Raw genomic sequence first — 48631 nt, forward strand, 5'->3', positions numbered from 1 at the left:
ACCTGCGAGAGTGCTGGCGGCGCGGTCGATCAGGGTGGGAAGATCCTGGGCCTCGGAGGAAATCGGGGCGATCGCGGTCATTGCGCACCCTCCCGCGGCAGGATCGCGACCTTCAGCGTGCCCGGCCGCACCGTGCGGGCGGGTTCGAAGCCCTTGCGGATCGCCTCGGGCCATGCGGCGTATTTGCGCTCGGGGACGCGGTACGTGACGTCGACGTATTGCTCGGGATCGTCGCCCGCGGCGCGGATGCGCTCGACCATGGCGGCGAGCTGCTCCTGGTCCCAATCGACGCGCTTGGGCAGGTCGGCGACCACGGTGAAGTCGCCGTCGTCCAGCCTGACGGCGCCGGTGTCCTTGCCAGCCGCGCGGCGGGCTTCCTCGGCGCGGGCGGCGTAGCGGACGCTCAGCGCCCCATCGAGACGGGTCTTGGCGGCCTTTGCCCGTTTCAGGCGCTCGTCCACCTCGTGCTGCAGGACGGCGAGCAGATCGACGGGCATCTGGGCGATCTCGGCCGTATCGAGCCCGGGCAGATCGTCGGGCGTGGGCGCGTTGTCAGGGAAAGGCATGAACGGGTCTCCATGATTGGCGAACTGGTCGAGAAAGCGGGACATCACGCGGCCTCCGGCTGGGCGAGCAGGCGCTCGAGCGGCACGGACGTTGCACGCGGCTTCGGCCGGGCGATGGCGAGATAGGCGAAGCGGTCGGGGCCGAGGCGCTCCTGCACGAGATGCACGAGCCCCGCCTCGCAGGCGCGGAAGGCGGCCGAGGCGAGCGCCGCCAGCCGCTGGCGGTCCCTGTCCGGCAGGGTCGACATGCCCGGCATCGCGTCGATCCCGAGAAAACCCCGGTGGTATTCCAGCCGGTCGCCGGGTGTTGCCTGACCCACCCAGGCGCAAAACTCGATATCCGTGAGCGGGCGCGCGGCGCGGACTGTGATGAAGGGGGTGTTGCCCATGAACATGATCTCCTCCTTTCGCCTCTACTCACGCCGCGACGAGATCGTCCCACGAGGGACCGAGCCCATGGGCGGTGAGAACGAGCCGGAGATCGGCGAGGCGTCGGTAGAGCGCGGAGCGGCTGCCGAAGCCGTCGGCGGCCAGCGAGGTCACGGAACGATGGGCCAGCGCGCGACAGAACCGGCGGTCGTCCTCCGGCAACCGCGCCAGCGCGGTCCGCAGGGATTCCCGGGTCAGACTGTCCGCCTGCGCGTCGCGGTCCTGTCCGTGCCAGGCGGCAAGGCCATCGTCCTCGCTCAGCGTCTCGCCAATGGGTTCACGGGAGCCGGTCAGCCGCACGTCGAGCGAGAGCGGCGATCCACCCTGCGCCCGACGCTGGCGGTGGTGCCGGATGGCGATCCGCGAACACTGGTTGCGCAGCACGATGTTGGCGAAGGCGCCGATGCTGCCGCGGCGCGCATCGAAGGAGGGCAATCGGCAGATCAGATCGACGAGCAGATCCTGGCGGAGGTCGTCGAGATCGGGGGCGGAGAGCGCCAGCTTGCGGTGCAGACGGCGCGCGGCGCGGTCGGCCTCAAGGGTCAGCGCGGCAAGGTCGGAGGGGGAAATCGGAGGGTGCATGTCGTGGTGCCTCGGAACATCGTTTCTGTTGTTCCAAGACTGCCCGACAGGCCGACGCTTTCGGTGTGTTTGGCGTGTGCTTGTTGTGTGTGAATTGTGTGCGGAGTGCTCAGTCCTCGATGGCCACCTCTTCGGGTGCCATGCCGAGGCGATAGCCGTAGCCACGCACGGTGACGATCAGGTCGTCCACGGCCGAGCGCGACAGGCCGCATCCGACCAGAGCCTTGCGCAGATCCCGAACGATCTCGTTCGCCGGACGCCCGGTCCGCGCGTCGATCATCTCCTTGCGTAGCACCGGATCGCGCTGCCCGGCCTGTTCCGCGAAAAGCCGGATCAGTGCAAACATCTGCGGCGTGAGATCGAGGCGGCGTCCGTCGAACACCACCGACTGGCGGCTCCGGCTCAGGACGAGGCGAGGCGCGGTGACGGCGATCGGCGAAAGTCGGTCAAACGCGATATTCTCCATACCGTGATCGTCCAACAGCACGCATTCGGCCAGCGAGCGCGCTTCGATGCCGGCCGCCCGCAAATGCAGTTCGGTTGCCGGGTCGACCTCGGTGGCGATGACGGTGATGGGCGCCGATCCGGCGGCCATTCTGGTCGCGAGCATGGTGGCAGGCGCCATCAGCAGATCCGCGTCGTGGCAGAGAAACACGCAGATTCCCGTGGGCAATCGCCCCAGGAGCCAAAGCCCGTCCGCGACAACGGTGGCCGCTGCCGGAAATCCCGCGGATGCCGCCATAGCCGAGGCGAGGTTGTCGGCGTCAATACCGAAACGGCGGAGGTCATCTGGCTCAAGCACCACATCCTCCACCGCATCGTGCGGGCAGCACGCGCGCAGTTCGTCGCCCATCTGCCGGATCGGGCGCACATCCAGACCGCACTCGCAGTGCGCGCAGACCGACCAGCTGTCCGCCTTCGGATGCTCGATCAGCACGCGCTTCCTCAGCAGGCGCTCGACCTCGCGCTCGGGAAATCGGCGCAGCGCCCGGCCCGAGATCGCGACCTGCGGGCCGCCGTCACTCAGCCGCGTCCACAACCATGCCAGCATCGCGGTCCTTCTCCAGCCCGTGGCGCGCGATCAGCGTGTGGATCGCCTTCTCGAACCGCGTGCGGCGAAACGCGAGCGTTCCCGGTGGCTTCAGCCTCACGGTCACCTGCGCCGGGCGCTTCCCCTCCGACTTCATAAAGACCCGGAAAGAGATCTCGCCGAGCCGCCAGCCCTTGCCGAACCGCACCTCGCTGCCCTCGAAGTGCCGCAGCGCCCCGGCTGGGTCCTTGGACACCCAGCTCCGGACGTAGCGCCAATGCCCCTCGTCCTCGTCCCATTCGAACTGGTCCGCGGCAGCGGCCACGATCCGCACGTCGAGGATGCGGTCGTCGTAGCGATGATCGAAGGCAAAGCCGGGGCCGGCCTTGCTGATCGGATCGAGGGTGTAGAGATCGCGAGCATCCTTGCCCGAGAAGAAGCCGGGACGGCCAAGGACGTGCCTTGCGAAGATCTCGGCGAGATCCGCCTGCTGGGCCTTCACGACGCCGCCGATGAACAGCCGCGCCTCTGCCGGCGAGTAGCGCAGCGTGGCGTATTTCACGGCGCGCAGGGGAATGATCTTCTCCCGGTTCCCGTCCACCACGGGCGTCGTCGCGACCGGGGCGCCGTGACTGATGACGAGGTTGATCTCGCCGTCTTCCTCATACGCCCCGAGGCGGCAGTATTCCCCCTGCAGATCGCGCGAGAACAGCTTGATCGCCGCTTTCTTGAAGACCTCGGAGATCTCCGCGGTCAGGTCCGCGCTGACGTCGCGCTCCGGCCCACGAAACTCGGCCAGCGCTGTCGGGGCGCGCAGCGCATGGAAGTCGGCCGCCGCCTCGAAGACGCCCTTGTGATGCAGGTAGGTATGCAACGCGACATGCTTGGGGTCGTGTTTTGCGGGCGCGGTTTCCTTCTCGTCAACCTCGGAATGGGGATAGAGCACAACGCCTTGCCGCCGCGCCTCGTTCAGGATGATCTGCATCCCCTCATTGGTGCCGAGGTCCGCCACCCGGTGAAGATCGGCGACGATCCCCTCGTTCCACGCCGTGATGTCCCCTTCGAAATGCCGAGCGAGCGCGGCTCTGACCGCGGGCTCTTCGCCGTCGAAATCGATGGGCACTTCCTCCGGCTCGAAATGGCGCGCGAAGAGCTCCTCGATGAGTCCCAGATCGATCGTCTTCAGGAACTTAGGATTGACGAATTTCTTGAGATCGGACCCCATTCTTGCACCTCGCTGCCGGCAGTCATGTTCTCTTAATGTTCTATATCGCCGAACAACCGGGAGTCGAGTCTCCAAATGCCGATCCAGGCGCGCTGCGCCCCCGTGGGACGTCTCGCGGAGGCCATGAGTAGAAGAAGGGTGAGACCTCGCGGATTTGCCCTTCATGAAACGCCCCAACCCCCTGCCGCCCGAACTGATGACCCCGGCCGAGCGACGCGCGGAACTCTGCCGTCTGCTGGCGGCCGGGCTGGTCAGGCTGCGGATGCGGGAACAAGGGCAACATATAGAGAGAGAGGGAGAATTTCCGCTACACAACTCACTCGACCAGAGCGGTAGTGCAGGTCCAACCGACCGGAGGACCGCATGAATTTGCCTGATCCCATTCCCGCGCGCCTGGCCGCGCTCAAGACCATGAAGACGCCCGAGTTGAAGGCCCAGTGGCGCGAGCTCTTCGACAGCGAGCCGCCGCCGTTCAACCGCCGCTACCTGGAAAGCCGTTTGGCCTATCGCATCCAGGAACTCGCCTATGGCGGGTTGAAGCCCGAGACGATCCGGCGTCTGGAACGGCTCGGCGAGGAACTCGACGGCGGTGATCGCAAAAAGAGCCGCGTTCGGGCAGACGCCATGCCCATCGCCGGCACGCGGCTGATCCGTGAATGGCAAGGTGTGGAGCATGTCGTCACCGTCACCGCCGACGGGTTTGAGTGGCAGGGGCGGCCGTACAAATCGCTGTCCGCCATCGCCCGGGCCATTACCGGCACCCGCTGGAATGGCTGGGTGTTTTTCGGATTGAAGAGCCGGAGGCGCGCATGACGGACATGAAGATCAAGCGCCGCTGCGCCATCTACACCCGGAAATCCTCGGAGGAAGGGCTCGAACAGGAGTTCAACAGCCTCGATGCCCAGCGGGAGGCCTGCGAGGCCTATATCGCCAGCCAACGGTCCGAGGGCTGGGTGCTGGTCCGCGACCGCTATGACGATGGCGGCATCTCAGGCGGCACGCTGGACCGCCCCGGCCTGAAGCGGCTGATTGCCGACATCGAGGACGGGCTGGTCGATGTGGTCGTGGTCTACAAGATCGACCGTCTCAGCCGGTCGCTCGCCGACTTCGCCAAGCTGGTGGAAGTGTTCGACCGAAATAACGTGACCTTCGTCTCGGTCACCCAGTCCTTCAACACCACCACCTCGATGGGCCGGCTGACGCTGAACATCCTGCTCAGCTTCGCCCAGTTCGAGCGCGAGGTCACGGCCGAACGCATCCGCGACAAGGTGGCGGCCTCGCGCAAGAAGGGCATGTGGATGGGCGGCGTCCCGCCCTACGGCTATCACGTCGAGAACCGGAAGCTGGTGATCGACGACGAGCGCGCGGAACATGTCCGGTGGATCTTCGCGCGGTTCTTGGAAATCGGCTCGGGCACGGAGCTTGCGCGGGAGGTCGAAAGGCGCGGCATCCGCACGCCGCGCGGCAACCGGATCGACAAGAAATACCTGTACCGGATGCTGAACAACCGCGCCTACATAGGCGAGGCGGTGCACAAGGGGCAGAGCTATCCCGGCGAGCACGACGCCATCATCGACCGCGAAACGTGGGATCGCGTCCACGCCATCCTGCAGGAGAGCCCCCGCAAGCGCGCCGCGCGCACCCGCGCCGAGACGCCCGCGCTGCTGAAGGGGCTGCTCTATGGCCCGGACGGGGCGGCGTTCTCGCCCAGCCACACGCGCAAGGGCGGCAAGCTCTACCGCTATTACGTCAGCCAGACGGTGCTGAAGCACGGGGCGGGAACCTGTCCCATCGGCCGCGTGCCCGCGGGCGAGATCGAGGCCACCGTCATCGACCAGTTGCGCGCCGTGTTCCGCCAGCCCGAGATTGTGGCGGGGACGTGGAAGGCCGCGAAGGCGCAGGACAGCGGCATCACCGAGACCGACGCCCGCGCGGCTCTGCAGCAACTCGACCCGCTTTGGGACGAACTCTTCCCCGCCGAACAGGCGCGCATCGTGACGCTAATGGTCGAACGGATCGACATTGGCGCCGAGGGGCTCGACATCCGGCTGCGGGTGGACGGTTTGCGCGGCCTCGCGCGCGAGATGCTGGCCGGCGGCAAGGAGAAAGCCGCATGAAACCCGCCGCCGTACCCGACACCATCACCCTGCACGTCCCGTTCCGCGTGGTCAAACGCGGCGGGCGCAAGGAGGTGCAGCTTCCCGACGGCGCACCGGTGCAGCGCCGTATCGACAACACCCTGATCAAGGCGCTCGCCCGCGCCTTCCGCTGGAAGCGCATGCTGGAATCAGGCGAATTCAATACCATCAACGAACTGGCCGAGCGCGAGGGCATCGCCCCCTCATACATGACCCGCGTCCTGCGCCTGACGCTGCTCGCGCCCGATATCGTCGAGGCGATCCTGGACGGGCGGCAGGGGCCGGAGGTGACGCTGGGGAGGTTGCTGGACGGGTTTGCGGTCGAGTGGGAGGGGCAGAGAATTGACAGCTGCGAGACAGCCGGAAGCTGAATTTTGTATGGTGACAACACGTTGGTGCGCCGAGTATCAGTCTTGGAGAGAACTCTTGGCCCTCGAGCAGGACGAACCCAAGCCGGTATGACACACCCAGAAATTCAAAGTCTCCTCAATCAATTTCGTGAGCTGTCCAGCGACGAACGCGGCAAAGGCCGCATGTTCGAACGTCTGATCGCAAACTACCTTGTTAAGGATCCTCAATACGGCGACCTGCTCCAGGATGTCTGGCTTTGGGAAGAATGGCCGGATCGTTGGGGCGCGGACGTGGGGATCGACCTCGTCGCAAGGGAACGCGCGACTGGAGATTACTGGGCGATCCAGTGCAAGTTTTACGATCCCGCCTACACAATTCAAAAAGCAGACATCGACTCATTTTTGTCCGCGTCAGGAAAGCAGTTCGCGACAGGCGATGGCAGCCGCTACTTTGCTCGCCGCATCGTCGTCTCGACGACCGATAGATGGAATCGGAATGCCGAGAGCGCGATTGAGGGGCAGAGCATTCCGGTTTCAAGGATAGGACTTTCGGACCTTGCGGAAAGTCCGATTGACTGGACGGAGTTCAGCCTTTCTCGCCCTGATTTGATCAGGCTTCGTCCAAAGAAAACACCCTTGCCGCATCAGGAAGAGGCTATTGAGGCCGTTATTGACGGATTCAAGGAGGCTGACCGCGGCAAACTCATAATGGCTTGCGGCACGGGAAAAACGTTCACCTCGCTTCGGCTTGCGGAAAAGATTGTGCCGACAGGCGGCCGTATACTGTTTCTTGCTCCTTCCATTTCCCTGGTCGCGCAGACGTTGCGGGAATGGACGGCCCAGGCTGAAGACCCGATACATGCATTCGTGGTCTGCTCTGACTCGAAGGTCGGCCGGGACGAGGAAGATCTAAGAACCCACGACCTCGCATATCCGGCCACAACAGATTCGGGGAAGCTTGCCCGCGCCGCCAATCGGCTCGGCGGCGAGCGTCGCGTCGTCGTGTTCTCCACCTATCAGTCAGTCCAAGTGGTCGCCGACGCGCAGCGCGCAGGTCTGGGTGATTTCGACTTGATCATCTGTGACGAGGCTCACCGAACCACCGGCCTGACCCTACCTGGAGAAGATCCATCCGACTTCGTGAAGGTTCACAGCAACGCCAATGTGTGCGGGAAGCGGCGCCTCTACATGACAGCGACGCCGCGCATTTACGCTGAAGCGTCGAAGACCAAAGCCGGCGAAAACGATGCCGTCCTGTATTCGATGGACGACGAGGAAACCTTCGGGAAGGAATTCTATCGTCTGGGCTTCGGCAAGGCGGTCGAACGCGATCTCTTGGCGGACTACAAGGTCCTGATTGTCGCTGTCGAGCAGGACAAGATGGGCGATGTCGCCAACCGCTATAACCGCGCCTACAAGCTGGACGAACGCAAGGCGATCGACATTTCCTTTGCAACCAAGATCATCGGCAGCTGGAAGGGGCTCTCGAAACAGGGCCTGGTGCTGATCGGCGAAGACGGCGAGCAGGAAGCGCTGAGCGAAGACACCGATCCGATGCGCCGCGCGGTGGCATTCTCGCGATCCATCGCGGCATCGAAGCAAATGACCGAGGTCTTCAGCCGTCTCGCCGAGCTCTATTCGGAATCCTATCTCGAAAGCAAGACGGCCCCCTTGATGGTGGACTGCGAGCTGCAACATGTCGATGGCACGATGAATGCCCTGCAGCGCGCTGCCGCGTTGGATTGGCTGAAAGACAATCCCGGACCCGGTCGCTGCCGTATCCTGTCAAATGCGCGGTGCCTCTCGGAGGGCATCGACGTGCCCGCGCTCGATGCGGTCGTGTTTTTTGACACGCGCGAATCCATTGTCGATATCGTCCAGTCTGTCGGCCGCGTCATGCGTAAGGCCGAGGGAAAGCGCTACGGTTACATCATCCTGCCGGTCTGCATGCCGGCCAAGAATATCCCGGACTACAACAGCTACATCGAGGGCGACCCGCAGTTTCGCGGTATCTGGAAGGTGATCAAGGCCCTTCGCGCCCATGATGAGTCGCTCGTCGACGAGGCCGAGTTCCGGCGCAAGATCAAAGTGATCTCGGGGGGCGAGAAATCTGGCGATGGTGACGACCGGGGCGACGGCGACACGCTGCCACTGGATTTCCCGCCGCTGCCCATCGACGCAATCTCCGAAGCCGTCTACGCCGCCATCCCCAAGAAGCTTGGCGATCGCGAATACTGGAGCGAGTGGGCGAAATCCATCGGCCAGGTTGCCGAGCGCCTGATCGTCCGCATCAAGGCGATGATCGAGGACAACCCGGATACCGCCGAGGAGTTCGCTCGCTTCCTCAAGGGACTTCAGGACACGCTCAACCCCGCTGTTAGCGAGGACGAGGCCGTGGAAATGCTGGCTCAGCACATCCTCACCATGCCCGTTTTCCAGGCGCTCTTCGCGGGGACCGATTTCCCCGAGCATAACGCCGTGGGCAAGGCGCTCGAGGCAATCGTGCGCAAGCTCGACGCCGCCTCCGTGGACAGCGAAACCGAGGGGCTGGAACGCTTCTACGACAATGTGCGCGAGCGCATCAGCCTGGCCAAGAGCGACAAGTCCAAACAGGACATCATCCGCAACCTCTACGACACGTTCTTCAACAATGCCTTCCCGCGCATGGCCGAGCGGCTGGGCATCGTCTACACGCCGGTCCCGGTGGTGGACTTCATCCTGCGCAGCGCCAATTCGGCCCTCCAGCGCCACTTCGGCCAGTCGCTTGCCGACGAGGGCGTGCAGATTCTGGACCCCTTCGCCGGCACCGGCACCTTCCTTGTGCGGCTTATTCAGTCCGGGCTGCTCGGCCCGGACGCGCTGGAGCGCAAATATGCCGCCGAGTTGCACGCCAACGAAATCGTGCTGCTGGCCTATTACATCGCCACGGTGAACATCGAGACGGCCTATCACGGCGCAACCGGCGCCTATCGTCCGTTCGAAGGCATGATCCTGATCGACACCTTCCAGATGACCGAAAAGGGCGATCTGGTGGATCGTGTCGTGCTGCCCGAGAACAACGAACGCGCCCAGCGGCAGCTGGCCCAGCCCATTCGCGTCATCATCGGCAACCCGCCCTATTCGGCGCAGCAGGACAGCGAGAACGACAACAATCGCAACCTGTCCTATCCCACGCTCGATGGCCGCATCCGCGAAACCTATGCTGAACGGTCGTCCGCGCGGCTGAAAAAGAACCTCTATGACAGCTATATCCGCGCCATCCGCTGGGCCTCGGACCGGATCGGCGAGCGCGGCATCGTCGCCTATGTCACCAACGGTTCCTTCCTCGAGGCGAACAACATGGACGGGCTGCGCAAGAGCCTGACCGAGGAATTCAGCCACCTCTACGTGTTCAATCTGCGGGGCAATCAACGCACGTCTGGAGAAGAGTCGCGGCGCGAAGGCGGCAAGATTTTCGGCATGGGATCGCGCACGCCGGTGGCGATCACCGTCATGGTCAAGGATCCGGACCACGAGGGCCCCTGCAAGCTGCATTATCACGACATCGGCGACTACCTCTCGCGCGAGGAGAAGCTGGCCATCATCGAGGACTTCGCCAGCATCGACCGCGTGCCCTGGCGGCGGATCACTCCCAATGCCGAGGGCGACTGGATCAATCAGCGCGACCCGGCCTTCGACGCCTTCGTGCCGCTGGGCGACAAGGATGACGCCACGGCCAACACGATCTTCGAGATGTATTCCCAGGGCGTGCTGACCTCGCGCGACGCCTGGGCCTACAATTTCAGCCGCGAGGCGCTGGCCGACAACATGCGCCGCATGATCGAGACCTACGAGGCCGAGCGCGAGCGCTATGCCCAGGTCTGCAAGGGCAAGGATCGCAAGGATCGCCCGCCGGTGGAACAGGTGGTCGAAACCGATCCGAAAAAGATCAGCTGGTCACGTGCGCTGAAGGCGGATGTGCGGAAAGACAAGGCCTTGACGTTCGATAGTGCGCTTATCGTTCCCGCAACCTACCGCCCGTTTACGCGGCAATGGCTCTATTTCGACCGGCGGCTGAACGAAATGGTCTACCAGCAGCCCCGGCTTTTCCCCACACCGCGCCACGAGAATGTGGTGATCTGCGCGGCGGGTAGCGGGGCAAACAAGCCATTCTCGGCATTGGTCACCACGAGCGTGCCGGACTACGAACTGGTGTCAAAGGGACAGGGCTTCCCCCTCTACTGGCATGAGCATGTGGACGAGGCGCGCGCGGCGCCGCAGGGCGAGATGTTCGAAGACCGGTCCGAACCCGATGCGGATGGCTACATCCGCCGCGAGGCCATCTCGGACTGGGCGCTCGGCGAATTCCGCCGCCGCTATGGGGATCCGGCCATCACGAAGGAAGACATCTTCTGGTATGTCTACGGCATCCTGCATTCCCCCGAATACAAGGATCGCTTCGCCTCGGACCTGAAGAAGATGATCCCCCGTATCCCCTTTGCCGCCGATTTCGCCGCCTTCCGCGACGCGGGACGTGAACTTGGCCGCTGGCATCTGAATTACCAGACGGTCGAGCCATGGCCGCTCGAGGAAGAGGTCAAGCGCCTGGTCATGGAACCCGAGGACTGGCGGGTGCACAAGATGGTCTTCGGCAAGCGCGGCCGCGACAAGGATCGCTCGGTGATCGTCTACAATGCCAACGTCACGCTGAAGGGTATTCCGGACGAAGCCTACGACTATGTCGTCAACGGCAAATCGGCCATCGAGTGGGTGATGGAGCGCTACCAAGTCACCGTGCACAAGGATAGCGGCATCCGGAATGATCCGAACGATTGGTCCGACGACCCGCGCTACATCGTGGACCTTCTCGAGCGCGTCGTCCGCGTCAGCGTCGAGACCGCGCGCATCGTCCGCTCGTTGCCGCCACTGGCCGAACAGGCGTGAAGTTCAGGTGCCGCGCGGAGCCCCCGCGCGGCTCCCGCTGCCGGGCAGGCGCACGCGATCGCCCATTTCCATGATATGCTTGGTGACCTGCTCCCCTTTGAGTCCGCGTTTACAAGTTAGCTCTGTTCAGGGTTTGGTCCTCTTCTGACCGTTGGTGATACTCCCGCGGAGTGAGCCCGTCGAGGCTCGAGTGCGGGCGGTGGTGGTTATAGTCGTCGCGCCAGGCCGCAATCAGATGGCGGGCGGGGCGCAGGGTCGGGAAGAGGTGCTCGTTTAGGCACTCGTCCCGCAGGCGGCCGTTGAAGCTTTCCACGAAGCCGTTCTGCATGGGCTTGCCCGGCGCGATGTAGTGCCATTCCACCTGGCGATCCTCCTGCCATTTGAGCATGGCATTCGACGTCAGCTCGGTGCCGTTGTCGGAGACCACCATGCAGGGGTAGCCCCGCATCTCGGCGATCCGGTCGAGTTCGCGGGCGACCCGATGCCCCGACAGCGAGGTGTCGACAACGGTTGCCAGGCATTCCCGGCTGAAGTCGTCGATCACGCAGAGGATGCGGAACCGGCGGCCATCAGCCAGCGCATCCGACACGAAGTCGAGCGACCATGTCAACGCCGGTTCAAAACTGGCCCACTTGGCCGAAGTAAAAGTGACCCACCTGTGCGATGAGCAGGCCAGATCGCGTGGGGTCCTCATGTAACCCAAGCGCGGTCTGGCCTGCGGCGGTGGTGTCAGGCGGCAGCGTTTTCCTTTCTGTTGGTGTCTCCGATGATCCCGGCCTTGCGCTTGTCCTTGAGCCGGTAGCTTTCACCCTGGATCTGGACGACGTGGCTGTGGTGCAGGAGCCGGTCGAGCATGGCGGCTGTGAGCACCCGGTCTCCGGCGAAAGCCTGATCCCAGGCCCCGAAGCTGAGGTTCGAGGTCATGATGGTCGATCCCTTCTCGTAACGTGCGGCGATGATTTGGAAGAACAGATGCGCCTGTTCGCGATGCAGTGGCAGGTAGCCGATCTCGTCGATGATCAGCAGGGTGTAACGGCTGAGTGTGCGGAACGCATCCTTGAGCCGGCCCTGACGCTGTGCCGCTTCCAGCTTGAGGATCAGATCGGCGGCGGTGGTGAACTGGGTCTTGATCCCGGCATTGGCTGCCTTGTGGCCAATGGCGATGGCCAGGTGGGTCTTGCCGACGCCAGAGGGGCCGAGGAACACCGCGTTCTCCCTGCGCGCGACGAAGGCGAGCGAAGCCAGTTGCTCGATCTGGCGCCTGGGCGCCGAGCTGGCAAACTTGAAGTCATACTCTTCCAGCGTCTTCACCACCGGGAACCCGGCCATACGCACCAGGGTCGCCGCCGAGCGGGCACGGCGAAAGTCACGCTCGGCCACGAGCACATGTTCCAGGAAATCAGTGAAGCTCTGGCTCTCGTCGCTGGCGGCGCTGGCGAGTGCCGGGTAGCTGTCGGCGATCCCCGGCAGCTTGAGGTCCTCGCAGAGCTGGATCAGGCGGTCATGGGACAGGGTGTTCATGCCAGCCTCCCGATCGCGTCATAGACCGACAGGTCATGCTGGGGCACGTGGAGATCACGCAGATCGGCCGGAAGCGAGGGCGCGATCTCCGTCCAGGCAGGACCGCGCGGCAGAAGGCATCCAGCTTCCTGCACAAACCGATCCACCGGGCGCTCTTTCGTCTCGGCATGGATACGCGGGTTCGCCACATCGCGCAGCCACTGGCCGACATGGGCATTGGCGGTATCGGCATCCAGAATGACCCCCTGGGCCTTCAGGCGGCTCTCCAGCGGCCAGACGAAGCTTTCCTTGAGATAGCGGTTGAAGCGCTCGACCTTGCCCTTGGTTTGCGCCCGGTAGGGGGCGCACATGCGCGGGCTGAAGCCATGATGCTTGGCGAACTGCCGGAACCCGGCGTGGAACCGGTGCTGGCCGGGGCCATGGACGTTGCGGTCGATCAGAACCGTCTTCATGTTGTCGTAGAGCACCGTCTGCGGCACCCCGCTGATCGCATCGAAGAACCGCTCGTGTGCTTCGATCAGGGTCTCGAACCGTTCGTTGTCGGCAAACCAGACGAAGCTGAACCGGCTGAACCCCAGCGTGCCCACGAAGGCCGACAGCTTGTCCTTGCCTCGCCGGATCTGGGTCCAGTCCGCCTGGGCCTGCTTGCCGGGTGGGGTCTCGAACCGGACGATCTCTGGCGTGGGAAGCTACGGATACTCACCCTGCAGCCAGTCCTTCAAAATGGAAATGCCGCCCTCATAGCCAAGCGCCCTGATCTCGCGCAGATAGACCGTCGCCGGCAGCCGCCGCGGCGCGGCTTCCCTGATCCGCCTCCGGATGTAATCCTTGAACGGGTCGAGCTTCGAAGGGCGTGGCGCCCGCGGCCCGTAACCCGGCTCCCGCTCCGGCTCGCGCAGATACTTGCGAACCGTCTCGCGGCTCACCCGCAAATCCCGGGCAATCGCACGAATGCTCTTGCCTTGCCTGTGCAAAATCCTGATCTCCAAGACCTCTTCTCCTGTCAGCATCTGCCCTCCCTCAAACCGGAAGAGCACGTTAACAGGCGGGCCAGTTTTTAACCGGCGACCCGGGTCAGTTTTACATCGGCGCTAACAACCAGCGCTGGTTCGGCCCCTGCGGGATCGCCATCGGCGCCCTGGTCCCGATCGCGCGCTTGCGTCCGCCCCGCTTGCGCACCGTCAGCCCTTCCTCGCGGTAGAGCCGGTAGAGCTTCTTCCAGTTCACTTCCCAGCCCTCGCGCTTCAACAGGATGTGCAGCCGCCGATAGCCGAACCGGCGCCGCTCGGACGCCAGCTCCTTCATCCTGACGCGCAGCTCCGTGTCAGCCGGACGCTTCGATGTGCGCCGATAGACACGCGGATCGATACCGGCCAGCGCACAGGCGCGTCGTTGCGAATAGCTCTTCTCTTTCATGGCCCAGTCCACAGCCTTCCTCCGTGAGCCGGGCCTCAGAAGTTTTTTCCGAGCATCTCTTTCAGCGTCGCCACATCCATCATCTGCTCGGCCAGCATCTTCTTGAGTTGCGCATTCTCGGCCTCGAGCGCCTTCAACCGCTTCGCATCGGCGACCTCCATGCCGCCGTACTTGCGTCGCCAGTTGTAGAAGGTCGCGTCGCTGATCCCGTGCTTGCGGCACAGATCCGGCGCGCTCATGCCCGCCTGGTGTTCCTTCAGAATGCCAATGATCTGCGCTTCGCTGAAACGGCTTCTCTTCATCGTCTGTCTCCTCGTTCGGAGAACAGGCTAACCTCAAATCGAGGACTTTTCAGGGGAGCAGGTCATTGGCTATGGGAGCGCCCCGTTCATTGCTGGATGCCCACAGAAGGTAATAGAGCGGGTTGCCCTTGGTGTTCCTGATCAGGCTTGGCGTCACCTCTTCCCTTAACCTTCTTTCCGTGCGATACATGGAAAGGAGGACCATCTCATGGGACAATCATCGACAGCGAAGAAGCGCGGGTCGCGGGATGCGGCGACGAAGGTGGCCGAGCAGCGGCTGAGCGTGCTTGAACTGGCCAGAGAACTGGGCAACGTCGCCGAGGCGTGCCGGCGGCGGGGGATGGACCGCACCAGCTTCTACGAGTGGCGGCGGCGGTTCCAGACCCATGGCTTCGAGGGGCTGAAGGACCTGCCGCCGATCCACAAGAGCCACCCGCAGACGACCCCGCCGGAGGTGGTGGAGAAGATCAAGGCGCTGGCGCTCGAGCACCCGGCCTACGGCTGCAACCGCTTCGAGGCGATGCTGGCGTTGGAGGGGTGAGCCATTGATGCGCCATTGGTTCGAGCACAATGGCGAACGCGTCTCGTCCATCACCATCCAGAAGATCCTGAACGAGAGCGGCCTGGGCACGCGGTATGACCGTTGGCTGGCGCTGGAGGCGCGGCATGCCGAGCAAGCCATCGAGCTCAGCGCCGAACAGGTGGCGTTCCTCGAGAAGCAGAACCCCTGTTTCAGGGAAAGGCACGTGGAATCAGGGGCTCCGGGGGAGCTGCTGTCGGCTGACACCTTCTTCGTCGGCAGCCTCAAGGGCGTGGGCAAGGTCTACCTGCATGCCGTCGTCGACACCTACGGCAGCTATGCCTTCGGCTTTCTGCACGTCTCCAAGCAGCCCGAGGCCGCGGTGGCGGTGCTCCACAACGACGTGCTGCCCTTCTATCGGAACCTCGACCTGCCGGTGAAAGCGATCCTGGCGGACAACGGCCGGGAGTTCTGCGGCAGCGAGAACCACCCTTACGAGCTCTACCTCGAGCTCAACGACATCGAGCACCGGCGAACGAAGGTCCGCAGCCCCAAGACCAACGGCTTCGTGGAGCGCTTCAACCGCACCGTGCTCGACGAGTTCTTCCGGGTGAAGATGCGCGAGACCTTTTACCAGACCGTTGAGGCGCTCCAGGCCGATCTCGACGCCTGGCTCGTCCACTACAACACCGAGCGCCCGCATCTGGGTTACCGAAACCAAGGCAGACGCCCAATCGAAACTGTCATGTCATTCGTTAGCCAAGAAGGTTATGTGAACACGTCACCGAATGGCCGAAGGCTTGCCTCAACCGCTCGTGGTAGAGCCCGAGAAGCCGTTCGGCGCCCGCCTCGCTCTTGCGAACGGTCTCTGCGCCGAACAGATCGTCTTCGGTCTCATAGACCAGCGCATGCCATTCATGCGCGCCGAAACAAGCGTCGAGGATCGCGATCCAGTTTTCCCGTATCTCGCCGTCGCGCTTGATCAGGCGATTGATCGCCATGGCGAGCGGAAAGTTGACGATCACGTCGACCTTCCTGGTGGCGGCGAGCGCCTCGACCGTCTTCCAATGCAGGTGCGGGCCGTAGGGGTCCAGAAAGGCTACGCCGCGCCCGAAGGGCCTCTTGTCGAAATGAGCTGCAAGCTTCTGCACACCCTCGTTTGCGTCGCCGGTCTTGATCTGGATTTTCTTCCCCGGATACTCCCGCTTTAGTTGCTCGAGCTGCGCAGTGCGGCGCTCGTCGGCATCGAAGAAAAAATAGTGGTCAAACCCGCGTCCGGTCTCCAATGCGCGAACAGGCGACCCGGCGATGAATTCCTCCTCCGCCCTAGCCTGCTCATCGTCGATCGGGAGGTCGAGACTCGGATCATCGGCATTCTGTGAGCGCACGCGAGACCAGCCGGCCCCGGCAAAGGCATCGATATAGACCAGCTTGAAGCGCTGCTTTTGCATCACGCGGTGATACGCCTCCAGATAACGCTCGAGCGCATCCAGTTTCTGCCTCGCCCAAGGGCCAACCGTGTTCTCGACGTGGCTCTTTCTCATCCCCATCCTCAGCCAGCCAGCGCGGCCATGATCGGCTTGGGGACGACCTGCCAAGGGAAACCGTTCCACTCCTCGCCATCCAGCAGACGCCCGCCGGACTTTGCCCGGGCACCGCCCCATTGCTTGAAAAAGAAAGCGACGCCGTCTCTGCCGCAGATATCGCGCAGCCGTCGCGCCCAGTCGGGGTGCATTGGGCGTGCTCCTGGCCCACTCTCGCCTCCGACAATGGCCCACGCGATCCCCTTGACATCGACGTCTTCGATCGGTCCCAAGAGCGGTTCGACGGAAATGAAGCGTGCGTCTGACCTGATCTGCTTCAGGTGCTCAATGCGGCTTGTGTGTCCGGCGTCCTCAACCGAAACGCCGAGCCAGATATGGGGCGGCACCGGTCCACCATGGTAACGCGATAGGACGTATTTGCACATGAGCGAACTGCGCTTCGTCAGAACCTGAAACACATGCCAGTCTGCGTTCTCCATCACATCAAAAACGCGGTCAATGAGCGCACGATCGATATCCTTGTGGAAGAGATCGCTCATCGAATTCACGAAGATCATGCGTGGCTTCTTCCAGACAAGCGGCTGCTGGAGCCGCGACGGCCAGAGCCTCAGATTGAAACCCTGCTCGTATGGATGGCCGGGAATACCGCGCCATCTCTCGGCGAAGCGCTCGGCGTAACAATTGTCACACCCGGGGCCGACCTTGGTGCAGCCGGTCACTGGATTCCATGTCGCGTCCGTCCACTCGATTTCGGATTTCTGTGGCACCTGACCGCCTCCCAGTTTTCCGCAAGCTAACACGCCCTGAAGCCGGCACAAAGAGCGAACAGCGGGGGGCGCTAGCAGCCGGCAGGAACGCGAGACTTCCAGCGAACGTCCGATGCGAGTCGTTTCTCCGAAGGCGCCACCGGCATCGAAGTGATTAGGTTGCGTTACACATTGTTCGTTTAGAATCAATGTATTGCGAGAAATTCACCGAATCGGCGCAGTCAACAGGTTCAGAGAATATCGGCCCGGAGAGACCGACTTGGGCTGTTTCGCGCCGGCGGAGGTGAACAGCCCCACTCGCATAACCCTCGAAAACAACGGAAAATTTCGGGCGCGGCCGGATCGAGAGAACGCTTTGCCAAGGGCAAGTGGCGGAGGGGACGGGACTGGGTTCGGACGTTCTCCACAACTTGCGCGAGATCCAGCCCGTTCGCTGGCGGCAGCAAACAATCCGCGATCCGGGCGGATGATGGCGTCACATCAACGGTTCAGCCACCAGAAGGCGGCGTTGAGGATCGTCGCGAAGCCGACCCATCCGAGGTAGGGCAGAAGCAGAAGCGCGGCGACCCGGTCAACCTTCCATGCAAGCCCGGCCAGGAGCGCGGTGGATGCGAACATCAGCACGATGAGCACCAGCGCTCCGCCGAGGTCATGGGCGCCGAAGAACACCGGTGTCCACAGCGCGTTGAGCACCATCTGCAGCGCCCAGAGACCGAGGCAGACTGCCACCAGTGCAGGAGCGTCCGCGCCCTCAGCGTGCAGCGCGAGCCGTGTGCCGGCCGCCGCGATCATCACGTAGAGCACGGTCCAGACCGGCCCGAACAGCCACGGCGGCGGGCGGAAGGACGGGGCACGAAGGCTCTGATACCAGGCGCCATTGACCTCGAAGAAGGCCCCCGAGGCCGCGGCGGCGAGGGCGGCCGCGAAGAAGGGCAGCGCGACGAGAGTGGTCGTCATGTTCACGGTAGTGTCTCCTCGGATCTGGCCGGTGCGGCGTCATGTCTGTGCCACGTTACCGCGAAGCGCGTGCCAGGCCGCGAGCGCGCGCTCGCGCGAGGCGGCGAGGTCGACGATTGGCCGCGGATAGTCGCGCCCCAGCCGCAGGCCTGCCCGCGCCAGAACGGTTTCGGGAGCCGTACAGGGCGCGCCGATCCAGCGGTCGGGCAGCGGCGCGAGCTCGGGCACGAAGCGGCGGATATAGGTGCCCTCGGGGTCGAACTTCGCGGCCTGGATGGCGGGGTTGAAGATGCGGAAATACGGTGCCGCATCAAGCCCCGAGCCGGCCACCCACTGCCAGCTCGCGGCGTTCGACGCGGGGCTGTGGTCCACCAAGCAGTCGGCGAACCAGCGCGCGCCCGCGCGCCAGTCGATGAGCAGGTTCTTGGTGAGGAACGAGGCCACCACCATCCGCACCCGGTTGTGCATGTAGCCGGTTTGCCACAGCTCGCGCATGCCGGCATCCACCAGCGGCACGCCCGTCCGCCCCTGCTGCCAGGCCGCCAACGCCTCTGCGTCCTCGCGCCAGGGCATGGCGGCGAATTCGGGCCTGAGCGGTGCTTCGGGCAGATCGGGGAAGTGAAAGAGCTGGTGGGCGCAGAACTCGCGCCAGCCGAGCTCGGCGCGGAAGGATGCCACATCCTGCGCGGGGCCTGCGCCCTCGACGGCGTGCCAGACGGCATTGGGCGAGATCTCGCCATGCGCGAGATGCGGCGAGAGGCGCGAGGTATGGGAAAGGGCCGGAAAGTCGCGCCCCTTCGCATAGCCCGCGAGGCGCTCTTCGACGAAACGCGCGAGTGCCGCCTTCGCCGCCGCCTCGCCGATCTGCCAGTGGCGGGCGAGCTTGCGCTCCCACGGCGCCTCGGAGCGCGTGGTGACGCCCGGCTCGTCACCCGCGCGCGGGACCGGATCGAGCCGCGGGGCGGGCAGCGGGCGGCGCGGCTGGGCGGCGCCAAGGCAGCCGCGGCGGAAGAAGGGGGTGAAAACGAGGTAAGGCGTGCCGTCGGGCTTGACCGTCTCCCACGGCTCCCACAGGAGCGCGCCGTTGTGGCTTTCAACGCTCAGCCCGCGCGCCTTCAACGCCGCCTTGACGGCGGTATCGCGGGCGATCGTCCAGGGCTCATAGGCGCGCGTCCAGGTGACGAGGCTTGCGCCGTGCCGCGCCGCGAGATCGGTGAGAAGCGTTGCCGGATCGCCGCGCAGAACCCGCAGAGCGCCTCCGAGCGCGCGGTCGAGCGCGGCACGCGAGCGGTCGCGCCACCAGGCGAAGGCGCTGCCCGGCGGGTGAGCGGCCTCGAGCGCGGGGTCATCGATCACCACCGGCACCACGCGGCCCCGCGCGTCGGCGGCGGAAAGCGCGGGGTTGTCGGCCAGCCGCAGGTCGTGGCGGAACCAGTGGATGGCGATGGCGCTGCCCATCTCAGATGCGGAAGATCGGCTGCAACAGCCGCGGGACGAGGGCGCGGAACCTGAGCGGCGCGTCGGTGGCGGCGAGGCAGATGCAGGGCGTGCCCTCATCGGCCACGGGAGTGTGCTCGAGGCTCGCATCCGCCACCTCGATGTCACCCACGCCGAAATGCCCGGTCTCGTCGTGGAACGCGCCCTGCAGCACCAGCGTCAGCTCCCGCCCCTCGTGACCATGGTCGGGCACCGCGCGGCCCGGGGGGATGTAGAGAAGCCTGAGCGAGCCGTCCTTGCCCGCGTGCAGGAGCGACTGGCGGATCCCCATGCCGAGCGAGCGCCAGCGCGGCGGGCGGCCCTTGAGCGCGGCCATGACGGGGCCGGGAAAGATGCCTGAGGGCGCCGGCGGCTCGGGCGGTGCGGCGGCCGGGTCGTCAAGCCGCGCCATGACGCGCGCCATGAGATCGTCCGAGACCGGCTCGGGCGGCAGTGTCTCGAGCACCGCGCCGCCGGCGGCCTCATGCGCGGCGAGCCGCGCGCGGCACTCGTCGCAGAGCGAGACATGGGCGGCGACGGCCACCGAGAAGGCGTGCCCCAGCCGGCCGGCGGCATAGTCGGCCAGCATCGGCTCGGGCAGGTGGTGGGTGATGTGGTGCGTCATCGCAGGCGTCATGGCTGGCGGAGATCCTTGAGTTCGTGGCGCAGGCGCTCGAGCGCGAGGCGGATGCGCGACTTGATGGTGCCGAGCGGCAGGCCGGTCGCCGCGGCGATTTCGCTGTGGGACAGCTCGCCGAGATAGGCGCGCTCGACCATCTCTCGCTGGGCCGGCGGCAGCGCCTCGAGCGCGGCGCGCAGGCGGCGGGTTTCCTGGTCAAGCGCCAGCGCGTCGGCGGCGTCAGGTTCGGGCGGCGGCGACTCGGTGAGTTCGTCGGGCACCGGGCGGCCCTCGCGGCGGAAGATGTCGATCTGGCGGTTGCGGGCGATGCGGTAGATCCAGGCCGAGGCGCTGGCGCGGGTCGGGTCGAACTGGGTGGCCTTGTGCCAGACGGCGAGCATCGCCTCCTGCACAACCTCCTCGGCCTGCGCCTCGCCCATGCCCCCGCGCCGCAGCATCGCCTTCAGCCGCGGCGCGTAATGGGCAAAGAGTGCGGCAAAGGCCTGACGGTCGCGCCCGTCGCGCACCCGGATGAGGAGCCGGGTTTCCTCGCTGATCGTATCGACCTCGCCGGTCATGCCTGTCCCTCGCTGCCGCCCGTCCGCGCCCGCCTCCCGACCGCAGCGAGACGAGGCGCTCGTTCCGAGACACCGAAGCGCCTCGCCGGCCCGAAGGCAAGTCGAAGGGGGCGGGGCGGCGGGCGCGAAGGTGTCGCAGGCAGTGTCAGGTGCATGATCGAGGGTCATGTCGGAGTTACGCAGACGCTGCATGGCCGGATCACTCTCGAAGGGCAGAAAGATGCGCCGGTTGCGCTCGATCTGATCCGGCCGTCTGGCTGATGCGTAAGACGAGGTGACGATCGCGAAAGGATTTGCCCATGGCCTTCGACGCCCACCCGGCAGCACCGCGCCGCATTGCCGTGATCGGCGGCGGCATCTCCGGCCTTTACGCGGCGCGGCTTCTCGCTCCCGCCCACCAGGTCACGCTGTTCGAGGCCGCACCCCGGCTTGGCGGGCATGCGCGCACCGTCGTGGCCGGACGGACCGGTGACCGGGCCGTGGATACGGGCTTCATCGTCTTCAACCATGCCAACTACCCCCATCTCGGCCGGCTTTTCGACGATCTCGACGTGCCGGTTCAGAAGAGCGACATGAGCTTCGGCGCCTCGCTTGCCGATGGGCGGATCGAATACGCCCTGCGCTCGCCCGGCGCGCTGCTCGCCCAGCCGCGCAACGCGCTTCGCCCCGCCTTCTGGGGCATGATCCGCGACATCCTGCGCTTCAACGCGCGCGCGCCCGAGGCGGCAACCGACGACATGACGCTCTCCGATCTGGTGGCGCATCTGCGGCTGGGGCGCTGGTTCGAGCACCATTACCTGCGGCCGATGTGCGCGGCGATCTGGTCCACGCCGGCGGTGCGGATCGGCGACTTTCCCGCTCGCGCCATGGTGCGCTTCTTCCTCAATCACGGTCTGATGTCGGCCCGCGGCCAGCACCAGTGGTGGACGGTGAGGGGCGGCTCCATCGCCTATGTCGAGCGCCTCGCCGCCGACCTGAAGCGCCGCGGCGTGGCCTTGCGCACCGGCACGCCGGTCGCGCATGTCCGCCGCGAGGGCGGAAGTGTAACGCTCGGCCTGCCTGGCGGAGCGCCCGAACGCTTCGACGAGGTGGTGTTTGCCTGTCATGCCGATGTCGCCCTGCGGCTTCTGTCCGATGCCACGGCGCAGGAGCGCACCGCGCTCTCGGCGATCCGCTTTCAGGACAACCGCGCCGTGCTGCATGCCGATGCCGCGCTGATGCCGCGCCGGCGCAAGGCGTGGTCGGCATGGAACTATGTCTCAAGCCGCGAGGCAGGCGTAAAGGGCGTTGGCGTGACCTACTGGATGAACCGCCTTCAGAACATCCCCGAGATCGATCCGCTCTTCGTCACCCTCAACCCGCCGCGCAGGCTGCGCGAGGAGCGCATCTACGACGAGACCGTCTTCCGCCACCCGGTCTTCGATCGCGCCGCGCTTGCCGCGCAGGCGCGCATCGCGGCGATGCAGGGCGCGAGCAACACCTGGTTCGCGGGCGCATGGCTGCGCCACGGCTTTCACGAGGACGGCTGCGCAAGTGCCGCGCGGGTCGCGCGCGGGCTCGATGCCAAGGCCCGCAGGCTCGGCGCTGGTGCAGGGCGCGCCGAAGGGATGCTGCCGGCATGAGCGCGCTCCCTGCCATGCCGCTGCGCCTTGCCGGGCGTACCACCCACCGCCGCCGCGGGCCGGTGAGCCACAGCCTGTCGCACCGGGTGGAGATGGTGCTGATCGACCCCGAGGCCAACGCCGAGGCCGAACCCGAGGCTGGCGCGCCACTGCCCTGGCCGCTGCGCCGGCGGTTCGGCCTGCTGGCGGTGCGCAGTGTCGACCACGGCGGCCCACCCGGGCGCGGACGGGGTGCGCCTTGGGCGCGCGAGGTGCTGGGCCGCCGCGGCATCCGGCCCGACCGGCTGGGGCTTCTGACGACCCCGCGCTTTCTGTGGTGGAGCTTCAACCCGGTGAGCTTCTGGCTGGCGTGGAAGGGCGGCGCGCTGGTGGCCGTGATCGCCGAGGTCACCAATATCTGGGGCGACCGCCATTCCTATCTCTGCCATCACCCCGACGGGCGGCCGATCGCCCCGGAGGACACGCTGACAGCGGCCAAGATCTTTCACGTCTCGCCGTTTCAGGACGTGGCCGGCGACTATGCCTTCCGCTTCGACATCCGCCCCGAGGCGCTCGACATACGCATCCTGCACCGCAACGGCGCAGAGGGCGTGGCCGCGAGACTCACCGGCCCGCTGATCCCTCTCGCCCGGCGCGCGGCCTTCGCCTTGCTTCTGCGCCATCCGCTGGGGCCGTTGCGCACGCTCGCCCTCATCCACTGGCATGCCGCCCGCCTTGCGCTCAAGGGCGCGCGCTGGCGCGACCGCCCCGCTCCCCCGACCCAGGAGACCAGCCCATGACCGACACCTTTGCCAACCCGGCGGCCGCGCCGTCGCGCCCTGCGATCCTGCGCCGCTCGGTGCGCTCCGCCTTTCTCGATGCCTGCGCCTCCATCCGCCAAGGCAGCCTGCGGCTGACCACCCCCGAAGGCGCGGTGCATCACTTCGGGCGCGGCGAGCCGCAGGCCGAGCTGATCTTGCGCGACTGGTCCGCCGTCACGGCGATGCGCGCCCGTGGCGATGTGGGTTTCGGCGAGGCCTATGTGGCCGGGCTCTGGGACAGCCCCGACATCGAGGCGGTCTGCGCGCTCGCACTTCTCAATCTTGACGAGCTGGGCGGGTTCGACCGCCCGCGGCCGCTCATGCGCCTGGCGCTGCGCGCGGTCGACCGGCTCCTGCGCGCGAATTCGAAGGCGGGAGCGGCGCGCAACATCCGCGCCCATTACGATGTGGGCAACGAGTTCTACCGCCAGTGGCTCGATATGGGGATGCACTACTCCTCGGCGCTCTATGCCGGCGGCGAAACCTCGCTCGAAGCTGCGCAGCTGGCCAAATGCGACCGAATCCTCGAGAAGCTCGGCCCCGCGACGGGGAGCCTTCTGGAGATCGGTTGCGGCTGGGGCGGCTTCGCCGAGCGCGCCGCCGAGCGCGGCCATCGGGTGACCGGCATCACCATCTCGCCCAGCCAGAAGGCCCATGCCGACGCCCGCCTCGACGGGCGCGCCGAGATCCGCCTGCAGGATTACCGCGACGTGTCCGGGCAGTTCGACAACATCGTGTCGATCGAAATGATCGAGGCGGTGGGCGAGCGCTACTGGCCCACCTACTTCGGCACGCTCAAGGCGCGGCTGAAACCCGGCGGGCGGGCAGTAATCCAGGCGATTACCGTGCCCGATGCCACCTTCGACATCTACCGCCGCGGCACCGATTTCATCCGCCATCACACCTTCCCCGGGGGGATGCTGCTGTGCGACGCGGTGATCGCGCTCGAGGCGCTCCGGGCGGGGCTGAAGGTTGTGGACCGCTTCACCTTTGGTGCGGATTATTCCCGCACCCTGCGCGAATGGAACGCCCGCATGCAGGCCCGCGCCGGCCGGCTCGCCGACTACGGCTTCGACGCCACCGCGCTCAGGACCTGGCGCTATTACCTCAATGCCTGCGCCGCCGCCTTCGCCACTGGGCAGACGGATGTGGTGCAGGTGGTGCTCGAGCATGGCTGAGGCGGCCGCCCTTTCGCTCGCGCCCACTGACGCGCGCTGGCGCGTGGCGCTGATGGCGGGGCTTCTGGCCTCGGCCGGGCTGCCGCTTTACGTGCATCTGCCGCGCTTTGTGGCCGCGCTGGGGCTGCCGCTGGCCTCGGTCGGCGGTATCTTGCTGGCGCTCCGCGTGCTCGATTTCGTGCAGGATCCGCTTCTCGGGCGGCTGGTGGACCGGATGCGCTCGCGCGCCGGAGGGCTCGCGGCGCTGGCGCTCCTCAGCCTTGGCGGCGGCTTTGCGGCGGTGTTCGCCGCACAGCCGGGGCTGTGGCTCATGGCAACGGGGCTCGTGGTGCTGTTCACCGCCTACAGCCTGGGCACGATCCTGCTCTATGCGCTGTCGGTCGAGATCGCTGCAAGCCGCGAGGCCGGCCCGCATCTGAACCTCGCCGCCTGGCGGGAGAGCGGTGCGCTTGTGGGTGTGCTCGTCGCCTCGGTTCTGCCCGCGTTTCTCGCCGCCGGGATCGGGCTGCGCGCCGGCTATGCCGCCTTTGGTATCGTGATGGCCCTCGCGCCCCTTGTGGTCTGGTGGGCGGCGCGGCCGCTCTGGGCGGGCATCGCGCCGCGCGCCGCCGCGCCGCCTGCGCTGCGCCCGCTAATCGCCGCGGGCGGCGGCTGGCTGCTGGCGCTGGCGCTGCTGAACGTGCTTCCAGTCGCGGTGACGGCGACGCTGTTTCTGTTCTTCGTCGAGGATCATCTGCGGCTTGGCCCGCTTGCCGGCGCCTATCTCGCCGGGTTCTTCCTTGCCGCCGCCGTGGCCGCTCCGGGCTGGGCGGCGCTTGCGCGCCGGTTCGGCACGCGCCCGGTGCTGGCGGCGGCGATGCTCCTGGCCATCGCCGCCTTCGGCTGGGCGGCGGTGCTGCCCGCGGGTGCCGCCTGGCGCTTTGGCGCGGTGACACTCGGCTCGGGCGCGGCGGTGGGGGCAGAGCTGGTGCTTCTGCCTGCGCTCTTTGCCGCGCTTCTGGCCCGCCATGACCTGCCCGAGGGGCTTGCCTTTGGTCTGTGGTCCTTCGCGGGCAAGCTGGCGCTCGCGCTTGCCGCCGCGCTGGTGCTGCCGGTGCTGTCGCTCGCCGGCTATGTGCCCGGCACCGCGCCGGACCCGGCCGCCGCCCGGGCGCTGGTGCTCGGCTATGCGGTCCTTCCCTGCCTTCTTAAACTCCTCGCGCTTGGCCTTCTGCTGGCGCTGCCCCGAAAGGTCTTCTGATGCTCAAGCTCTTCGCGACCCTTTTCGTGCTGCTCGCGCTCGGGCTTGCCGCCCAGCGGCTCTTCTTCAGCTTCGCCGCGCAGTCGCCCGCCCGTTATGCCGGCACCGAACCGGCCTTCGACCTGCGCACCCATCTCGGTGGCATGATGATCTCGGAAGGCGTGATCTTCGGGCCCACGGGCGCGGTGACAAGTCGCTTCGTGGCCGAGATGAACGGCGCGTGGGAGGGCGCGACCGGCCGGCTTTCGGAAAGCTTCCGCTACGCCTCGGGCATGACGCAGGAGCGCGCCTGGACCATCACGGTGCATGAGGGCGGCCGCTTCACCGCCACCGCGCCCGACATCATGGGTCAGGCAGAGGGCGTGGTCTCGGGGGCGACCGCGCGGCTCACCTACCGGCTGCGCCTTCCGCAAGCGGCCGGCGGGCATGTGCTCGACGTGGTGGACTGGATGTATCTCGCCCCCGACGGGGTGATCCTCAACCGCTCGCAGATGCGCAAGTTCGGGGTCAAGGTGGCCGAGCTCGTGGCCACCATCCGCCCCGCGGCGGAGCGCGGGCAATGAGCGGCTTCACCGGCCAGCGCTGGTGGATCGTGGGCGCAAGCGCCGGCCTCGGGCGCGAGCTTGCGCGCCTGATGGCCCGCGAGGGGGCTGAGGTGATCGCCTCGGCCCGCTCCCGAGAAGCACTCGAGACGCTGGCGGCGGAAGAGCCGCGCATGACCGCGCAGCCGCTGGATGTGACGGATTCGGAATCCGTCGCGCAGGTGGCCGAGGCGGTGGGCCTGCCCAACGGGGTGATCTATGCCGCCGGCGCCTATGAGCCGATGAGCGCGCGCGCCTGGCGGCCGGGCGTGGCCGAGGCGATCGCGGAGGTCAACTTCACCGGCGCGCTCACGGTGCTGTCGCATGTGGTGCCCGGCATGGCCGCGCGCGGGGCGGGCCGGGTGGTGCTGATCGGCTCGCTTGCGGGCTTTCGCGGCCTGCCTGGTGCCATCGGCTATGGCGCGTCCAAGGCCGCGCTGATGCATCTGGCCGAGAACCTGCGCGCCGATCTTGCCGGATCGGGCTTGGTGGTGCAGCGCGTCAACCCCGGCTTCATCCGCACCCGGCTGACGGCGAAGAACAGCTTTGCCATGCCCCAGATCATGGAACCGGAAGACGCCGCCCGCCGCACCCTGGCGGCGATCCGCTCGGGGCGGTTCTCGACGAGCTTCCCCGCGCCGTTTGCCTGGGCTTTCACGCTCGGGCGCTTCCTGCCGCTGCCGCTCTTTCACGCCCTCTTTCGCGGCAGCGGCGCGAAATCTTCACAGGAGGACCGGACATGACCAACCGTCGCACCATGCTTCAACTGATCGCCGGGGCCGGCGCGATTGCGCTGGTGCCAGCCACCGCCCGGGCGCAGACCGCCTGGGACTTCACCTTCGAGGCGCTCGAGGGCGGCGCGATGCCGCTGTCGCAATGGCGCGGCAAGGTGCTGCTCGTCGTCAACACCGCGTCGTTCTGCGGCTTCACGCCGCAATACCGCGACCTCGTCCAGGTCTGGCAGGACTATCGCGACCGCGGGCTGGTGGTGATCGGCGCGCCCTCGACCGACTTCCGGCAGGAATATGACGAGGCGGGCAAGATCAAGGACTTCTGCGAGCTGACCTATGGCGTCGATTTTCCGATGACGGCGCCGGTGCATGTGGTGGGCGCGGCGGCGCACCCCTTCTTCAAATGGGCTGCGGCCGAGTCCGGCCAGCGCGTGCGCTGGAACTTCAACAAGTATCTCATCGGCCGCGACGGGCGCATCATCACCTGGATGCCGAGCACGCTCAAGCCCACCGCGCGCAAGGCCCGCGCCGCGATCGAGGCGGCGCTGGCCGCGCCCGCGGCATGAGCACGGCCCGCGCTGCGGCGGCGCTCGGCACGGCGGGGCTCGTTCCCTTCTGGGGCCTTGCGGCTCTGGCCCATCTCGCGCCGGGTATAGGCCTGGCCTACGTGGCGCTTCAGGCCGAGCTGACCTGGGGCGCGGTCATTCTCGCCTTCATGGCCGGCGCCCGCTGGGCGATGGTGCTGGCCGCCGGCGGCGGCGCGCTGCGGCAGGCGGGCTTCGCACTCCTCGCCCTGCCGGCCCTGGCCGCGCCCTTCCTGCCGCCCCTGTCCGGGCTTGCCCTTCTGGCTGCGGCCTTCGCCGGCTTGCTCGCGGCCGAACGCACCGCGACGGCGCGCACCGAGGCACCCGCCTGGTATCCGCGCCTGCGCCTCTGGCTGACGGCGGGCGCGATCGCCGCGCTTGCCCTTGCCGCGCTCGCGGTTTGACGGTCAGACCGGCTCGCCCGCGTCCAGCCGGGCAAGGAACGCCTCGGCCTCGGCCAGCACCCGCGCGCGGACGGCACCGTCGCGCCCGTCCCAGCCGCGGTATATCTGCGCCATGCGCGGGTTCGCGGCGAAGCGGTCGCGGTGGCGGTCGAGAAAGTGCCAGTAGAGCAGGTTGAAGGGGCAGGCATTCGGGCCGGTCCGTGCCGTCACGTCATAGGCGCAACCGCGGCAGTAGTCCGACATCCGGTTTATGTAGGCGCCCGAGGAGACATAGGGCTTTGACGCCACCATCCCGCCATCGGCGAACTGGCTCATGCCCAGCGTGTTGGGCGCCTCGACCCATTCGACGGCATCGGCATAGACCGAGAGATACCACCGATGCACCTCCGCCGGATCGACCCCGGAGAGCAGCGCGAAATTGCCGGTGACCATCAGCCGCTGGATGTGATGGGCATAGGCGCGCCGGCGGGTCTGGCCGACTACCTCGGCCATGCAGCGCATCCGCGTGGGCGCGCCCCAGTAGAGGGCGGGCAGCTTGCGGCGATGGCCCAGCGCGTTGCGGCGCATGTAGTCCGGTCCTTCCAGGGACCAGACCCCGCGGATGAACTCGCGCCAGCCGAGGATCTGCCGGATGAAGCCCTCGACCGCGTTGAGCGGCGCCCGGCCCGCGCGCCATTCGGCCTCGGCCGCGCGGCAGACCTCGAGCGGGGAGAGAAGGCCGAGGTTCAGCGCGGGCGACAGCAGCGAGTGGAACATCACCGGCACCCCCGTCACCATGGCATCCTGAAAGTCGCCGAAGCATGGGAGGGCGCGGCGCAGGAAATGGGCCAGAAGAGTCAGCGCCTCGTCGCGGTCGGTGGGCCAGCCGAAGGGCTCGAGTTCCCCGAAATGCGCGCCGAAGCGGTCGGCGACGATATCGAGCACCTCGCGCACCGTCCGGTCGGGGGCAAAGACGGGCGGGTCGGGAAAGCCGAGGCCCGCCTTCGGCGGCTTGCGGTTCTCGGCGTCGAAATTCCACCGCCCGCCGGCGGGGGCGTCGCCCTCCATCAACAGCCCCGTCCTGCGGCGCATCTCGCGGTAGAACCATTCCATCCGCAGCGTCTTGCGCCCCTTGGCCCAGGCCGCGAAGTCGCGCGCCGAACAGAGGAAGCGGTCATCCTCCAGAATGCGCAGCCTCAGCGGCACCGCCTCGAGCGCCGCGCGCAGCCGCCAGTCGCCGGGCGCGGTGGCGATCGCCTCGAAGGCGCCGGTCTCTTCGGCGCGGCGCAACAGCTCGGCCGGGATCGAGCCCGCGTTATCGGGATCGTCCAGACGGCTGTAGGCCACGCGCCAGCCTTTGCCGGCAAGGCGTGCGGCGAACTTGCGCATCGCGGCGAAGAAGATCGCGATCTTCTGGGGGTGATGCGGCACATGGGTGGCCTCGTCCATCACCTCGACCATCAGCACGAGGTCGCGGCCCCGGTCGGCGGCGCGCAGCGCGGCGACGGTCTCGGTCAGCTGATCTCCGAGAACGAGGACGAGACGCGGCGCTACCACGGCACGACCTCGCCCCGGCAATCGAAAAAGCCGCCCGACTGCGCGGGGGTGACGCCGTCCATGACCTCGGCGAGGCGGCGCGCGGCTTCGGCCGGGTCGAGCTTTTCGTGCCCGCGATAGGCGGCGGTGAAGGGCGTGTCCACGGTGCCCGGATGCAGCGCCACCAGCGCCGCTTTCGCATGCCTTCGGGCAAGCTCAATGGCGGCGGTATGCACGATCTGGTTGGCGGCCGCCTTCGAGGCGCGGTATGAGAACCAGCCGCCCAGCCGGTTGTCGCCGATCGAGCCCACCCGCGCCGTCAGCACCGCCGCAACGGCTGGCGCCTCGCGGGGCAGAAGCCGCGGCAGGTGCCGCAGGATCAGCGCCGGGCCGATGGCGTTGACGGCCATCACCTCAGCCATGGCTTTGGCGTCGATCTCGGCCAGGCTCTTCTCGGGCCGCCGGCCTGCCGGCGCAAGGATGCCAATGGCCACGACGACGCGCGCGAAGGGCCCCTCGACCCCGCCCAGCACGCGCTCGACCGATGCCGGGTCGGTTACATCGAGCCCGTCGGCCCGCCGCGACAGGCCGGTGACGGCATGGCCCCGTCGCGTGAATTCCTCGGCGAGGGCGTCACCGATGCCGCCCGAAGCCCCGATGACGAGGGCGCGGTCGCTCATGTCTCTGTCTCGCTTGGCAGTTCCCCGTTTCGGTCCTGTCGGGCATGATGGCGCGCCTGCCAACAGCTCATCGAGCAAGGGCGTACCTCGCCCAGCACCGGCGGCCATGCGTGCCCCCGCCTGAATGCAAATTGGCGGCCCGAGGCATCCTCGAGCCGCCAGAGCGCCGGCTCCACGATGTGGAGCGGCAGGACCGGCCCATGCTGGATGGCGCGCGAAAGCGGGGAGTTGTCACTTGCGCGAAGGTCGCGCTTGAAGCACACGACCTGCAGGGAGGTTCGCCCGGCCATGGGACCGGAACCGTTCCGACCGTCACTCGGCGGGCAGGATCACCGTGTCGATCACGTGGATCACGCCGTTCGAGGTTTCGATGTCGGCCTGAACGATATTGGCGTCATTCACCTTGGCGCCGCCCATCAGCGAGAACTTCACCTCCTGACCCTGAACGGTCTTGGCCATCATGCCGTCCTTGAGGTCGGAGGACATCACCTTGCCCGGCACCACATGGTAGGTGAGGATGGCGGTAAGCTTGCCCTTGTTCTCGGGCTTGAGCAGCTCTTCCACCGTGCCGGCGGGGAGTTTGGCGAAGGCCTCGTCGGTGGGCGCGAACACGGTGAAGGGGCCCTCGCCCTTGAGCGTCTCGACAAGGCCCGCGGCCTGCACCGCGGCCACGAGCGTGTTGAAGCTGCCGGCCTCGACGGCGGTATCGACGATGTCCTTCTTCATGTGGGCGCCGGCGAGCGCCGGAACGGGCGCGAGCGCAAGCGTCGCCGCGGTGGCGAAGGCCATGGTGGCAGCGGCCATCGAGAGCGCGGCGCTGGTGGCCAGTTGGGTCATGCGGAACATGGAAGTCCTCCTCTGGGGTTGGTTGTGCTGAAGATACGGCTCGCGCCGGCGCGCGGTTCACTCTTCGCCAAAGATTCGCGCGAACAATCTCAGCGGGCGGCGCGCTTGTCCGCCGCGATCACCCCGTCGCTGATCACGACGCGGCGGCTGCAGCGCGCGGCGATCTCTTCGTCATGGGTCGAGATCAGGAAGCTGGTGCCGCTCTCCCGGTTGATGCGCGCCAGCAGATCCATCACCTGCATGGCGTTCTGGCGGTCGAGGTTGCCGGTCGGCTCGTCGGCGAGGATGAGTTCGGGGCCGTTCATCAGCGCCCGCGCGATCGCCACCCGCTGCTTCTGCCCGCCCGAAAGCTGCGTGGCGCGAAAATCCGCCCGCTCGCTCAACCCGACCTGCGCGAGAAGCGCCGCCGCGCGCGCCCGCGCCTGCGCCCGCTCGCGCCCCGCGCGCACGGCGGAGGGGAACATCACGTTCTCGAGCGCGGTGAAGTCGGGCAGCAGGTGGTGGAACTGGAAGACGAAGCCGATATGGCGGTTGCGAAACTCGGTCAGGGTGTCGTCGTCGGCGCGGGTAAGGTCCTCGCCCAGCATCGTCACCTGCCCCGACGTGGGCCGCGCCAGCGTGCCGAGAATGTTGAGAAGCGTGCTTTTCCCCGAGCCCGACGCCCCGATCAGCGCCACCATCTCGCCCCGGTCGATGGCAAGGCTCACGCCCTTGAGCACATGCGTGGCCGTGGCCCCCTCGCCATAGACCTTGTGCACTTCGCGCACTTCGAGAACCGGCGCGCTCATTGCTGGATCGCCTCGACCGGATCGAGCCGGGCCGCCGCGCGCGCGGGCAGGAGCGCGGCAAGCGTTGCCCCGAGCGTGGTGAGCCATATGGCGAGCCCGATCGAGCCCTGTCCGAGATCGACCGGCAGCTGGCCGGGCTGCACCTCCTCGATCGGGGGGAAGGGCGACAGGGCCGCCACAGCCAGGAGCGCGCCCGCCAGCCCGCCCGCCAGCCCGATCAGCGCGCCCTCCAGCACGAAAACATAGAGGATGAAGCGCCGGGTGGCGCCGAAGGCCCGCATGATGCCGATCTCGCCGCGCCGGCGGAAGGTGGTCAGCATCAGCGCCGAGGCGATGCCGATGACCACGGTGATCATGGCAAATACCTTGAGGATCAGCCCGGTGTTGCCCTGCGCGCGCAGCGCCTCGAAAAGCTGGGCGCTTGTCTCGGTCCAGGGCGTCACGTCGAGCCCGGTGGCGGCGGCAATGCGCGCGGCCACCGCGGGCGCGGCATAGAGGTCGTCGAGCTTCAGCTCGATCGCCGAGACACGGCCCGGCCGCTCCAGCACCGCCTGTGCGGCGCTCATGGGCACGAAGGCGGCCGCCTCGTCGAGCTGGCCGAGGCCGAGGCGGTAGATGCCGCTCACCGTCAGCGTCACGCTGTTGCCGTTGTCGGCGCGGAAGGTGACGGCCCGGCCCACGGACAATCCAAGATCGCGCGCCAGCGTCTCGCCGATCAGAACCCCGCCCGCCGCCAGCGCCGCCGTGCCCGCCACCATGGACCTTTCAAAACGGATGATCGCGCTCTCGCGCCCCGGCTCCAGCCCGGTCAGCGTCACCGGCCGGGTCACCTCGCCCCGGATCAGCACGCCGCTGCCCACGAGCTTCGGCGCGATCACCCGCACGCCGGGGAAGGCTGCAAGCGTCGCCTCCCAGGCGCGCGGCGCCGCGAGCCCCAGGCTGGGGCTGGTCGAGGCCTGCCTTGCGGCGAGGATGTGGCGCCCCTGCGCAGGCACGAGGAGGGGCAGCGGCCGGTCCGGGGCTGCGACGGTGACATGGGCCTGATTCCCGAGCGTGCGGTTGACCAGAAGCTCCGCCAGCCCGCCGATGAGCGCGCTCATGAAGATGAAGATGAACACCGCCGCGGCCACGCCCGCCACCAGAAGCGCGGTCTGCCCCGGCGCGGACCCCAGATGCCGCCACGCCATCTTGGCCCCGTAGAGCATGGCTCAGCCCGCCCCGCCGGGGGGCGGCGCGGCGCGCACTTCCTGCCCGTCGGCCAGCCCCTCGGGGTTCAGGATGACCGTATCGCCTGCGGCCAGCCCGCCCGTGATCTCCACCCGCTCCGCCGGCCAGTCGATGATCTCGACCGGGGTCTTCACCGCCCGCCCGTCGCGCAGCACGAAGACCGCCGGCCCCTCGACGAGCGCCGAGCGCGGCACCGTCAGCGCCGCCGCGCTTTGTGCCACGGTGATGTTCACCACTGCCGTCAGGCCCACCTGCGCCCCCTCGGGCATGTTCTCGAAGGCGATACGAACCGGCACCGTTCCGGTGACGGCATCGGCCTCGGGCGCGATCCAGGCGACGCGCCCCTCGAGCAGCGCATCCCGCCCCGCAAGCTCGACAACCGCCCGCTGGCCGGGACGGACAGCGGCGGCGAGAGCTTCATCCACCTCGACAATGACGCGCAGCCTGTCGAGATCGGCAAGCCGCAGGAGAAGCCGGCCGGGCTGAACCGTCTCGCCCGGATCGACGGCGCGGCTCAGGACAGTGCCGGCGAAGGGCGCGCGAATGCTGTAGTCGGCCAGCGCAAGGCGCGCCTGTTCGACGGCGGCCGAAAGGCGCTCCTCCTCGGCGCGGGCCTGAGCCAGCGCCTTCTCGGCGCGGTCGCGTTCGACCTTCGGCACGACCGCACCCAGTTCCTCGGCGCGCCGGGCGTCGTCCTCTGCCTGCTGTCGGCGCAGCATCGCGGCATCGAGGGCGGCAATCGCCTGCCGGAGTGCGGCGCGCGCCCTGCCGTCATCGAGGCTGACAAGCTCGGCGCCCTCGGCAACCCTTTGCCCCTCCTCGGCGAGGACCGCGAGGACGGTGCCCGCCACGGGGCTGGTCAGATCGGCGGAGAGCGCGCTTTCGGTTCGTCCCGAGACGATCAGCACCCGCTCGGCCGGCGCCGGCGCAAGAACCTCGACCGGAACGGCCGGCCCTCCACCGCCGCCGCGCATGAAGGCCAACCCCGCACCGGCGAGAATAACGACAAGCGCGACAAGCCACGGCCACCGGCGCGCCCGGCGTGCGGGCGCGTCCTCGCGCGCGGGCAGCGGCACAAGCGCGGTCTCCCCCCCCGCGCCCGTGCCGGTGCTCGTGCCGGCGATGCCGGGGGCAACGGATTTCCGGGTCGGCTCGGTCATGGCGTCCTGCCTGTTGTTGCGCTGGCCGAATGCGGCGATGGGCGCGCTCGCGGTGGTCAGGATACGGCGGGGGCGCCGTGAAGATCGGGCCACGCCGATCAATACCACCCCAGCCGGCGCACGGCCAGATCGGCCTCGTGATCGCGTCCATAGGCGACCACCGCGATGCTGCGGATCCGCTCGGGCGCGATCGGCCGGCCGAGGATCATCCCGCGCGGGCGGAAGGCGTCAAAGGGGATGCGCACGACGCGCAAGTCGGCGGCGGCCTCGAACGGCGCCTGATGGAACTGCCACGGCAGGGAGGGCCCGCGCCCGCGCAGATGGACATAGTAGGTCTGGTCGTTGCCGCGCACCTCAAGCTCGAGCCCCCGGGCCGTTGCCGGGAGAGGGCGCTCGAGCATGAGCCGTGCCTGGATGAAACCGCCGTTTTTCTCGGTGCTGACCCGCCCGGTCAGATGCAGGAATGCCTCGCCATCCGCTCGCTCAAGCGTGGCCTTTCCCGTCGAGACCCCGCCCATTACCTGATCGGTGACGAAGGACCAGTCCGGCGACAGGCCTTCGCTGAACTCGTCCAGAGTGTTCATCCTCTCCCCCGCCGCAGCCGCCAGCGACATCACCGCGGCAAGGCAGATCCCGGCCATGCCCGCCAAGGCGCGCCTCATGCCACGCGCCCTCGACTCAACCGAACCACCCGGGCCAAGAGCGGTCGCACCGGCAGGAACAGCCGGTAGAGCCCTTCGAGCAGTGCCAGCACTCCGGGCAGCCCGGCCACGTGGGCCAAAAATCGCCAGCCTGGCAGCTGCGCCCAGACGGTCACGAACGCCCGCGCGCCCGAGCGTAGCCGACCATCCGGCGCCAGCGCGTGGAACCGGGCCATCAAGGCCGCGCGATCAACGCCTTCAGGCAGGCGCTCCGTAGGTTTGGATACATCGACGAACTCAAGGGCGCCGCGCCGATCCCTGCGCCGGTAGTGGTCGATTTCCGCCGTGCACAGGGGGCAGCTGCCGTCATAGAACACCGTTGTCCGCCACATGCTGCCGACCGCCTTTCTTGTTCGTCTTTCTCCTTACGGTTCTGCCCGCAGGTTGGATCAGGTTTCGGGCAAACTCTTCACGCCCCCGTTCCACCAGCGGGCTCGGGCGAGGCATCGTTCTCACATTTTTTCTTCGGCCCATCCCTGCAATGGAAACCATCAAACCAGGGGCGCGACCTACCTTCACAAGGACTTCGCAAATCTGGGGCCCCTAAGCCTTGGGAAAGGCCGGTCGGCGCGCAGCCTCCGCGACAGGTGCCTCGTGGGCGAAGTGGCAACTCGTCCTCGGGCATGCGGACAAAGCCCTGCTCGGATCTGGGAGGTGTCATGGCGGCCTCAGTCTGGCGGGGTGAACGCGAAGGCATGGATGGCGATGCGCACGGCGCCGCCGGTGAAGTCGCCGCCATTGGCGGTGAGGACGATGGGCGTGTCGGCCCAGAAGGCCTCTGGCCAGATGATGCCGAGGTTGGAGGCGCCGGCGGCGGTGCCGAGGGAGCCGCCGAACTTCGCGGGGCTGCCGGCGATGCCGCAGTCGTAGCTTGTGGCGCCGGTGATGGCGCTGGTGGTGCGGGTCGAGACGCACAGCGCGATGGCGCGCGCGGGAATGACGATGCTCGAGGTAACGGTCGGGCCCGCGAGGTTCGTCAGTGTCTCCTCAGCGACGGTGAGGCGCGTCGCCGCGCCGTTCGGGCTCAGCGCGAGGGTGACGTCTGTGCTCTGCGTCACAAGCCCGAGCGCGGCCTCGAGCGTGCGCCACGCGCCGCCCGATCTCACGAGGAGCGACCCCTCGTCCTCGATCCAGACACGCCAGCCCGTGCGTGCAGGCAGACGAACCCACGCCCCGCCAGAGAACATCGCCACGTCACCGTCCCATCCGGCCCACGCCCCGGTCGCACCGGTGGCCACGATGTAGCGATCACCTTCCGTCGGGCTCGGCGGTGGCGTTGTCAGATCCCGGTCCTTCACGGAAAGCTGCACGAGGCCATCGAGCCGGTCGAGGGCTTCGTTGTGGGTGACGTGCTTCTGGGCCTGTGCCGCCGCGATGTAGGGAAGCGCGAGGATCGGGGTCATTGTCGGAGCCTCAAGAAATGGTGACGATGTCTTCGGTTGGAGTCCCGCGTCCGAGCGACGGCGAGAGCTGGACCACGCGGATGGTGAGCATGGCGCCGGGCGCGAGCGTCGCGCCCCAGTCGGCGACCTGCTCGGCGGTGCTGTACGTGGTCGTTGTTGTTCCCGCCATCAGCGTCCGCTTCACCGTCGCGCCGTCGAGAATGTCGATCTCCCAGGCTTCGGGCTGATCGAGGAGCGGCACTTCGGCCGCCTCCCAGCTGTCGGCCGCGGGGTCGCGGGAGCGGCGGGTCCAGGTGAGGGTGATGTCGCCTGAGGCCTCCGCGCGGGCCGCGAGATGCACCAGGGCGAAGGGCCGGAGCGAGGCGCCCACAGGCGTCACGGACAGGATCGTATAGGACATGTCCGACACCGGTCGCGTTGCCGGTCCGACGGCGAGGTTCCACGGCAGGCCGATCTCCCCGACGGTGAAGGGCAGTTCGGTGACGGCCCCGTCCAGCACCACGACCCGCGCCCCGGCCGGGGCGGGATTACCGATGGCATGCTCCGTCCCCCGCTGGCCGCGCAGGAGCGTGGTGAGGCGATAGCGGCCGGGGGCGACGAGCATCGCGTCGCGGGCTTGCAGGATCTCCCATGTGCCCGGCGCGCTTTCGACGGCAAAGGCGTTACCGCCCGCGAAGAGCTGCAACTCGGTGACGCTTTCGAGCTGGCCCCAAGGAAGGCTAATCTCGAGCACCGAACCCCGGTCCCACCGCCAAGCGGGTCCGGCTGGCAGGTCGGCGGCGAGCGTCCCGATCCGCGCGCGGCGGGTGATCGTGGCGAAGCTCGCCCAGCCCGAGGTCTCGGGGCTGCGCAGCACCGCGACCGTGCCCGGCCAGGGATCGGCATCGACCGCGATCAAGGGGCGCGGTGGCGTGTGGGCGCTGGTCAGCTGTGGCAGATCGAGGATCGCCACCTGCGGCGCGCCGAGCGGCACAGAGCGGGTGACGGCGGCCGTTCGCTGTGCGCCCGGCGGCAGATCGTAGACCTCGCGGTCCTGACGGGTGGCCTCGATGCGGCGGGAGAGCCCGTCGGCAATGCGCGTGAGGCGGAACTCGGTGGTCGTGCCATCGCTGAAGATCACCACATCGCCTGGATCGAGCGCGAGGCGCGAGGGCGGCAGCGCGAAGGCGGCCCGCTCGCGGCCTGTCCAGGTTTCCATCAGCGCCCGGCGGCATCGGCGCTCGGCTTCCTCCGGCGCGACGGCGACGGGGAAGCTCTCGGCGGTGACCCGCACTGCACCGGTGGTGATGCGGCGGGCCTCGACGAGGGCGCTGTCATAATCCTCATCGGCGCGCGCCACGCTCCAGCGCAGGACCTGCGGAAGCTCGGTCTCCTGGCCGCGCGTCCGCTCGATGTCCTCGCCGTTGCCTGCGACCAGGTCGTCGGGCGTGATGGTGGAAACGGTCGCGCGGCCGCGCATGACAAAGCGGATGACACCCTCGCTCTCGACGGCGTCGAAGCCGAAGTGGCGGGCCAGCATGGAGATCGTCGTGCGGGGGCTTTCGATGGCGGGGATTACCAACCCTTCGACCGCGCCCCAGAGGCCGCAGACGTCGATATGTGCGGCGTCCATTCCAGCAGCGAGGCAGAGATGGCGCACGAGCGCGGCGAGCGACACAGCGCCAAGACGTCCCGTCAGCCAATGGCCGAGCTGCCAGTTCGCGCCGTCGGACCAGACGTCGGTGAGCGCCGGGAAGAACGGATGCGGGCGGGCATCCCAGGTCCAGGCGGCACATTCCGAGGTATCGACCATCGGCAGGCCGGTGATACTGGACACCGGGTTGTTCGCCGGATCGGCCCAGTACAGCGCCGCAGCCTCGAGATACGCCCGCTGGATGGCATCGTCCCGCCATCCCCGCGAGAAGTAAGGTGCGGCACTCTCGGATGACTTCGGGTCGCAAAAGACGTTCGGCTGGTTCGTGCCCCGGTCGATGGCCGGGCAGCCGAACTCGGTGAAGCGGATGGGCTTGGACTCCGGCACCCATCCGGTGCTGGATTTGCCCTCGATGACCGCCTCGATGCCGAAGGCGAGTACGTCCTCGCCCACCATGGCCGAGCGCGGCCCGAGGCGCAGCTGGTAGTTGGCGGTCGCAACCGTCACGTCGACCATCATGTCGATGCGCCAGACGCCGCCGCCGAGATCGACCAGCGCCTTCGAGACCATCGGGTTGGGGCCCTCGAACCAGCTCTCGATCGCGCCGGTGGCGAGGTTGACCACGACGCCCGTGTCGCCCGCGCCGGAGGCGGCGAAGTCGAGCATGGCGTTGCCCGAGCTGCCGGCCGAGACGTAAGCCGAGATCGCGACCCGGTCGCCCGGCGCGAAGCTGAAGAAGCCCGGCGTCGCGCCGTGCCAGGTCGCCCCGCCGCTCGCGATCAGCGCCGGGACGGTGAAGCCGCGATGGCTGCCGCTGCCGGCCGTGAGGGTGACGCCCGCGCCGATGGGGTTCCAGCCGAGCGGCTCGGCACCCTGCGCGGCGATGCCAAGGCGCACGCCGGCCGGCCTATCGTGATGCGGCTCCCTCCACCAGGAGCGCAGATCCTTGAAGCGCCAGATCCAGTCCTCGCCGTAGTCGCCATCGGCGATCGGGCTGCGCAGCTGCGCCTCGCGATCCGCCTGGCTCGCATAGAACCAGTCGAAGCCCTCGCCGCCGGCGATGTTCGATTGCAGGTAGGACCGGTCGTAAACGGCAGGCCAGCCGGCTCGCGCGTCCAGATGCTCGAAGCCGTCGCGCCAGTCGGAGACGGGCATGTAGTTGTCGATGCCGACGAAATCGATGTTGGCATCCGCCCACAAGGGATCGAGATGGAAGAAGCGGTCTCCCGAGCCGTCCGCCGGATCATGGCCGAAGTATTCCGACCAGTCCGCTGCATAGCTGATCTTCGTGGACGGGCCCAGAATGGAACGCACATCGGCTGCGAGGCTCTGGAGCTCCGCCACCGCCGGATAGCTGGTGGCGCCGTCGCGGATGGTGGTCAGCCCCCGAAGCTCGGAGCCGATCAGGAAGGCGTCAACGCCGCCGGCAATCGCGCAGAGATGGGCGTAGTGCAGGATCATCCGCCGCCAGCCCCAGTCCCCGGACGGGCCGGTGTAGCTGACCGATTCGCCCGAGACCGCGAAGTCCGCCGGCGTCGCCTTTCCGAAGAAGGCCGAGACCTGCGCCGCGGCAGTCGCCGTCTTGTCGACCGTGCCAGCGTAACCCGCCGCCGGCGAGCAGGTGATGCGCCCGCGCCAGGGATAGGCCGGCTGGCCAACGGTTGAAGCGTTGTCGCTGTAGGGATCCGGCAGCGTGTTGCCCTCGGGCACATCCATCAGCAGGAAGGGATAGAAGGTGACGCGGTAGCCCCGTGCCTTCAGTTCCTTGATCGCCTGCACCACGGCCGCATCGCTCGGCGTGCCGCCATAGACGGGCCGGCCGTCGGCGTCGGTCGACACCAGATGTGCCGCGGCGCGATTCACGCCGTTGACCTGCCAGACATGCGGGGTCGTGGTCTTGGTCGCGGTCTCGACGCCGGGACGAATGGTGCAATGGCCCGCGCGCAGGTCGTTGCCGAACCACGAGACTACCAGCGACACGCTTTCGACCGCGGGCGCCAGCGCCTCCAGCCGGTCGAGGGAAACGAGGAAGTCGGCCCTGTCGGTCTCGGCGTGCACGTTCTCGGGCGTGGTCTTGGCGCCCTCCACGCGCATCACCGACTCGGTGGCGTAAACGAACTCGCCCGCGCCGGGGATCATGGTGACGGCGCGGATGGCGCCTTCGGCCGTGTCGGGGTCGGCGAGCGGCCGGAACACCTCGAAAGACAGCTGCGGGATACGGTTGCCGAAGGAGGTGAGGTCGAGTTCCTCGAACACAACATAAGCCGTGCCGCGATAGGCCGGCGCGCCCTCGGCCCCCATCTTCGCGGCGATGAACGGGTCGGCGGCCTGCGCCTCGCCGCCCGGATACCAGCGCTAGGTGGCGGTCGAGGTATCGAGCAACTCGCCATCGGCCCAGATGCGACCGATGCCGGTGATCGGGCCTTCGCAGAGCGCGACGGCGAATGAGGCGGTGTAGGAATACTCGGTCGTCGTGACCGTCGGCCCGCCGCCCTTGCCGCCGCCTTGCGTGGTGGTGCTCACATGCTCGGTGAAGTCGGTCGCCCAGATGATGTTGCCGCCCAGACGCATGCGGCCGAAGACGCGCGGGATCGTGGTGCCCTCGGTGGCGGAGGTCACCCGCAGGCTGTCCAGCCTTGCGCCCTCGTAGCGCTGGTCGGGCTGCAGGGAGCCCACGATCCAGCTGTCGACGACCGAGCCCGCCATGGTGCCGATCGCCCCACCTATGGTGGCGGCGGAGATGCCAAGGATCGAGCCGCCGATCGAGGCGCCAATGGCCTGACCGGCAAGGCCGAGCACGAGGGTCGCCATTAGCGCCTCCTTGGTTGCGGGTAGAGAAAGGCGAAGGCGAGGCGCCGCCGCCAAGCTTGGGTGAAGGGCTCCTCGATCACGCCCAACCGCTCGCGGGCGTGGATCATCGTGCCCGTGTCGGTGAGGATGCCGACATGCTTGGCAATGGCGCGCTCGCGCATGCGGAACATCAGGAGCGCGCCGGGGGGCGGATCACCTGCCTCGACCTCGATCATGCAGCCGCGCGCGCCCTCGGCCAGCACTTCGCGCGGGCCAGTCTCGCCCGAGTCACGGGAATAGGGCGGGATCGGGAAGGGTTCCGGCCCGACCACCTCGCGCCAGACGCCGCGTGCGAGGCCAAGGCAGTCGCAACCCACGCCCCTCACGCTCTGCTGGTCGTGATAGGGTGTGCCGAGCCAGGACCGGGCCGCCGCGATCACCTTCCCGCGCGCGGCCGGACGACGGATGAAGCCCGCAGTCACAGCACGCTCCCATCGTTCGCCTTCCCTTGGCTCGCGTAGCGCAGCACGGTGTCATTGCCGGGGATGTGCGGGAAGCCCCGGAAGTTGGCGGTATTGCCAAAGCGGTCGCGGCAGGTGGCAAAGGCCTTGTCGCAGCCCGCGCGGATGGTGAAGGCATCGTTCGCGGCATAGGACTGCCGGGCGGTTCCAGCAGCGTGATGATCGCTTCGCCGGTGGTGGCGACCTCATGGCGCTCCACCTCCACCCGGTGCCCGGCATTGGCGCCGCTGCCCCAGGTCAGCGTGCCGAAGGTGAAGAGCCCCGCGGCGAAACCCTCGAGCCCCGCCACCGAAAACGCCCGGTCGCGCAGGAGCACGGCAACCGTGCCGCTGCCTTTCCAGGTCGCATCCTCGAGGTTGATCCCGCAGCGCCCGTCGCCCAGCACTGCGTCGCAGCCGGCCTGAAAGCTCCGCCCCACCGGCTGGTCGAGCACATGGGCAAGCGAGCGCATCTCGGCGGTGAAGGCCACCCGCCCGCGCCGGATCTCGCCGATGGCCCCGCGCCGCATGAGCACACGCTGGCTGGTATCCTGCCAGTTCGCCCGCCAGACCTCGACCGCCGCCCCGTCCCAGAGCCCCGCGGCAATGTCGGCCTCTGTGATGACGCCCGAGCGCAGCACGCCTTCCGCATCCTGCGCATCGACCGCGAGATCGGAACCCGCGCGCAGTTCCGACGCCGCGAAGCCGCTTTCCGGCTCGAAGCGGGTAGCCTCAAAGCTGAGTGTCCGGTCGTGGTCGGTGAAGCCGAACACCTGGCCGTCGGCGCGGGTGATGCGCCAGCACCAGGCAAGCGTGGTCGTGCCCTCGTCGAGATGGGTCTGCAGGGCAGGCGAGAGGGATTTCATCGGCAGGTTCCCGTCATGCGGTCATCGAGATCGGCGATCCAGTCCGCCCAGTCCGGCGGAACCTGCGTCACGGTTTCCGCAGGTGGCCGGGCCAGCCGCGCCTCGGCGTAGGAGATGCAGCCGGCATCACCAGGCACCGTCGTTGTTGCGCAGCCGCTGAGCAGGATCGCCAGCGCCGCGGCCGTCGCGAACCGCATCGCGGCCACGTTCGACCTTCCCGATTGTCTCTTCCAACGCATCGCGTTCTGCCTCCTCTTTGCCTGCGCGTCTGCCTTCCACCTGCCCCCAGAGGCGGCCGAGGACGACGCCACCGACAGCACCCAGAGCGGCCACCAGCCAGATCAGAAACTCAGGCATCGCTCCGGAACCCCCGCTCGATCCGGTCGCGCAGGCCGATGAGCCCGAGACCGAGAAACATGAGGCCGGCGGGCGAGGCATCACCTGAGCCGGCGAGCAGCGCGACGAGCCGGGACAGTTCGGCGAGCGGGCCGGTGGCGGGAAGCGCGACAGATGCAATGCCCGTGAGCATGGCGAGCAGTCCCGCCCACCAGGTCAGAGAGGTCGGTCGGATGTAGCGTATGGATCAGTCCCTCCGGATCAGCGTGGAGAAGAAGGCGACCAGCCGGGCGACCCAGCCGGTCGGTGCGTTTGGGCTGGGTTCGGGTTTGGCGGGGCGCAGCAGGGCCAGCGCCCGGTTCTCGGTCAGGCGACGGATCGGCCGCGAGAAGTCCACGCGTCCCGTGCGGTCCACGGACCAGACCGGGATGGTGCCGCTGGGATACCTGCCATGGCGGAACAGGTCGCGCTCCGCCTCGCGTCGGGGAATGATCGAGGGGGGCTTGCGCCAGTTCAGGAACGCGTCGGCGGCGGCAACGCGATTGCCGGCGTTGAGATGACGGGTCAGTGCCGCACGGGCGATGCCGCCCGTGTTGAAGTGAAACGAGACCAGCGCATCGAACTCGGGCGGCGCCAATGGAACCTTCACAGCGCGCAGAACGTCGGCCTCGTATCGCGCGAGATCGGCGCGAAACACCCGGAACGCCTCGCGGATCGCGGCGTCGAGATCGGCGGGCATGCCGCGCGGCATGGTGACGGGATTGGGCGGCCCGGCCGCGGCCGTGTGGCCGATGCCGAAGGTCCAGGTGCCGGTGGAATCGCGATAGGGGCCGGGCACGATCCCCTCGTGCCGGGCAAGGGCCATGAGGCCCCGCTCAGTCATCTGCATGGGGTTACCTCAGGAGCGAGAGGATCAGGATCAGCGCGGCGACCGCGAGGCCAATGCGCAGGCGGTGGGTGAAAGCGTCACGCGGGTCGTCGGTCAGACGCCGCAGGCCACGCAGGACACGGACCAGCTCAGTCATCGCCGCCCTCCCGCGCCTGGCGCAGGCGGGCAAGCACCAGTTCGATCACCGCCGGGCCGAAGACCCCGACGAGATAGGCGGCCGATCCCGCTGCACCGCCCGCCGGGATCGCCTGTCGCGGCAGGCCCAGCCAGCTGGTGATGACGGCCATCGACAGGCTGCCCATGCCGGCGGCGATCAGCCCGCCGAGCAGGATGTGGCGCAGCGCGTCGCGCAGGCGCATCTTCGTTGTCAGCGCGTTGGTGGCGCCCCCGAGCGCGCCCCAGGCGGCAAGGATCACGGCCGTCGAGGCCGCGAGATCGCGCAAGACGCCCGCGACGAAACCGGAATTGTCGCTCATCGCCGGATCTCCAGGAGCGGGATGGAGGTGATCGAGCCGAGGCGTTCGAGATCGAGCGTGACATCGAGCGTGTCGGTGTCGAAGCGGACTGGCACGTCGAATTCAAAGCCGGCGGTGATGGAGACGCCGGAGGCCGGGGCGGCGTTGAAGGTGACGAGGCCGGTGGTCGTGTCGATGGACCAGCCGGTGGCCTGCTCAACCCCGTCGATCGCAACCGTCACGCTGCCCGCGACCGGCTTGGTGATGGCCCGGTTCCAGGTCTGCGTGCCCGAGGCGTAGGCCTTCACAAGCTGGAAGTCGGTGGTGGTGCCATCCCCGGTGCCGATGAGCTGATCGGTCGCCGCGGGCGTCTGCGACGGCAAGCAGGACTTCCAGTCGGCCCAGTCCTTGAAGCGGAAGCCGTAAAGCCTGCCATTACGGGCCTCGAAGAACGCCACCACCGCCGCCAGATCGTCGGCCCGGCGAATGCCATAAGCCACATCGTAGCGCCGGCGGCTGTTCGCCCAGCTCGCGTTGCGTTCTTCGTCGCCCGAGGCGAGTTCGACGATCTGAGTGCGCCGCTCTGGCCCGCCCCGCGCGCCCCGGCTGATATCATCCGGAAACCGCACCTCGTGAAATGCCATGGGTCAGAGCCCCCTGCGCCCGAGCGATACCGCCCGGGCAATGTCGGCCGCGATCTGGGTGCGGGACTGCCGGAAGCTCTCGGCGTCGCGGGTGTTGATGTTGATGGTGACGCCGCCACCGGCGCCGTAGCTCTGTGCCTCGCGGCGCGACAGCACCCGCTCACCGCGCTGCAGGATCGCGGGCACCTCGTCGGGACGCAGGCCGGCCCAACCACCCGAATGCATCCGGGGCGCTCCGGCAAAGGCCATGGCGGGGACCATGCGCGACGGCGCAGGTCCGCCGACCACACCGCCCGCATGAAACACGCCAGCAAAAAGCCCGCCGGCGCCGCCGAGGATGCCACCGAGGGCGCTGGCCATGGGGCCGAGGATGAACCGCCGGGCGGCGAGCCGCGCCAGATCGGCGATCAGCGAAGTCACCAGATCGCGGAAGTCGAGCTTGCCGGACTTCACAAACTCGGCCACCGCGTCTTCGGCGCTGCGGAAGGCGCCCACGAGGCTCTGGCCGATATCGGCGCCGATGTCGCGGGCCTTGGCGGCGTAATCGGCCAGCGTCGCGGTGACGGCCGCCCAGCCGGTTGCGGCCTGCTCCGCGCCGTCGGCATTGGCCGCGCCCGCTGCCCGGCCCGCCTGTCCGGCACTGTCCAGCGCCTCCGTCACGCGGTCGGCCGCGGCCCTCGCTTCATCGAGCGCATCCGCCCCGTCCTCGCCGCTTGCCTGCATCGCGGCTCTCAGCGCGTCCACGGCCTCGCGGACCCCATCGAAGGCGTGGGCGCGGGTGTCCGCTGCGCGGGCACGCAGCGCATCGGCCTGGTGGCCGGCATTGCTGGCGGCATGGTCCAGATAGGACGCGTAGCTCTGCGCGCCGAAGACGTCGATGCGGGCATCCGCCCCGAGCCGCTCCGAGACCGCGTTGAAGGTCGGGCCGATCTGGGCGAGGAAGTCGGCCCATTTCTGCGAGAGAAACGCCATGAGTCGCAGCCAGATCGCCTCGATGTCCGCCCGCATGGCGCGGAAATCATCGACGAAGGAGGTGACGGTGACCTTGACCCCGTCCCAGACCGCCTTGGCGACATTGCCCATGAGTTCGAGCGCCTCGCCAAAGCCGCCAGCGCCGCGCACGAGCTGCGTGAACTGGTAGATGAGCTCACCCGCGCCGACGATCAGCGCGCCGATGCCGGTGCGGATCAGCGCCCCGCGCAGGACCACGAGCGCAGTAGCGAGGCCACGCACGGACAAGGCCGCAGCGGCAAGGCCGGCAACCCAGCGGCTTGCAAGGAAGGCGGCAAAGGTCGCGGCATAGGTCGTCAGCCGGCCGATATTGTCGAAAAGCCCGGCAATGGCTTGGCCGAGCGGGCCGGTGCGGCTCGCGAGCGTGGCCATGGCATCCGCGACCGCTTCCGGCGCGGGCGCCGCGGCGACTGGCAGCTGGTTCGACAGCCCGCGCCAGATCAGGCCCAACCGGGAGATCGCGTTGACCTGCCCCCCGCAAAATCCCTCACCGTGATGTAGAGTCTGCTCAACCCTGAAGGAGCAGACATATGCGAAAGAGCCGTTTCACCGAGGCGCAGATCATCGGGATGATCAAGGAGCAGGAGGCAGGCATGCCGACGGCGGAGGTGTGCCGCAGGCACGGGCTCAGCCCGGCAACGTTCTACAAGCTGAAGTCCAGGTATGGGGGCATGGAGGTGTCGGAGGCCGCGCGGCTAAGGGCGCTGGAGGACGAGAACGCCAAGCTGAAGCGACTGCTGGCCGACACGATGCTGGACAATGTGGTTCTGAAGGATCTTCTGGGAAAGAACTGACGACGCTGACCAAGCGGCGAGAGGCGGCGCTCAGAGCGATGCGGGTTCACGATATCTCGCAGCGTCGGGCCTGTCGGCTTGTCGGTGTCGATCCCAAAACAGTCCGGCGCGAACGCCCGCCGGACTGCCCGGAGATCCGCAAGGAGATGCAGGATATCGCCGGGAAGCGGCGCCGGTTCGGCTACCGCCGGATCGGTGTTCTGCTTGAGCGCAAGGGCATGATCATGAACCACAAGAAACTGTATCGGCTCTACCGGGAAGAGGGACTGTCGGTGAAGCGACGACGTGGCCGCAAGCGGGCCCGCGGCACACGCACACCGATGCCGGAGGCGGCGCGTCCAAATGCGCGCTGGTCGCTGGACTTTCTGTCGGACAGCTTCGGTGCGTCGCGCAAGTTCCGCATCCTGGCGGTGATCGACGATTGCTGCCGCGAAAACCTGTGCCTGGTGGCCGACACCAGCATCTCGGGAGCCCGTGTCGCCCGCGAGCTGGATGCGTTGGTGCGGATCTACGGTAAGCCCGCTTGCATTGTCAGCGATAATGGGACCGAGTTTACCAGCCGGGCCATCCTGAAATGGGCCGACCAGAACGATGTGCCGTGGCATTACATCGACCCCGGAAAGCCGCAGCAGAACGCCTTCATCGAGTCATTCAACGGCAGCTTGCGCGACGAGCTGTTGAACGAGGAGATCTTCGACACTCTGGACGACGCCCGCCGGAAGCTGGCGCTCTGGCGTTACGATTACAACACCGTCAGGCCGCACTCATCGCTAGGAAACAAAACACCGACCGAAGCGCGCCGGACGCTTGAGCAATTTGAGGGCTCCGCGCCCGGCGCGCTTGCCCAAACCGAAACCGAAGACTATCAAACCCAAACCCGCAGACTCTCGTTATGAACGAGGGACCAGAGGGGGGCAGGTCAAGGTCCAGCCGCTTCGGCAGCTTGACCTGCGGGACCAGCAGGAAGATCGGCACGGTGGCGCGGCCCCGGCCGGTCTTGGAGCGGGAGGCCACGCCAAGGCCCTTGGTGTTGAGCCGCCCGTCGGCGACCAGCAGGCTGGGGCCACGCCGGCGATAGATGAAGCGCAGGCGCAGGCCACGGCGACGCTCCCATTCGCCGGGGGTCATCTTCGCGCCGCGCCGCCCCTTGCCGGCGGCGGGCAGCGGGATCGCCAGCCAGAACCCGTCGCGGGACCGGATCAGCGGGCCGGTGTCATGCGCGCCGACGATGACCGGGGCCTTGGACCAGACGAGCGCCGCGGCGTTCAGGCTCTCGCCGGCTTTGGGGTAGGTCTGGCTCCGGATCGAGTTCGCCAGCCGCCGGCCAAGCCCCGCGCCGGTGATCTGGCCACGCCAGGCGGTCTTGAGCCCGGTCCCGGCCTCGGTCATGGCGGCGGTGACGGCCTTCTCGCCCGCCTTCACTTCGGCCGCCATGGCGGCGACGAGATCCGGCGTGACGTCGAGCTTCAGCTTCATCGTAGCGACGCAGGCAATCAGGCCGGAGCGCTTGGACCAAAAATGCTGGCCCCTGCATGATCGAAACGGAACGGATCGAGTTCAGGAAGCCGTTTGCGGGACAGGTTCAGACCATACTCGGGTTTGCTGGCCTTTCCGTCATAGTCGCGGTCGACGAACAGCCCGTCCGGCGTCTCCCAACGCGAGGCTGGGATCAGATACAGGTCCGGCTCCCTTTCCTCCTCGAAAAGGACAAGGGCGAGAAGCAGGTTGTGCCGCGGGCGGAAGACCTCCTTCCGCATGAACACATAGTTCAGCTTGCGAACGGATTTGACCTGCACATCCCAGTACCTGTCCGGCTCCTGACGCACCACGAAATCGATCCCACGGTCGTCAACCTCCGCAGAGTAAACGTCGAGACCGAGCAGCACGAGATGCATCTTGGCGAAATACTCCGCATAGCGGCCGATTTGCATGTGATTGAGACGGCTCCAATCGTGTCGCATCTGGCCTCCTGTGTGTCCCTGCACCTTTCGCCCACCCCGTTCTAGGACGGCCGCAGGTCCACGGTCCAGACCAGCCGCTCGCGGTCGCGGACGGGTTCGCCCTGGATGAGGAACGCCTCGCCAGCCTGCCCCGGACTCGATCCGGGGATCTCGATCCGGTCGCCGGGACGCGGGGTTGCGACCTCAGCCACGCGCAGGTCCAGCCGGGTTGTTTCGGACCAGATGCGAGCCTCGCCGAGGCCCGTCACCTCGTCCGGCCGGCGCAGGATGGCGCGCACCAGCACGGGCGCGCCGCCCTCGGCGGTGTAGACCACGTCGCGGCCGAGATGCGGGTCGGCGAAGAGCGCGTC

Annotated in this window: 46 protein-coding genes and 7 pseudogenes; 14 read left to right on the forward strand and 39 right to left on the reverse strand. The window is 67.6% G+C overall.

All coding sequences use genetic code 11. From position 1 onward, the window contains the following. Nucleotides 1-77: 77 nt before the first annotated feature. The 5 genes from F3H26_RS16260 to F3H26_RS16280 form a co-directional block, all read right to left on the reverse strand. On the reverse strand, nucleotides 78-611 hold the full coding sequence (locus F3H26_RS16260) for a hypothetical protein (RefSeq protein WP_223162539.1): 534 nt from the start codon (nucleotides 609-611) through the stop codon (nucleotides 78-80). Beyond that, a complete protein-coding gene (locus F3H26_RS16265) occupies nucleotides 611-961 on the reverse strand; it encodes a hypothetical protein (protein WP_188127798.1) in 351 nt (116 codons plus the stop codon). Before F3H26_RS16265 ends, F3H26_RS16260 begins: the two co-directional genes overlap by 1 nt. A gap of 22 nt (nucleotides 962-983) precedes the next feature. Beyond that, nucleotides 984-1577: a sigma factor gene (locus tag F3H26_RS16270; RefSeq protein WP_149777055.1), complete on the reverse strand. Its 594-nt coding sequence runs from the start codon at nucleotides 1575-1577 to the stop codon at nucleotides 984-986. 109 nt (nucleotides 1578-1686) lie between these two features. Continuing rightward, nucleotides 1687-2628: a winged helix-turn-helix domain-containing protein gene (locus tag F3H26_RS16275; protein WP_149777056.1), complete on the reverse strand. Its 942-nt coding sequence runs from the start codon at nucleotides 2626-2628 to the stop codon at nucleotides 1687-1689. Continuing rightward, nucleotides 2597-3832: a hypothetical protein gene (locus F3H26_RS16280; protein ID WP_149777057.1), complete on the reverse strand. Its 1236-nt coding sequence runs from the start codon at nucleotides 3830-3832 to the stop codon at nucleotides 2597-2599. Before F3H26_RS16280 ends, F3H26_RS16275 begins: the two co-directional genes overlap by 32 nt. Before the next feature lie 363 nt (nucleotides 3833-4195). Here F3H26_RS16280 and F3H26_RS16290 point away from each other — a divergent pair, with 363 nt between their 5' ends. The 4 genes from F3H26_RS16290 (at nucleotide 4196) to F3H26_RS16305 (ending at nucleotide 11243) form a co-directional block, all read left to right on the forward strand. Beyond that, complete coding sequence (locus F3H26_RS16290; protein ID WP_149777059.1) at nucleotides 4196-4645, forward strand: DUF2924 domain-containing protein; 450 nt, start codon at nucleotides 4196-4198, stop codon at nucleotides 4643-4645. After that, complete coding sequence (locus tag F3H26_RS16295) at nucleotides 4642-5949, forward strand: recombinase family protein (protein ID WP_149777060.1); 1308 nt, start codon at nucleotides 4642-4644, stop codon at nucleotides 5947-5949. The genes F3H26_RS16290 and F3H26_RS16295 overlap by 4 nt, the downstream gene beginning before the upstream one ends. After that, nucleotides 5946-6341, forward strand: coding sequence for a hypothetical protein (locus F3H26_RS16300; protein WP_149777061.1), 396 nt, complete (start codon nucleotides 5946-5948; stop codon nucleotides 6339-6341). The genes F3H26_RS16295 and F3H26_RS16300 overlap by 4 nt, the downstream gene beginning before the upstream one ends. A gap of 87 nt (nucleotides 6342-6428) precedes the next feature. Further along, nucleotides 6429-11243, forward strand: a complete 4815-nt coding sequence (locus F3H26_RS16305; protein WP_149777062.1) for a DEAD/DEAH box helicase — start codon at nucleotides 6429-6431, stop codon at nucleotides 11241-11243. A gap of 109 nt (nucleotides 11244-11352) precedes the next feature. Here the strand turns inward: F3H26_RS16305 and F3H26_RS16310 are convergent. From F3H26_RS16310 to F3H26_RS16325, 4 genes and pseudogenes are all read right to left on the reverse strand, one after another. Beyond that, a pseudogene (locus F3H26_RS16310) lies at nucleotides 11353-11859 on the reverse strand (IS3 family transposase); the annotation flags it as partial. Nucleotides 11860-11972: 113 nt separating this feature from the next. After that, nucleotides 11973-12764 (reverse strand): IS21-like element helper ATPase IstB, encoded by a 792-nt coding sequence (gene istB, locus F3H26_RS16315; protein ID WP_104009508.1) that lies wholly within the window; start codon nucleotides 12762-12764, stop codon nucleotides 11973-11975. Beyond that, nucleotides 12761-13774: pseudogene (gene istA, locus F3H26_RS16320) on the reverse strand (IS21 family transposase). The gene istB and the pseudogene istA overlap by 4 nt, the downstream one beginning before the upstream one ends. An 82-nt stretch (nucleotides 13775-13856) precedes the next feature. Then, a pseudogene (locus F3H26_RS16325) lies at nucleotides 13857-14482 on the reverse strand (transposase); the annotation flags it as partial. A 208-nt stretch (nucleotides 14483-14690) separates the two neighbouring features. Here F3H26_RS16325 and F3H26_RS16335 point away from each other — a divergent pair. Further along, a pseudogene (locus tag F3H26_RS16335) lies at nucleotides 14691-15771 on the forward strand (IS481 family transposase); the annotation flags it as partial. Here F3H26_RS16335 and tcmP read toward each other — a convergent pair. From tcmP to F3H26_RS16365, 6 genes are all read right to left on the reverse strand, one after another. Next, on the reverse strand, nucleotides 15758-16666 hold the full coding sequence (gene tcmP / locus F3H26_RS16340) for a three-Cys-motif partner protein TcmP (protein WP_149777064.1): 909 nt from the start codon (nucleotides 16664-16666) through the stop codon (nucleotides 15758-15760). The pseudogene F3H26_RS16335 and the gene tcmP overlap by 14 nt on opposite strands. Then, a complete protein-coding gene (locus tag F3H26_RS16345; protein ID WP_149777065.1) occupies nucleotides 16555-17313 on the reverse strand; it encodes a DUF5131 family protein in 759 nt (252 codons plus the stop codon). The genes tcmP and F3H26_RS16345 overlap by 112 nt, the downstream gene beginning before the upstream one ends. A gap of 480 nt (nucleotides 17314-17793) precedes the next feature. Beyond that, nucleotides 17794-18270, reverse strand: coding sequence for a TspO/MBR family protein (locus F3H26_RS16350; RefSeq protein ID WP_104009253.1), 477 nt, complete (start codon nucleotides 18268-18270; stop codon nucleotides 17794-17796). Between the two features lie 39 nt (nucleotides 18271-18309). Beyond that, nucleotides 18310-19728, reverse strand: a complete 1419-nt coding sequence (locus F3H26_RS16355; protein WP_149777066.1) for a cryptochrome/photolyase family protein — start codon at nucleotides 19726-19728, stop codon at nucleotides 18310-18312. A gap of 1 nt (nucleotide 19729) precedes the next feature. Then, nucleotides 19730-20371 carry a ChrR family anti-sigma-E factor gene (locus tag F3H26_RS16360; protein ID WP_149777067.1) on the reverse strand — a complete coding sequence of 214 codons (642 nt, stop codon included), beginning with the start codon at nucleotides 20369-20371 and terminating at the stop codon, nucleotides 19730-19732. Between the two features lie 8 nt (nucleotides 20372-20379). Continuing rightward, on the reverse strand, nucleotides 20380-20943 hold the full coding sequence (locus tag F3H26_RS16365; protein WP_104009256.1) for a sigma-70 family RNA polymerase sigma factor: 564 nt from the start codon (nucleotides 20941-20943) through the stop codon (nucleotides 20380-20382). A 299-nt stretch (nucleotides 20944-21242) separates the two neighbouring features. Here F3H26_RS16365 and F3H26_RS16370 point away from each other — a divergent pair, with 299 nt between their 5' ends. From F3H26_RS16370 to F3H26_RS16405, 8 genes are read left to right on the forward strand one after another with little or no spacing between them, the layout of a single operon-like run. Next, a complete protein-coding gene (locus F3H26_RS16370) occupies nucleotides 21243-22565 on the forward strand; it encodes an NAD(P)/FAD-dependent oxidoreductase (RefSeq protein WP_149777068.1) in 1323 nt (440 codons plus the stop codon). Beyond that, entirely contained in the window at nucleotides 22562-23344 is a 783-nt protein-coding gene (locus F3H26_RS16375) for a DUF1365 domain-containing protein (RefSeq protein WP_149777069.1), read from the forward strand. Before F3H26_RS16370 ends, F3H26_RS16375 begins: the two co-directional genes overlap by 4 nt. Beyond that, nucleotides 23341-24543: an SAM-dependent methyltransferase gene (locus F3H26_RS16380; RefSeq protein WP_149777070.1), complete on the forward strand. Its 1203-nt coding sequence runs from the start codon at nucleotides 23341-23343 to the stop codon at nucleotides 24541-24543. Before F3H26_RS16375 ends, F3H26_RS16380 begins: the two co-directional genes overlap by 4 nt. After that, the gene (locus F3H26_RS16385) at nucleotides 24536-25783 is read left to right on the forward strand and encodes an MFS transporter (protein WP_223162540.1); all 1248 of its coding nucleotides are present in this window, start codon (nucleotides 24536-24538) and stop codon (nucleotides 25781-25783) included. The genes F3H26_RS16380 and F3H26_RS16385 overlap by 8 nt, the downstream gene beginning before the upstream one ends. Next, nucleotides 25783-26346, forward strand: coding sequence for a DUF3833 domain-containing protein (locus tag F3H26_RS16390; RefSeq protein WP_104009260.1), 564 nt, complete (start codon nucleotides 25783-25785; stop codon nucleotides 26344-26346). Before F3H26_RS16385 ends, F3H26_RS16390 begins: the two co-directional genes overlap by 1 nt. Next, nucleotides 26343-27107 carry an SDR family NAD(P)-dependent oxidoreductase gene (locus F3H26_RS16395; protein ID WP_104009261.1) on the forward strand — a complete coding sequence of 255 codons (765 nt, stop codon included), beginning with the start codon at nucleotides 26343-26345 and terminating at the stop codon, nucleotides 27105-27107. Before F3H26_RS16390 ends, F3H26_RS16395 begins: the two co-directional genes overlap by 4 nt. Then, complete coding sequence (locus F3H26_RS16400; RefSeq protein WP_149777071.1) at nucleotides 27104-27661, forward strand: glutathione peroxidase; 558 nt, start codon at nucleotides 27104-27106, stop codon at nucleotides 27659-27661. Before F3H26_RS16395 ends, F3H26_RS16400 begins: the two co-directional genes overlap by 4 nt. Then, a complete protein-coding gene (locus F3H26_RS16405; protein ID WP_149777072.1) occupies nucleotides 27658-28083 on the forward strand; it encodes a DUF3429 family protein in 426 nt (141 codons plus the stop codon). The genes F3H26_RS16400 and F3H26_RS16405 overlap by 4 nt, the downstream gene beginning before the upstream one ends. A gap of 3 nt (nucleotides 28084-28086) precedes the next feature. Here F3H26_RS16405 and F3H26_RS16410 read toward each other — a convergent pair whose 3' ends face one another. The 21 genes and pseudogenes from F3H26_RS16410 to F3H26_RS16505 form a co-directional block, all read right to left on the reverse strand. Then, the gene (locus F3H26_RS16410; protein ID WP_149777073.1) at nucleotides 28087-29619 is read right to left on the reverse strand and encodes a cryptochrome/photolyase family protein; all 1533 of its coding nucleotides are present in this window, start codon (nucleotides 29617-29619) and stop codon (nucleotides 28087-28089) included. Next, nucleotides 29613-30278 carry an SDR family NAD(P)-dependent oxidoreductase gene (locus F3H26_RS16415; protein ID WP_149777074.1) on the reverse strand — a complete coding sequence of 222 codons (666 nt, stop codon included), beginning with the start codon at nucleotides 30276-30278 and terminating at the stop codon, nucleotides 29613-29615. Before F3H26_RS16415 ends, F3H26_RS16410 begins: the two co-directional genes overlap by 7 nt. Further along, nucleotides 30275-30568, reverse strand: coding sequence for a deoxyribodipyrimidine photo-lyase (locus tag F3H26_RS20045; RefSeq protein ID WP_149777075.1), 294 nt, complete (start codon nucleotides 30566-30568; stop codon nucleotides 30275-30277). Before F3H26_RS20045 ends, F3H26_RS16415 begins: the two co-directional genes overlap by 4 nt. A gap of 22 nt (nucleotides 30569-30590) precedes the next feature. Beyond that, on the reverse strand, nucleotides 30591-31124 hold the full coding sequence (locus tag F3H26_RS16425; RefSeq protein WP_149777076.1) for a fasciclin domain-containing protein: 534 nt from the start codon (nucleotides 31122-31124) through the stop codon (nucleotides 30591-30593). A gap of 89 nt (nucleotides 31125-31213) precedes the next feature. After that, nucleotides 31214-31912, reverse strand: a complete 699-nt coding sequence (locus tag F3H26_RS16430; RefSeq protein WP_149777077.1) for an ABC transporter ATP-binding protein — start codon at nucleotides 31910-31912, stop codon at nucleotides 31214-31216. Then, nucleotides 31909-33117: an ABC transporter permease gene (locus F3H26_RS16435; RefSeq protein WP_149777078.1), complete on the reverse strand. Its 1209-nt coding sequence runs from the start codon at nucleotides 33115-33117 to the stop codon at nucleotides 31909-31911. The genes F3H26_RS16430 and F3H26_RS16435 overlap by 4 nt, the downstream gene beginning before the upstream one ends. 3 nt (nucleotides 33118-33120) lie before the next feature. Then, nucleotides 33121-34299, reverse strand: coding sequence for an efflux RND transporter periplasmic adaptor subunit (locus F3H26_RS16440; RefSeq protein WP_149777079.1), 1179 nt, complete (start codon nucleotides 34297-34299; stop codon nucleotides 33121-33123). Between the two features lie 98 nt (nucleotides 34300-34397). Further along, entirely contained in the window at nucleotides 34398-34961 is a 564-nt protein-coding gene (locus tag F3H26_RS16445) for a CIA30 family protein (protein WP_149777080.1), read from the reverse strand. Further along, a complete protein-coding gene (locus tag F3H26_RS16450) occupies nucleotides 34958-35332 on the reverse strand; it encodes a thiol-disulfide oxidoreductase DCC family protein (RefSeq protein WP_104009270.1) in 375 nt (124 codons plus the stop codon). The genes F3H26_RS16445 and F3H26_RS16450 overlap by 4 nt, the downstream gene beginning before the upstream one ends. Before the next feature lie 336 nt (nucleotides 35333-35668). After that, on the reverse strand, nucleotides 35669-36403 hold the full coding sequence (locus F3H26_RS16455; protein WP_149777081.1) for a DUF2793 domain-containing protein: 735 nt from the start codon (nucleotides 36401-36403) through the stop codon (nucleotides 35669-35671). 10 nt (nucleotides 36404-36413) lie between these two features. Next, nucleotides 36414-40337, reverse strand: a complete 3924-nt coding sequence (locus F3H26_RS20050) for a baseplate multidomain protein megatron (protein ID WP_223162541.1) — start codon at nucleotides 40335-40337, stop codon at nucleotides 36414-36416. Nucleotides 40338-40391: 54 nt separating this feature from the next. Beyond that, nucleotides 40392-40847: a hypothetical protein gene (locus F3H26_RS19740; RefSeq protein WP_223162542.1), complete on the reverse strand. Its 456-nt coding sequence runs from the start codon at nucleotides 40845-40847 to the stop codon at nucleotides 40392-40394. After that, entirely contained in the window at nucleotides 40847-41293 is a 447-nt protein-coding gene (locus F3H26_RS16470; RefSeq protein WP_149777094.1) for an NlpC/P60 family protein, read from the reverse strand. Before F3H26_RS16470 ends, F3H26_RS19740 begins: the two co-directional genes overlap by 1 nt. Before the next feature lie 11 nt (nucleotides 41294-41304). Further along, nucleotides 41305-42191, reverse strand: a pseudogene (locus tag F3H26_RS16475) (DUF2163 domain-containing protein). Then, nucleotides 42188-42430 (reverse strand): hypothetical protein, encoded by a 243-nt coding sequence (locus F3H26_RS16480; protein ID WP_149777082.1) that lies wholly within the window; start codon nucleotides 42428-42430, stop codon nucleotides 42188-42190. The pseudogene F3H26_RS16475 and the gene F3H26_RS16480 overlap by 4 nt, the downstream one beginning before the upstream one ends. Before the next feature lie 110 nt (nucleotides 42431-42540). Continuing rightward, the gene (locus F3H26_RS16485; RefSeq protein ID WP_149777083.1) at nucleotides 42541-42720 is read right to left on the reverse strand and encodes a hypothetical protein; all 180 of its coding nucleotides are present in this window, start codon (nucleotides 42718-42720) and stop codon (nucleotides 42541-42543) included. A 54-nt stretch (nucleotides 42721-42774) separates the two neighbouring features. Then, nucleotides 42775-43416 carry a lysozyme gene (locus F3H26_RS16490; RefSeq protein ID WP_149777084.1) on the reverse strand — a complete coding sequence of 214 codons (642 nt, stop codon included), beginning with the start codon at nucleotides 43414-43416 and terminating at the stop codon, nucleotides 42775-42777. A gap of 4 nt (nucleotides 43417-43420) precedes the next feature. Then, nucleotides 43421-43552, reverse strand: coding sequence for a hypothetical protein (locus F3H26_RS19865; RefSeq protein WP_262504562.1), 132 nt, complete (start codon nucleotides 43550-43552; stop codon nucleotides 43421-43423). Further along, nucleotides 43545-43892 (reverse strand): Clp protease/crotonase-like domain-containing protein, encoded by a 348-nt coding sequence (locus F3H26_RS16495; RefSeq protein WP_149777085.1) that lies wholly within the window; start codon nucleotides 43890-43892, stop codon nucleotides 43545-43547. The genes F3H26_RS19865 and F3H26_RS16495 overlap by 8 nt, the downstream gene beginning before the upstream one ends. Continuing rightward, entirely contained in the window at nucleotides 43889-44515 is a 627-nt protein-coding gene (locus F3H26_RS16500; RefSeq protein WP_149777086.1) for a DUF2460 domain-containing protein, read from the reverse strand. Before F3H26_RS16500 ends, F3H26_RS16495 begins: the two co-directional genes overlap by 4 nt. Nucleotides 44516-44518: 3 nt before the next feature. Next, nucleotides 44519-45991 (reverse strand): annotated as a pseudogene (locus F3H26_RS16505) (phage tail tape measure C-terminal domain-containing protein); the annotation flags it as partial. Nucleotides 45992-46056: 65 nt separating this feature from the next. Between F3H26_RS16505 and F3H26_RS16510 the strand changes: the two are divergent. Continuing rightward, nucleotides 46057-47216 (forward strand): IS3 family transposase gene (locus F3H26_RS16510; protein ID WP_149777088.1). Its coding sequence is split into 2 segments (ribosomal slippage): nucleotides 46057-46306 and nucleotides 46306-47216, totalling 1161 coding nucleotides; the frame shifts between segments, so codons are not numbered across the junction. 25 nt (nucleotides 47217-47241) lie between these two features. On the opposite strand, the pseudogene F3H26_RS16515 reads toward F3H26_RS16510, so the two are convergent. The 3 genes and pseudogenes from F3H26_RS16515 to F3H26_RS16525 form a co-directional block, all read right to left on the reverse strand. Then, a pseudogene (locus F3H26_RS16515) lies at nucleotides 47242-47796 on the reverse strand (DUF6441 family protein); the annotation flags it as partial. A 17-nt stretch (nucleotides 47797-47813) separates the two neighbouring features. After that, on the reverse strand, nucleotides 47814-48281 hold the full coding sequence (locus F3H26_RS16520) for a hypothetical protein (protein WP_092501207.1): 468 nt from the start codon (nucleotides 48279-48281) through the stop codon (nucleotides 47814-47816). Between the two features lie 41 nt (nucleotides 48282-48322). Then, a partial coding sequence (locus tag F3H26_RS16525) for a head-tail joining protein (protein WP_149777089.1) occupies nucleotides 48323-48631 on the reverse strand: 309 nt, incomplete at its 5' end.

It is taken from the genome of Ruegeria intermedia (assembly GCF_900129345.1).
Lineage (GTDB): Bacteria > Pseudomonadota > Alphaproteobacteria > Rhodobacterales > Rhodobacteraceae > Ruegeria > Ruegeria intermedia.

Bases quoted from the DNA above. Each gene is read 5' to 3' on its own strand.
- F3H26_RS16260 (WP_223162539.1), bottom strand. From the start codon at position 611: ATGTCCCGCTTTCTCGACCAGTTCGCCAATCATGGAGACCCGTTCATG.
- F3H26_RS16265 (WP_188127798.1), bottom strand. From the start codon at position 961: ATGTTCATGGGCAACACCCCCTTCATCACAGTCCGCGCCGCGCGCCCG.
- F3H26_RS16270 (WP_149777055.1), bottom strand. From the start codon at position 1,577: ATGCACCCTCCGATTTCCCCCTCCGACCTTGCCGCGCTGACCCTTGAG.
- F3H26_RS16275 (WP_149777056.1), bottom strand. From the start codon at position 2,628: ATGCTGGCATGGTTGTGGACGCGGCTGAGTGACGGCGGCCCGCAGGTC.
- F3H26_RS16280 (WP_149777057.1), bottom strand. From the start codon at position 3,832: ATGGGGTCCGATCTCAAGAAATTCGTCAATCCTAAGTTCCTGAAGACG.
- F3H26_RS16290 (WP_149777059.1), top strand. From the start codon at position 4,196: ATGAATTTGCCTGATCCCATTCCCGCGCGCCTGGCCGCGCTCAAGACC.
- F3H26_RS16295 (WP_149777060.1), top strand. From the start codon at position 4,642: ATGACGGACATGAAGATCAAGCGCCGCTGCGCCATCTACACCCGGAAA.
- F3H26_RS16300 (WP_149777061.1), top strand. From the start codon at position 5,946: ATGAAACCCGCCGCCGTACCCGACACCATCACCCTGCACGTCCCGTTC.
- F3H26_RS16305 (WP_149777062.1), top strand. From the start codon at position 6,429: ATGACACACCCAGAAATTCAAAGTCTCCTCAATCAATTTCGTGAGCTG.
- istB (WP_104009508.1), bottom strand. From the start codon at position 12,764: ATGAACACCCTGTCCCATGACCGCCTGATCCAGCTCTGCGAGGACCTC.
- tcmP (WP_149777064.1), bottom strand. From the start codon at position 16,666: ATGGGGCGGTGCCCGGGCAAAGTCCGGCGGGCGTCTGCTGGATGGCGA.
- F3H26_RS16350 (WP_104009253.1), bottom strand. From the start codon at position 18,270: ATGACGACCACTCTCGTCGCGCTGCCCTTCTTCGCGGCCGCCCTCGCC.
- F3H26_RS16355 (WP_149777066.1), bottom strand. From the start codon at position 19,728: ATGGGCAGCGCCATCGCCATCCACTGGTTCCGCCACGACCTGCGGCTG.
- F3H26_RS16360 (WP_149777067.1), bottom strand. From the start codon at position 20,371: ATGACGCACCACATCACCCACCACCTGCCCGAGCCGATGCTGGCCGAC.
- F3H26_RS16365 (WP_104009256.1), bottom strand. From the start codon at position 20,943: ATGACCGGCGAGGTCGATACGATCAGCGAGGAAACCCGGCTCCTCATC.
- F3H26_RS16370 (WP_149777068.1), top strand. From the start codon at position 21,243: ATGGCCTTCGACGCCCACCCGGCAGCACCGCGCCGCATTGCCGTGATC.
- F3H26_RS16375 (WP_149777069.1), top strand. From the start codon at position 22,562: ATGAGCGCGCTCCCTGCCATGCCGCTGCGCCTTGCCGGGCGTACCACC.
- F3H26_RS16380 (WP_149777070.1), top strand. From the start codon at position 23,341: ATGACCGACACCTTTGCCAACCCGGCGGCCGCGCCGTCGCGCCCTGCG.
- F3H26_RS16385 (WP_223162540.1), top strand. From the start codon at position 24,536: ATGGCTGAGGCGGCCGCCCTTTCGCTCGCGCCCACTGACGCGCGCTGG.
- F3H26_RS16390 (WP_104009260.1), top strand. From the start codon at position 25,783: ATGCTCAAGCTCTTCGCGACCCTTTTCGTGCTGCTCGCGCTCGGGCTT.
- F3H26_RS16395 (WP_104009261.1), top strand. From the start codon at position 26,343: ATGAGCGGCTTCACCGGCCAGCGCTGGTGGATCGTGGGCGCAAGCGCC.
- F3H26_RS16400 (WP_149777071.1), top strand. From the start codon at position 27,104: ATGACCAACCGTCGCACCATGCTTCAACTGATCGCCGGGGCCGGCGCG.
- F3H26_RS16405 (WP_149777072.1), top strand. From the start codon at position 27,658: ATGAGCACGGCCCGCGCTGCGGCGGCGCTCGGCACGGCGGGGCTCGTT.
- F3H26_RS16415 (WP_149777074.1), bottom strand. From the start codon at position 30,278: ATGAGCGACCGCGCCCTCGTCATCGGGGCTTCGGGCGGCATCGGTGAC.
- F3H26_RS20045 (WP_149777075.1), bottom strand. From the start codon at position 30,568: ATGGCCGGGCGAACCTCCCTGCAGGTCGTGTGCTTCAAGCGCGACCTT.
- F3H26_RS16425 (WP_149777076.1), bottom strand. From the start codon at position 31,124: ATGTTCCGCATGACCCAACTGGCCACCAGCGCCGCGCTCTCGATGGCC.
- F3H26_RS16430 (WP_149777077.1), bottom strand. From the start codon at position 31,912: ATGAGCGCGCCGGTTCTCGAAGTGCGCGAAGTGCACAAGGTCTATGGC.
- F3H26_RS16435 (WP_149777078.1), bottom strand. From the start codon at position 33,117: ATGCTCTACGGGGCCAAGATGGCGTGGCGGCATCTGGGGTCCGCGCCG.
- F3H26_RS16440 (WP_149777079.1), bottom strand. From the start codon at position 34,299: ATGACCGAGCCGACCCGGAAATCCGTTGCCCCCGGCATCGCCGGCACG.
- F3H26_RS16445 (WP_149777080.1), bottom strand. From the start codon at position 34,961: ATGAGGCGCGCCTTGGCGGGCATGGCCGGGATCTGCCTTGCCGCGGTG.
- F3H26_RS16450 (WP_104009270.1), bottom strand. From the start codon at position 35,332: ATGTGGCGGACAACGGTGTTCTATGACGGCAGCTGCCCCCTGTGCACG.
- F3H26_RS16455 (WP_149777081.1), bottom strand. From the start codon at position 36,403: ATGACCCCGATCCTCGCGCTTCCCTACATCGCGGCGGCACAGGCCCAG.
- F3H26_RS20050 (WP_223162541.1), bottom strand. From the start codon at position 40,337: ATGGGGGCCGAGGGCGCGCCGGCCTATCGCGGCACGGCTTATGTTGTG.
- F3H26_RS19740 (WP_223162542.1), bottom strand. From the start codon at position 40,847: ATGGCGACCCTCGTGCTCGGCCTTGCCGGTCAGGCCATTGGCGCCTCG.
- F3H26_RS16480 (WP_149777082.1), bottom strand. From the start codon at position 42,430: ATGCGTTGGAAGAGACAATCGGGAAGGTCGAACGTGGCCGCGATGCGG.
- F3H26_RS16485 (WP_149777083.1), bottom strand. From the start codon at position 42,720: ATGCTCACGGGCATTGCATCTGTCGCGCTTCCCGCCACCGGCCCGCTC.
- F3H26_RS16490 (WP_149777084.1), bottom strand. From the start codon at position 43,416: ATGCAGATGACTGAGCGGGGCCTCATGGCCCTTGCCCGGCACGAGGGG.
- F3H26_RS19865 (WP_262504562.1), bottom strand. From the start codon at position 43,552: ATGACTGAGCTGGTCCGTGTCCTGCGTGGCCTGCGGCGTCTGACCGAC.
- F3H26_RS16495 (WP_149777085.1), bottom strand. From the start codon at position 43,892: ATGAGCGACAATTCCGGTTTCGTCGCGGGCGTCTTGCGCGATCTCGCG.
- F3H26_RS16500 (WP_149777086.1), bottom strand. From the start codon at position 44,515: ATGGCATTTCACGAGGTGCGGTTTCCGGATGATATCAGCCGGGGCGCG.
- F3H26_RS16520 (WP_092501207.1), bottom strand. From the start codon at position 48,281: ATGCGACACGATTGGAGCCGTCTCAATCACATGCAAATCGGCCGCTAT.